The following is a 55,839-nucleotide window of genomic DNA, read 5'->3' on the forward strand; positions in this document are numbered from 1 at the left end:
TCATCCACCAGGAGCTCGCACTCGTTCCCCACCTGTCGATCGCCGAGAACGTCTTCCTCGGCAACGAGCCGTCCCGGCACGGGATCATCGACTGGCACGAGGCGCTGCGCCGCGCTTCCGAACTGCTCAGGCGGGTCGGGCTCGACGAACACCCGGAGACCCGGATCGCCGACATCGGTGTCGGCAAACAGCAGCTCGTGGAGATCGCGAAGGCACTGGCGAAGAACGTCCGCCTGCTGATCCTCGACGAGCCCACCGCGGCGCTCAACGACGAGGACAGCGCGAAGCTGCTGCGGCTGATGCGGGAGCTGAGGAGCCAGGGCATCACGTCGATCATCATCTCGCACAAGCTGAACGAGATCGCCGAGATCGCCGACTCCGTCACCATCCTGCGCGACGGGCGGTCCATCGAGACCCTGGACGTCAAGGACCCGGCCACCACCGAAGAGCGCATCATCCGCGGCATGGTGGGGCGGGACCTCGACAGCCGTTTCCCGGCCCGCACGCCGTACGAGGGCCCGGCCGACGCCGATCCCGTCCTGGAGGTCCGGGACTGGACCGTCCGTCACCCGCTCGACCGCGGCCGCAAGGCCGTCGACGGGGTCTCGCTCCAGGTCCGCCGTGGGGAGATCGTCGGCGTCGCAGGGCTCATGGGGGCCGGCCGGACCGAACTCGCCATGAGTGTCTTCGGCCGTTCGTACGGCCACTACGAGCAGGGCGTCGTGTTCAAGGACGGCCGCGAGGTGCGGACACGTACGGTTCCCGAGGCGGTCGCCCACGGCATCGCGTACGTCACCGAGGACCGCAAGCACTATGGTCTCCACCTCGGTGACTCCGTGAGCCGGAACATCTCGCTCGCGTCCCTCCGCGCCCTCGCCCGCCGGGGCGTCGTCGACGGGCATGAGGAGCGCAAGGTGGCCGAACGGTACCGGCGGACCATGAACATCAAGGCTCCGAACGTCCTCGAGCCGGTCGGCCGCCTTTCCGGCGGCAACCAGCAGAAGGTCGTGCTCAGCAAGTGGATCCTCGCCGGACCGGACGTCCTCATCCTCGACGAGCCCACGCGTGGAGTCGACGTGGGAGCCAAGTTCGAGATCTACACCGTGATCGACCGGCTCGCCGCCGAGGGCAAGGCGATTCTCCTCATCTCCTCCGAGCTGCCCGAACTGCTCGGCATGTGCGACCGCGTCTACACCATGGCCGCGGGACGGCTGACCGGCGAAGTCGCCCGCGAGGACGCCACCCAGGAAGTGCTGATGCGGCACATGACGCAGGACACCCCCGCACCACCGGCGGTCACCGCAGGCGCCGCCTCCAGCGAAGGACATCAGGCATGAGCACCGACGTCAGCACGAAGACGACCACACCGGCGCCCCCGGGCCGCGGGGCCGCGTCCTCCGGGGCATCGCTGGCCCGGGTGCTCCTGGACGGTGTCCGGCGGAACATGCGCCAGTACGGGATGCTCTTCGCCCTCGGCCTGATCGTGCTCCTGTTCCAGATCTGGACGGGCGGCGACCTGCTGCTGCCGCGCAACGTCTCCAACCTGGTGCTGCAGAACAGCTACATCCTCATCCTGGCCATCGGCATGATGATCGTCATCATCTCCGGGCACATCGACCTGTCGGTGGGCTCCCTGATGGCCCTGGTCGGCGGGATCGGGGCGGTGCTCATGGTCGAGCACCATGTGTCCTGGCCCGTCGCGGTCCTCCTCACCCTGCTGCTCGGAGCCGTCGCCGGGGCGCTCCAGGGGTTCTTCATCGCGTACGTCGGCATACCGTCGTTCATCGTGACCCTCGCCGGCATGCTGCTGTTCCGCGGCCTCACGGAGATCTTCCTCAAGGGCCAGACCCTCGGCCCGTTCCCGGACGGACTGCAGAAGATCGCCAACGGCTTCCTGCCGGAGGTGGGGCCGCGGACCAACTACCACAACGTCACCGTACTCCTCGGCCTCGGACTGATCGCCTACGTGGTGTTCCAGGAGGTGCGGGACCGCCGCCGCCAGCGCGAGTTCGCCCTGGAACCGCTCCCCACGGGCCTGTTCGCGCTCAAGGTGACGGCGCTCGTCGCCGCGGTCCTGGTCACCACCCTGCTGCTCGCCAGCTACAAGGGCGCCCCCGTGGTCCTCCTGATCCTGGCCGCGCTGCTGGTCGGCTTCGGTTACGTGATGCGCAACGCGGTGATCGGCCGCCACGTGTACGCGATCGGGGGGAACCTGCCCGCCGCGAAGCTGTCCGGGGTCAAGGACAGGAAGGTGACGTTCGCGGTGTTCCTCAACATGGGAATGCTCGCGGCGCTCGCCGGACTCGTCTTCGCCGCGCGCTTCAACGCGGCCTCGCCGAAGGCGGGTGTGAACTTCGAACTAGAGGCCATCGCCGCGGCGTTCATCGGCGGGGCGTCGATGAGCGGTGGCGTCGGGACCGTGCTGGGAGCGATCATCGGCGGCCTGGTCCTCGGCGTGCTCAACAACGGCATGAACCTGGTCGGGGTGGGCACCGACTGGCAGCAGGTCATCAAGGGTCTCGTGCTGCTCGCGGCGGTCGGCTTCGACGTGTGGAACAAGCGGAGGGCGGGCGCCTGACGCCGCTCCGGACATGGCTGTGCCCGCCGGTTCCTCCGCCGGCGGGCACAGCCATGTCGGCGTGTGCGTACGCGGTCAGGCGCCGGTACGGAACCGCAGGACCGTCCTCGACCGGTACTCCTGGCCGGGTCGCAGCACCGGGGAGGGGTCACCGGGGCGGTTCGGGGAGTCGGGGAAGTGCTGGGTCTCCAGCGCGATGCCGGCGCCCTTCCGGTAGCGCGTACCGCTCTTGCCGAGGACCGTTCCGTCGAACTGCCCCGCGGTGTAGACCTGGAGTCCTGGCTCCGTGGTCAGCACCTCCATGCGGCGGCCCGTGGCCGGCGCATGGAGGACGGCGGCCCGGCGCAGCGGCTCGTCGAGGTGCGGGCGCAGGACGAAGTTGTGGTCGTACCCGCCGCCGACCCCGGGCCGCGCCTGGGCCTCGGCGATCCTGAGCGGCCGGCGGAGGTCGAACGCGGTGCCGGAGACGGGGCGGTGGTCCCCGCGGGGGATGAGGTCCCCGTCGACCGGTGTGTAGTGGGTGGCGTCGACGGTCAGTTCGTGGTCGAGGACGTCGCCGGCGCCCTCGCCTTCAAGGTTGAAGTAGGCGTGGTTGGTCAGGTTGACCGGGGTGGCCGCGTCGGTGACCGCCGCGTAGGAGAAGGAGAGTTCGTCGTCGCGGCTGATGAGACAGCTGACGGTGACGTCCAGGTTTCCCGGAAATCCCTGGTCGCCGTCGGGGCTGCGGAGGTGCAGGAGCACCCCCGTCCACTCGGGGGTGTGCACGCTCTCGGCTTCCCAGAGCCGGGTGTCGAAGCCGTCGGTTCCGCCGTGCAGGCAGTGGCCGTTCTCCTGCGTGGTCAGCTGGTAAGGCGTGCCGTCCAGGGAGAACCGGCCTCGTGCGATGCGGTTGGCGTAGCGGCCGACGGTTGCGCCGAAGTACCGGGCGGCGGTGCCCGTTTGGGCCGGGTCGCGCGGGGCGAGGACGACGTCGGCCGGGGTGCCGTGCCGGTCCGGCACCCACAGCCCGTGGAGGCGGGCGCCGCGGGTGTGTATCTCCGCCGTGAGTCCGTCGGTGAAGCCGAAGGTCCATCGTTGCCCGGACTCCGCGCCGGGGTGGCAGACCGGTGGGCCTCCGGTGGAGGGGGGTCGGGAGGACGGGGTCATGGGAGTTCCTTGTCCGGAGTGCGGCAGGGCCGGGCAAGGGGGCGGAGGGCCCCACTTTCCCGGCCGCGGTCGTGGTCAGTGGCGGTGGTCAGTGGTCAGTGGTCAGTGGTCAGTGGTCTGCTCAGGATCCGGGCCTGCCCGGAAAGGTCTATTCCGCCGGGCGGGACCCGCCGAAGAGGCGTTGGAGAAGGATGAAGACGAACAGCAGACCGCCGATGACGATGCGCGTCCACCACGAGCTGAGCGTGCCCTGGAAGTTGATGACGGTCTGGATCAGGCCGAGGACCATCACGCCCAGCGCGGTTCCCAGGACGAGGCCGGAGCCCCCGGTGAGCAGCGTCCCTCCGATGACGGCGGCCGCGATGGCGTCGAGTTCCATGCCGACGGCGTGCAGGGCGTAGCCGGACAGCATGTAGAAGGTCAGCAGCAGACCGCCGAGGGCGGAGCACAGACCGCTCACCGCGTACACCGCGACCTTGGTGCGCCCCACCGGCAGGCCCATGAGGCGGGCCGAGGACTCGTTGCCGCCCAGGGCGTAGACGGTGCGGCCGAAGCGCGTGTGGTGGAGGACGACGAAGGCGAGCGCCAGCACGGTCAGGGCGATGACGACGGCGGGTGAGACGAACAGGCCTCCGGGCAGGAGCACCCGCGTCTGGGCGATCCGCGTGGTCGTCGGGTCGGTGACGGAGAGGGACTCGGTGCTGATCATGTAGCAGAGGCCGCGGGCGAGGAACATGCCCGCGAGGGTGACGATGAAGGGCTGGATCTCGAAGGCGTGGATCACCCAGCCCATCAGGGCGCCCCCTGCGGCCCCCACCAGCAGCACCAGCGGCACCGCCAGGGCGAGCGGCAGGCCGTTCCGTTCGACGAGCCAGGCCGTCAGCATGGTCGACAGGGCCACCATGGAGCCGACGGACAGGTCGATTCCGCCGGTGAGGATCACGAACGTCATGCCGATCGCCACGACGAGCAGGAAGCCGTTGTCGATCAGGACGTTGAGCAGGACCTGCGCGGAGAAGAAGCCTTCGTAGCGGAGGGAGCCGATCGAGAACATCGCGATCAGCAGAACGGCCGTCACCATGAGCGGCAGGCGGGTGGCATGGCGTGCCGGGAGCCGGTGGAGCGGCTTGGTGAGGGAGCTGAAAGTGGTGCTCACGGGTGGACCTCCTGCCGGCGGGCTGCCCCGTCGCCGGCCGCGGGGGCCGGGTCCGGGGCGGCCGGTCCGTGACGGCGTGGGAGTCGCGCGCGGAACGCGGGCGACTGGACGAGACACACGACGATGACGACCAGGGCCTTGAAGACGAGGGTGGTCTCCGGCGGGACGCCGAGGGTGTAGATCGTGGTCGAGAGGGTCTGGATGACCAGTGCGCCGAGGACCGTTCCACCGAGGGAGAAGCGGCCGCCCGTGAGGGCGGTGCCGCCGATGACCACGGCGAGGATCGCGTCGAGCTCGATCCACAGGCCCGCGTTGTTGCCGTCGGCGCTGGACACGTTGGAGCTGATCATCAGGCCGGCCACCGCGGCGCACACGGCGCTGACGACGTAGACCATGACCAGGAGTCCGGTCGCCCTGATGCCGACGAGCCGGCTCGCGACCGGGTTGCCGCCCACCGATTCGATGAGCATGCCGAGCGCGGTCCGCCGGGTGACGAGGGAGGTGACGGCGACGAGGGCCGTCGCGAGCAGGACGGCGAAGGGGAGGGTGAGCCAGTAGCCGCCGCCGATCATCTTGTAGGCGTCGCTGGACACGCTGATGATCTGGCCGTCGGTGATCAGCTGGGCCACGCCCCGCCCCGCGACCATGAGGACCAGCGTGGCGACGATGGGCTGGACGCCCAGCCGGGCGACGAGGAAGCCGTTCAGCAGTCCGATCGCGGCGGCCACGCCGGCCGCGAGCGCGATCGCCGACAGGACGGTGGGCAGACTTCCGGGGTCCTTCGCGGTGGCGATGTGCTCGCACGCGAGGGCGCCGGCGATCGCGACCGTCGAGCCGACCGAGAGGTCGATGCCGCGGGTGGCGATGACCAGGGTCATGCCGAGCGACACCAGGATCAGGGGGGCGCCGAACTGGAGGATGTCGATCAGGCTGCCGTACAGGTGTCCGTTCTGGACGCGGACTGCGAAGAAGTCGTGGGTGAGCGCGACGTTCCCCAGCAACAGGGCGGCCAGGACGGCGGCGGGCCAGAACAGGCGCTGCTCGGTGAGCCGCCGGGCGCCGGGTGCCCGGGCCGGACGCGCCCCGGCGCCGGTGTCGTCAGGTGGTGTCATGAGGTGGCTCCGGTGGCGATGGCGCCCAGGATCCGGTCGGGCGTCAGGGTCGTGTCGTTGGGGAGGGTGGCGACGAGCCGGTGGTCGCGCAGTACGCCGACCCGGTGGCTCAGCCGCAGCACTTCCTCGAGTTCGGCGGAGACGTAGAGGACGGCGGTGCCCTCCGCGGCCAGGCGGGTGACCAGTTTCTGGATCTCCGTCTTGGCGCCGATGTCGATGCCCCGGGTGGGTTCGTCCAGGATCAGCAGCTCGGGGTCGGTGAGCAGCCATCGGGCGAGCAGGACCTTCTGCTGGTTGCCCCCGCTGAGGTTGCGGACCTGGGCCTCGGGGTCGGCCGGGCGGATGTCGAGGGCCTCGGTCCACCGGGCGGCGATCTCGTCCTGCCGGGTGCGGGAGAGGGGTTTGGTCCAGCCGCGTGCGGCTTGGAGGGCGAGCACGATGTTCTCGCGGACCGTGAGTTCGCCGATCAGACCCTCCGCCTTGCGGTTCTCCGAGCAGAAGGCGATCTTGTGGGCGATCGCGGCGCGCGGCGAGCGCAGGACGGCGCGTTCGCCGTCGATCCAGAGCTCGCCGCCGTCGGCGTGGTCGGCGCCGAAGAGCAGCCGGGCCGCCTCGGTGCGTCCGGATCCGAGGAGGCCGGCCAGACCGATGACCTCGCCGCGGTGGATGTCCAGGTCGTACGGCTGGATGGAACCGGCCCGGGTGAGTCCGCGGGCGCTCAGGAACGGGGCGTCCACGGAGTCGGGGGCGGCGACGGTGCCGGTGTGGGACGTCTCGGCCAGTTCGTCCAGGGTGCGCAGTTCGCTGCCGACCATGCGGTGTACGAGGGTGACGGGTGTCAGCTCGTCGATCCGGTACTCGCCTTCGAGGCGGCCGTTGCGCAGGACGGTCACCCGGTCGCACAGGTCGAAGACCTGGTCGAGGAAGTGGGTGACGAAGAGGATCGCGACGCCCCGGTCACGGAGCCGGCGCACCAGGGTGAACAGTTGGGCGACTTCGTCCCGGTCGAGGCTGGAGGTGGGCTCGTCGAGGACGAGCACCTTCGCCTGGATGTCCACGGCGCGTACGATCGCGACGAGTTGCTGGACGGCGAGGGAGTGCGCGCTCAGCGGCAGGCGGACGTCGAGGTCGAGTTCGAGCTCCGTGATGAGCTGTGCCGCGCGTCGGTGGAGGGCCGACCAGTGGACGAGTCCCAGGCGCCGGGGTTCACGGCCGATGAGGATGTTCTCGGCGACCGAGAGGTTGGGGCACAGGTTCACCTCCTGGTAGACCGTGCTGATTCCGGCGCGCTGTGCCTCCAGTGGTGCGGCGAACCTCTGGGGGCTGCCGTCGACGGACACGGTTCCCGCGTCGGGCGGGTGGACCCCGGTGAGCACCTTGATGAGGGTCGACTTGCCGGCCCCGTTCTCGCCCATCAGCGCATGGACCTCGCCCGGGAAGAGGCGCAGGTCCACGCCGTCGAGGGCGAGGACGCCGGGGAAGGTCCTGCGGATGCCGCGGGCCTCCAGGACCGGCCGGTCGGTGCGGGTGGGTGTGCGGGGGGTGGGTGGGGCTGCCATCCGCCCTCCTCTCCTGAGGGATCGGGGGCGGCACGAGGGCCGCCCCCGGTCTGGTGCGGGCGGAAGGTCAGTACTGGCGGCCGGGCAGGGCGGCGGCGGCCTGGTCCTGGGTGAAGACGCCCTCCTTGACCTCGACCCGCCGCGGGACGGTCTGCCCCGCCGCGACCTTCTTGGCGAGGTCCATGAGCTGGTCGCCGAGGAGCGGGTTGCACTCGACCACCACGTTGATCTTCTTCTCCCGCATGGCGACGAAGGCGTCCTTGATGCCGTCGACGGAGATCACCTTGATGTCGACGCCGGGCTTCTTGCCCGCCTCCTCGATGGCCTGGATGGCGCCCAGGGCCATGTCGTCGTTGTGGGCGTACAGGACGTCGATGTCCTGGTGGGACTTGAGGAAGGCCTGCATGACCTCCTTGCCCTTGGCGCGGGTGAAGTCACCGGTCTGGGAGGCGACGACCTTGAACTTGGGGTCGCCCTTGATGGCGTCGGCGAAGCCCGCCTTGCGGTCGTTGGCGGGTGCGGAGCCGGTGGTGCCCTGGAGTTCGACGAGGTTGACCGGCGCGGAGGTGCCCTCGTACTCCTTGACGAGCCACTTGCCGGCCTCCTGTCCCTCCTTGACGAAGTCGGAGCCGAGGAACGTGCGGTAGAGGGAGGTGTCCTGGGAGTCGACCGCGCGGTCGGTGAGGATCACCGGGATGCCGGCGTTCTTGGCCTCCTTCAGGACGGTGTCCCAGCCGGACTCCACCACCGGCGAGAAGGCGATGACGTCCACCTTCTGCTGGATGAAGGTGCGGATCGCCTTGATCTGGTTCTCCTGCTTCTGCTGCGCGTCGGAGAACTTCAGCGTGACACCGGCCTTCTCGGCCGCCTCGCGGACGGACTTGGTGTTGGCGGTGCGCCAGCCGCTCTCGGCTCCTACCTGGGCGAACCCGAGCACCAGCTTGCCGTCGGAGGAGCCCTTGCCGGCGCCGCCGGTGCCGCCGGTGGCCGCGGGCTCGGTGGTGCATGCGGTCAACACACTGGCGGCCAGGGCGGCGGCGGCGATGACGCGGAGGGCTCTGTGTGCCATGTTCTGGTTCCTCTCGGGACGTGCGTAGTACCAGGCGGAGCCCTGAAGGCGACGGGCCCGTGAAGGCGTGGCTGCGCATGGGTGGTTGAACCGGGCGGGGCAGGGCGAAGCGTCGGCCCCGACGACCGGCACGCTGGCGAATGCGACACATTGTGAGCGCTAACAGAGCTGTAACTCAAGGGCCTGTACGGCCGTTACCCGTTCTTGACGCAGGGGGCGAGCCGGCAGCGGAGGGCGGAAAGGCCCAGGACCCAGGCGGAGCCCGCAGTCACCGAGGACCCCCTTGCCCCCGTGAGCGGGACGGGACGACTACGGCCCCGATCGAGGCGTCCCGCCGCTGCCGCCGCCTCCGATACAGGGACTTGACGGGGAGATTGACCCGAGACTTGTGAGCGTTAACACTCAGCGAAGGCCGCACGACGGGCGAGGGGACGACCCCTACCGCCTGCGGACATCGCTCACCGCGCGCCGCGAGCGGGCGGGGGCGATACCGTCTACGCCCGCTCCGGCGGTGGGGCGGTGCTCTTCCTGACGACGAGGCTGGTCGCGAGCTCCATGCGCGTCACCGACGGCTCACCGACCCGCAGGCGGAGCAGCATCTGCACCGCTTCCTCGCCCATCTCGCGCAGCGGCTGGTGGACCGTGGTGAGCGGCGGGCTCGACCATCGCGCGATCATCACGTCGTCGTACCCGACGACGGACAGGTCCTCGGGCACGCGCAGCCCGCACACCCGGGCCGCCTCCATGACCCCGAGCGCCTGCAGGTCGCTGCCGGCGAAGACGGCCGTGGGCCGGTCGGGCATCCGCAACAGCTCCATGGCCCCCGCGTATCCGCCCTCGACGTGGAAGTCGCCGAACCGGACGAGGGACGCGTCGTGGGCGAGTCCGGCCATGTTGAGGGCGGATCGGTAGCCGTCGAGCCGGGCCAGGGAGCACAGCATGTCCTCGGGGCCGGTGATGATCCCGATGCGGCGGTGCCCGAGGTCGATCAGGTGCCGGGTCGCGGCGACGCCGCCGGACCAGTTCGCCGACCCGACGGACGGCACATCGGGTTCGGGGTCACCCGCCGGGTCGACGATCACGAAGGGGATCGACCGTGCGCCGAGCTGCCGCTTGACGGCGTCGGGGAGGGAGGAGAAGACCAGGACCACGCCGATCGGCCGGCGCTGGAGCACTCCTTCGATCCAGTCCGGGGCCGGGGCGTGGCGGGTTCCGCTCTCGGTCAGGACCACGCTCGCCCGATGGGCCTTGGCGAGGTTCTCCACTCCCCGGATGAGCTCCATCGACCACACGCTGTCGAGCTCGTGGAAGACGAGTTCGATGAGAGGCGCCTCCCGGCCCACCCGGGTGGTCCGCCGGTACGCGTGCGCTTCGAGGAGCCCTTCCACCTTGTCCCGGGTGCCCGGTGCCACGTCCTGTCGGCCGTTGAGAACTTTCGAAACTGTCGAAAGCGATACTCCGGCCTGCTCCGCCACCTCCGCCAGCGTGATCCGCCTGTTCTCCTCGCCCTCTCGCATCCGAGCAGCATAAAGCACCGCTCTCCGTGTCGACGCCGTCACGCTTTGATAACGCACTGCCGGAGGGTTGACCCCGTTCGCCACGCCCACCTAGCGTCCCGCAACGTGAAGTTTCGACGATTGGATCGAAACTCTTTCGAAGGGGTGAGGCGATGAATCGGCACGTACGGCTCCTGAGAACCGCTGTCGTCGGTGGGGTGTCGCTGGCCATGGCCCTGGCCCTGGCGGCCTGCGGCGGCTCGGGGGATTCCGCCGGAGGTGGCTCGGACAAGATCCACATCCTGGTGTACGGCGATGCCGGCAACAAGGTGGAGAAGCAGCTCGTCGACACCTTCAACAAGACCTCGAAGGTCAAGGCGGTCCTCGACACCGTCCCCGGTGCCGACTACCAGTCGAAGCTGCAGACGATCATCAGCGGCAAGCAGGCACCGGACGTGTTCTTCAACTGGGGCGGCGGCAGCATCAAGCCCTACGTCGACGCGGGCCTCCTGATGCCGCTCGACGACTTCATCAGCAAGGACCCGGGCCTGCGGTCCGCGTTCCTGCCGTCGGTCTTCGACACCGCCGTCGTCGACGGCAAGCCCTACGGCATACCCATGCGCGGCACCCAGCCCGTCCTGCTGTTCAGCAACAAGAAGGTCCTGGCGGAGACCGGTGTCGCCGCACCGCGTACCTGGGACGAACTCCTGGCCGCTGTCAAGGCCCTCAAGGCCAAGGGCATCACTCCCATCGCCCTCGGCGGCGGCGACAAGTGGCCCACCCAGATGTGGTTCCAGTACGTCTACGACCGGGTGGCCGGCCCCGACCACTTCAAGAAGGCGGTGAACGGGGACAAGAGCGTCTGGGCGAGCGCCGACAGCAGGAAGGCCCTCGGCATGCTCAAGGAGCTGATCGAGGCCGGCGCCTTCGGGACCAACTACGACTCGGTCAAGTTCACCGACGGCGGCTCCCCCGCCCTACTGGCCACCGGCAAGGCCGCCTTCGAGCTCATGGGCTCCTGGGAGTACTCCACCCTCCAGGACGCCTACCCGGACTTCGTCAGGAAGGATCTCGGCTACGGCGCCTTCCCGACCGTCGAGGGCGGCAAGGGCGACCCGGACGACCTGGCGGGCAACACCAACAACTTCTACTCGGTCCTGAGGAAAACCGAGCACCCCGAGGCCGTGGCCGAGTTCCTGAAGCTCATGTACTCGGACGACTTCGTCAAGAGCCAGCTCGCCATCGGCAACCTGCCCACCACGACCAACACCCCGAAGTTCCTGGACGGTTCCGCGAGCCCCGCCTACTCGACGTACCAGTACGACCTGGTGAAGAAGGCCCCCGCCTTCCAGCTCTCCTGGGACCAGGCCTATCCCCCGGCGGCCACGACCACCATCTACCAGGCTGTCCAGCAGTTCTTCAACGGACAGACGGGTCCTGACGCCTTCATCGCCGCCCTGCAGAGCCTGCCCGCGGCCTGACCTCCGGAACGCCTGACATGACCACTGCCACAGCCCCAGCCGTGGACAGCGCCGAGCAGCCCGGCCGGCGCGCACGGTCCAGCCGCCCCACGACCGGTGCGGGCCGCCCGGGCTTCGCCTGGGCGGCGCCCGCCGCCGTCTTCTTCGGCCTGTTCGCCCTCGTGCCCCTCCTCCTGGTCGTCGTGCTCTCCTTCACCCACTGGAACGGCCTCGGCTCCCCGGAGTTCGCCGGCTTGGACAACTGGAGCCGACTGCTCGACGACCCCGTCATGGTGAAGAGCCTCTGGCTGACCCTCCTCCTCACCGTCCTCGGCGTCGTCGTCCAGACGCCGATCAGCATCCTGCTCGGCGTCTGGGCGGCCGGCCACCAGCGCAACCGGGCGGTCCTCTCCGCCGTCTACTTCGTCCCGCTCCTGCTGTCCATCACCGCCGTCTCGGTCCTGTGGCGCGCCGTGCTCGACCCCAACTTCGGCGTCCCCTCACAAGCCGAGTGGCTCTTCGGCGACGGCAACCTCTTCGGCACGCGGACCGGCGCCATCGGCGTCCTCGTCTTCGTCAGCACCTGGCAGTTCACCCCCCTGCACACCCTGATCTACCAGGGCGCCGCACGGGCCGTCCCCCGCGTCCTCTACCAGGCGGCCCAGATCGACGGAGCCGGAACGGTCCGTCAGTTCTTCCACATCACCCTGCCGCAGCTGCGGAACACCGTCGTGACCTCGATGATCCTGATGGTGGTCGGGGGACTCACGACCTTCGACACCGTGCTGATCCTCACCCAGGGCGGGCCGGGCACCGACACCACGAACAGCGCCTACTACATGTACCAGAAGGCCTTCAAGAGCTTCGACTTCGGAGGGGCCTCCGCCATCGCACTGCTCCTCGTCCTCGTCGCCACCCTCGTCTCCCTGGTCATGGTGCGCCTGACCGGCTACGACAGGATGCGCAGCACCATGGAGGGCGTGTGATGAGGGACCGTCCCAACCTCCTGGCCGGTTTCGGCTCGCTGATCTGGCTGTTCGTGGTCGGCCTGCCGCTGTACGCCATGCTCGTCGCCACCTTCCAGTCCCGGTCGGACTACGCGGCGAACGGCCCGCTCGCCCTCCCCGAGCACTTCACCCTCGACAACTACGCCGACGACCTCAGCGACGGCTTCGCGCAGTACCTCCTCAACACGGTGATCGTCACGGCCTGCGTGGTCGGCATCGTCCTGCTCCTCGTACCGCCCCTGGCGTACGCCATCGTGAGAAGCGACGGCAGGGCCACCGGGCGGGTCTTCCGTCTCTTCCTGCTCGGGCTGGCCATCCCGTCCCAGGCCGTGATCGTCCCGATGTTCTACCTGATCAACGAGGCCGGCCTCTACGACAACCTCCTCGGCGTCATCCTGCCGACCGCCGCCTTCGCCATGCCCGTCTGCGCCCTGATCCTCACCGGCGTCATGCGGGACATCACGCCCGAGCTGTACGAGGCCATGACCGTCGACGGGGCCTCCCCCGGGAGGATCTTCCTCCAGCTGGTGCTGCCCCTGTCGAAGAGCGGTCTGTCCACGATCGTCGTCTTCTCCTCGCTCCAGGCCTGGAACGGCTTCCTGTTCCCGCTCGTGCTCACCCAGTCCTCGGAGAACAAGGTCATCACCATGGGCCTGTACGACTTCCAGACGGAGCACGGCGTCGACATCCCCGGCCTCCTCGCGGCCGTCGTCCTCTCCATGCTCCCCATCCTGCTCGTCTATCTGTTCGCCCGTCGCGCCCTGGTCCAGGGCCTGATGGGAGTCGGAGGAAAGTGACCGACAACGTGGCCACACAGCCCCAAGCCCCGCACCGCGCCTGGCACGACCCCACGCTCGGCGCGGAAGCCCGTGTCGACGCGCTGATCCACGAGATGACCCTGAAGGAGAAGGTCGCCCAGCTCTTCGGCGTGTGGGTCGGGGCCTCCGACGAGGGCGCCGAGGTCGCGCCGCACCAGCACGACATGGAGGAGCCGGCCGACCTCAACGACCTGCTGCCCGACGGTCTCGGCCAGCTCACCCGGCCCTTCGGAACCGTGCCGGTCGACCCCGCGCTCGGCGCCCTCTCCCTGATGCGGACGCAGCAGCGGATCACGGCCGCGAACCGCTTCGGCATCCCCGCCGTCGCCCACGAGGAGTGCCTCGCGGGTTTCGCGGCCTGGGGCGCCACCGCCTATCCCGTCCCCCTCTCGTGGGGCGCCACCTTCGACCCCGCCCTGATCCGGGAGATGGCCGCGGCCATCGGCCGCGACATGCGCGCGGTCGGCGTGCACCAGGGGCTCGCCCCCGTCCTCGACGTGGTCCGCGACGCCCGCTGGGGGCGCGTCGAGGAGACCATCGGCGAGGACCCGTACCTCGTCGGGACGATCGCCACGGCCTACGTGCAGGGCCTGGAGTCCGCCGGCATCGTCGCCACCCTCAAGCACTTCGCCGGGTACGCGGCCTCTCGCGCGGGCCGCAACCTCGCCCCGGTCTCCATGGGTGCCAGGGAGCTGGCCGATGTGATCCTGCCCCCCTTCGAGATGGCCGTCCGGGAGAGCGGCGTCCGGTCGGTGATGCACGCCTACACCGACACCGACGGCATTCCCTCGGCCGCCGACGACCGACTGCTCACCGGACTCCTGCGGGACACCTGGGGCTTCACCGGCACCGTCGTGGCCGACTACTTCGGGATCGCGTTCCTGAAGACCCTGCACGGCGTCGCCGGCACGTTCGGCGAGGCGGCCGGGGCGGCCCTCGCCGCGGGCGTCGACGTGGAACTGCCGACCGTGAAGACCTTCGGCGCCCCGCTCCTGGACGCGGTCCGGCAGGGACACGTGTCCGAGGAACTCGTGGACCGCGCGGTCCGGCGGGTCCTCCTGCAGAAGACCCTGCTCGGGCTGCTCGACCCCGACTGGAGCCCCGTCCCGCCGGCACTGCGCGGTGCCGACACCGCGGCCGCCCCCGACGCCCTCCGGGGCACGGTCGACCTGGACCCGGCTGCCAACCGGGAGCTGGCCCGCCGCGTCGCCGATCAGTCCGTCATCCTGCTCCGCAACGACGGCATCCTGCCGCTCGACCCGCGAGCTCCCCGCCGGATCGCCCTGATCGGACCCAACTCCGAGGTCGCCACGGCCGTCCTCGGCTGCTACTCCTTCCCCGTCCACGTCGGCGGGCAGCACCCGGACACACCCCTCGGCATCGATCTGCCCACCCTGCGCGAGGCCCTCGTGGCCGAGTTCCCCAACGCCGAGGTCCTCGTGGCGCGCGGCACCGGCGTCGACGACGCCGGGACCGACGGCTTCGCCGAGGCCCTCGAACTCGGCGGCCGCGCCGACGTCGTCGTGGCGGCCCTCGGTGACCGCGCGGGGCTCTTCGGACGGGGCACCAGCGGAGAGGGCTGCGACGCCGAGTCCCTGGTCCTCCCCGGAGCGCAGCAGCGGCTCCTCGACGCACTCCTCGACACCGGTACTCCGGTGGTGACGGCCCTGCTGGCGGGCCGGCCCTACGCGCTCGGCCGGGCGGCCGAGGAGTCCGCCGCCGTCCTGCAGTCCTTCTTCCCCGGCGAGGCCGGGACCGCGGCCATCGCCTCCGTCCTCAGCGGACGGACCAACCCGAGCGGCCGGCTCCCCGTCAGCGTGCCCCGTCACCCCGGGGCCCAGCCGTCCACCTACCTGGCGTCCCGCCTGGGCCACACCAGCGAGGTCTCCAGCATCGACCCGACACCCGCGTTCGGCTTCGGACACGGCCTGACCTACACCGTCTTCGCATGGAACGACCTGGTCGTCGAGAGCACCGAGGTCCCCACGGACGGCGAGGTGCGGCTCGCCCTCACCGTGGCGAACACCGGCGACCGCGCCGGCACCGAACTCGTACAGCTGTATCTGCACGACCCGGTGGCCTCCGTGGTCCGGCCCGTGCAGAGACTCGTCGGGTACGCACGGGTCGACCTGGCTCCTGGGGAGAGGAGGCGGATCCGCTCGGTCGTGCCCGCGGACCTCGCGTCGTTCACCGGCAGGAGCGGGAAGCGCGTCGTGGAGCCCGGAGAGCTGGAGCTGAGACTCGGCTCCTCCAGCACGGAACCGCGACTGACCGCCCGGGTGACCCTGACCGGCCCCGTGCGGCAGGTGGACCACCACCGGCGGCTGCACGCCGACTTCGAGATCCTGCCCGGGCCCTGCTCGCGGGGGTGACCGCGGGGAGGTCCCGTCAGGCGCTGGCGCGGGTGACCAGGCGTGTGGGCAGGATCAGTGGGGTGGGGTCCTGCCCGTCGATGAGCGCGACGAGCATGCGCGCCATCTCGCGGCCGAGACCCTCGATGGGCTGGTGCACCGTGGTCAGCGGCGGATCGGCGATCCGGGCCACGGCCAGGTCGTCGAAGCCGATCACGGCGACGTCGTCGGGGACCAGCCGACCGGCCTCGCGCAGCACGCGCAGCGCCCCGGCCCCCATGTTGTCGCTGGCGGCGAACACCCCTTCCAGGCCGGGATGGTGCGCCAGGAGCGCGGCCATGGCGGCGGCTCCGCTGGACTCGGTGAAGTCTCCGGCTTCCGGCGGATACGGATCGAGGCCCGCCGCCAGCATGGCGTCCCGGTAGCCGCGGTACCGGGCCCGCCCGGCCTCGGTGTCCAGCCGCCCGCAGATCGTGGCCACCCGGGTCCGGCCGGCCGAGATCAGGTACTCGGTCGCCGCGCGCGCTCCGCCGGCGTTGTCGACGTCCACGTACCACCGGGGGTCCACACCGACGGGGCGCCCGCCGAACACGACGGGCATCTGCGCCTCCTCGGCCATGTGGGCCAGCGGATCGTCCTCGCGCAGCGCCATCAGCATCACACCGTCGGCGCCGTGGGACCGGAGAAGCCGCTCCACCCGCTTCCGGCCCCGGTCGGAGGCGGCCAGGCACAGCATCAGGTGCAGATCGGCGTCTTCCAGAGCGGCCGAGGCACCCACGATCACCTGCGCGAAGAACGGATCCGCGAAGATCGACGGATCCTCTCCCGAGACGACCAGGGCGGCCGCCCCCGTCTGACGGGTCGCCAGCGCGCGGGCGGTCGGATTCGGCACGTAACCGAGCCGATGGACGGCCCGTTCGACCGCCTCGCGTTTGGCGCGGCTGACGTGCGGGGCGTTGTTGAGCACACGCGAGGCCACCGACCTCGACACGCCGGCCAGCTCGGCCACCTCGTCGAGCGTCGGCTGCCCCCGCGTCACACCTTCCGCCATGGTCTGCCTTCCTGCCGCGGCGTGAACGCGCGGAAAACTGGGAGCGCTTCCAGTTCCAGGACTGTAAACCCTTCCCGCCGCCGCGTGAAGTGCCGGTTAAACGAGGGCACTTGACAGGCCGATGAGCGCGTCACACGATACCGGCCACCACCAGAGGCACGCGGAGAGCGTGCTGGGACCGCTTCCAATGGGAGCGCTTCCACGCTCTCCACAGGCCAGGAAACGAGGTACTGTCATGCGCCGCAGAATCCGCGCCCTCGCAGCAGCCTTCTTCGCGCTGCCGCTGGCGCTCGCCGTCGCGCCGTCCGCACACGCGGCCGACCCGACCACCCTGACCAGTGGGTTCTACGTGGATCCGAACTCCAGCGCGAAACAGTGGGTCGCCGCCCACCCCGGTGACGGCCGGACGCCCGCGATCAACGCGTCCCTCGCCAACACCCCCATGGCCCGCTGGTTCGGCTCCTGGAGCGGCGCCATCGGGACGGCCACGGGCGCGTACGTGGGGGCGGCGGACTCCGGGGACAAGCTGCCCGTCCTCGTCGCGTACAACATCTACAACCGCGACTACTGCGGTGGGCACTCCGCGGGCGGAGCCTCCTCGCCGTCCGCCTACGCGACCTGGGTCGCACAGTTCGCCGGCGGCATCGCCAACCGCCCGGCCGTCGTCGTCCTCGAACCGGACTCCCTCGCGGACTACGGCTGTATGAACCAGACTCAGATCAGCGAGCGCGAGAGCATGATCACCGGTGCGCTCGCCGAGTTCGACCGCCAGGCCCCCAGCACCTGGGTCTATCTCGACGCGGGCAACCCCGGCTGGGTGAGCCCGGCGACCATGGCCCAGCGCCTCCACGGAGCCGGCCTCCGGCAGGCCCACGGCTTCTCGCTCAACATCTCGAACTACTACACCACCGCCCAGAACACCGCCTACGGCAACGCCGTCAACAGTGAACTGGCCGCCCGCTACGGCTACACCAAGCCGTTCGTCGTCGACACCAGCCGCAACGGCAACGGCTCCAACGGCGAGTGGTGCAACGCGGCCGGCCGCCGCATCGGCACCCCCACCCAGCTGGGCGGCGGCGCCGAGATGCTGCTGTGGATCAAGGCCCCGGGCGAGTCCGACGGCAACTGCGGCGTCGGGGCCGGCTCCTCGGCCGGGCAGTTCCTCCCCGAGGCCGCCTACAAGATGATCTACGGCTACTGACCTCGGACTCCTGTGGCCCGATGTCCGCCGCTGAGCTCCGCCCGTCATCCGGCGCCCGCCGACCGCTGACGCTCCCGGCCGGCCCGGCCGGCGCGACCGCGACCCGTCGGGGGCCCGTCGTCTCCGGCGTCAGGTAGTGCGAGGCGGCGGGGGTGGCAGGGTGGGGAGCCCCGGCGGCGGCTCGGGCCAGACGAGCAGCACCGGGCAGGGCGCGTGGTCGACGACGAACCGGGCGGCGGGGCCGAGGCTGTGCGGCCCGAGATGGGTGCGGTCGCCGTCCCGGGCCAGGATCAGCAGGTCGCGGCCCTCGGCCTCGGCGACGACCTCACGCTCGACGCGTCCTGTGCGCTCGGTACGGGTACAGGGGCGTCCCAGGCGGTCGGCGGCGTCCTGGAGCAGCTGCCGCGCGGAGGCGGCGGCGAGGTGTTCCAGGCGCGTGCCCGGGTCCCGCCCCCAGCCCTCGGCGGGGCGGTGCCCCAAGGGGTGACCGCGGCCGAGCAGTCCGGCGAAGGCACCGTGTGCCGCGCCCGGGACGTCGGCGGGGGTGACGTGCAGGAGGGTGATGTCGGCGTCCGCCGGGCTGTGCGTGCGGGCGGCGTCCACACAGGCGCGCCAGGTGCCCTCGACGATCCAGACGACCACGGCCATGGGTTCAGCCTCCTCCGATGACGGTCAGCGAGAGCCAGAGTGCCGGGACGGCGGCGGCCAGGCTCGCGGGTACCGCGTACGCGCCGAGCCGGGTGAACTCCTTGAGCTCCACCTCACCGTCGTGGGCGTGGACGATGCGCCGCCACAGCAGAGTGGCCAGCGAGCCGGCGTACGTGAGGTTGGGGCCGATGTTGACGCCGAGCAGGACGGCGAGAACGGCCCCGGGCCCCGCCGGCGCGGTCAGCGGCAGCAGCACGAGGACCGCGGGCAGGTTGTTGATGACGTTCGCCAGGACGGCGGCCAGTCCGGCGAGGGCGAACAGTGCCGGCAGTCCCGTGCCCTCGGGGATCAGGTGCCTCAACGCGTCGTCGAGACCGTTGTTCACCACCGCCAGGACCACGATCCCGAGGGCCGGCACGAAGGCGAGGAAGGGCACGGAAGCAGCGCGGACCAGCGCCCGGGGAGAGGTGCGGCGCCGGATCAGGGCCCGCACGGCGAGGGCCAGTGCCCCTGCCAGGGCGGCCCACGCCGGGTCGATGCCGATCGCCGAGGTCAGCACGAATCCGGCCAGCGTGCAGCCCACGGTCACCAGGGCGAACAGTGGCAGCCGCGGCGGCTCGGCCTCCGAGGGGGCCTGTGCTCCGGCGTCCAGGTCGGTGGCGAAGAAACGCCGGAAGACCAGGTACTCGACGCCGATCGCCACCGCCCACGGCAGGGCCATCAGCCCGGCGAACCGGGTGAAGCTCAACCCGCTGGCCGTGAACGCCAGCAGGTTGGTGAGGTTGGAGACCGGCAGCAGCAGGGAGGCCGTGTTCGACAGGTGGGTGCAGGCGTACACGTGCGGTTTGGGGCGGGCTCCGATGCGGGCCGCGGTGGCGAACACCACCGGGGTGAGCAGCACGACGGTGGCGTCCAGGCTGAGCACGGCCGTGATCACCGACGCGGTCAGGAACACCTGGGCGAGCAGACGGCGTGGCCGTCCCGCCGCCGTACGCGCCATCCACGCCCCGCACGCCTGGAAGAGCCCCTCGTCGTCGCAGAGCTGAGCCAGCACCAGCACGGCCGCCAGGAAGCCGATCACCGGCCCGAGTCGTTCCGCCTCGGCCAGCGCGTCGTCGACGGAGAGGGCCCCGGTGGCGATCACCAGTGCCGCGGCCGGGACGGCCACGACCGCCTCAGGCCACCCGAAGGGGCGGACGACCGCGCAGGCGAGCACGAGGACGAGCAGGGCCGCGGACAGCGCCTCCGCGAGCTGGGGGTTCAGGATCGGGTCCTTCCGTAGCGGCGGTCGGGCCCCCGCACCATCACGCCGAACGCTACCCCCTGAGACGTCGCGCCCCGTGAATTGACCGTCCCGCCACTTCCGGCCGTTGCTGTCGGGCCCGTTGACGGTGACGGGCGAGCGTCACTACTGTGCGCTCCGAATCTCCGGCTCATCGACCCCTGTTCGGGCTTCCGCCGCTTGGGAGCGCTCCCATACGTCCCCCGACCATCCATCCGTGCCGCCTTCAGTACGTCCGCCGAGGCAGGGGCCCCGGAGCCGGAGGCGACCGCCTCCGGCCGCCTTGGCGGACGGGCCCGCTCACCCCGACCGACTCCACCTGCTGATCCCCCACCACGACACACAGGAGCCGCTCATGCCTCGCACCGCCCCGCCGTTACTCCGGCCCCCACGCCTCTCCGTCGCCCTGCTCGCGGGCACCCTCCTCCTCGGCGGCCTCCTGACCGCTCCGGCCGCAGCGGACGTCCCCGCCGCCGCGGCGGCCACGGCCGTACGCGTCAACCAGGTCGGCTACCTGCCGGACGGCCCCAAGCGCGCCACCGTCGTCACCACGGCGACGCAGTCGCTCACCTGGCGACTGCGCGACGCGTCCGGAACCGTGGTCGCCTCCGGAACGACCGTCCCCCACGGCGCGGACGCCCCCTCCGGGCAGTCGGTCCAGGTGGCCGACTTCTCCTCCTTCCGGAGCACGGGCTCGGGCTACGTCCTGGCGGTCGACGGCAGCGGCAGCGTGCCCTTCGACATCCGCGCGGACCTCTACGACACGCTGCGCTCCGACGCCATGGCGTTCTTCCACCACCAGCGCAGCGGCATCGCCATCGACGCCTCCCTCGTGGGCTCCGCCTACGCCCGCCCGGCCGGGCACCTCGGCGTCGCGCCCAACCAGGGCGACGTCTCCGTCCCCTGCCAGGCCACCGTGTGCGACTACACGCGGGACGTCAGGGGCGGCTGGTACGACGCGGGCGACCACGGCAAGTACGTGGTGAACGGCGGCATCTCGACCTGGCTGCTCGTCAACTTCTTCGAGCGGGCCGAGCGGGCGGGGAAGGAGGCGGCGCTCGGCGACTCGACGCTGCGCGTGCCCGAGCGCGGCAACGGCACGCCGGACGTCCTCGACGAGGCGCGCTGGGAGCTCGACTTCCTGATGCGGATGCAGGTGCCCGAGGGCAGGCCGTACGCGGGCATGGCGTTCCACAAGGTCCATGACGCGGCCTGGACGGGCATGCCGATGCGCCCCGACCAGGACGCCCAGCCCCGCGAGCTGCACCGCCCGTCCACGGCGGCGACGCTCAATCTCGCGGCGGCTGCCGCGCAGTGCGCCCGGGTCTTCCGACCGTACGACCCGGCGTACGCCGACCGCTGTCTGTCCGCCGCCCGCCGGGCCTGGGCGGCGGCGCTGGCCAACCCGGCCCTGTACGCGCCGGCCACGGACAGCACGGGCGGCGGGGCCTACGAGGACGCGCGGGTCACCGACGAGTTCTACTGGGCGGCGGCCGAGCTGTACGCGTCGACCGGTGAGAGCGTCTACCGGGACGCGGTCACCTCCTCGTCCTGGCACACCGCCGCCGATGCCTTCACCCCGTACGGTTTCGGCTGGGCGGACACGGCCGCGCTGGGCAGGCTCACCCTCGCCACGGTGCCCAACGGGCTGCCGACCGCCGACCTGACCCGCGTCCGCGCCTCGGTGAGCTCGGCCGCCGACGTCTACCTGGCCCGGATGGGCGCTCAGGGCTACGCGGTGCCCGTCCCGGCGGACGGGTACTTCTGGGGCTCGAACGGCGAGGTCGCGGGCGACGCGATCGTCATGGCCGTAGCCGGAGAACTGACCGGCGACGGGCGCTATCGCGCCGGAGCCCTGGAGACGATGGACTACCTCCTCGGCCGTAACGCCCTGGGCCGGTCCTACGTATCCGGCTACGGCGAGACGCCCTCGCAGAACCAGCACCACCGCTTCTGGGCACACCAGTTGGACGCCTCGCTGCCCCATCCTCCGGCGGGGTCGCTCGCGGGCGGTCCCAACAGCGGGCTCCAGGACCCGGTGGCACAGGAGAAGCTGACCGGCTGCGCTCCCGCCGCCTGCTACGTCGACGACATCGGCTCGTACTCCACCAACGAGGTGGCGGTGAACTGGAACGCCCCGCTGGCGTGGCTCGCCGCCTACGCCGCCGAGCGGACGTCCACCGGCGAACCGCCCACCGCGGCCTGCGCGGTGACGTACGCGGTGCAGAGCGTCTGGAGCACCGGCTTCACCGCCACCGTCACCGTCCGGAACACGGGCCCGACGGCCGTGGACGGCTGGCAGCTGACCTGGGCCTACCCGGCCGGCCAGCGCGTCACGAGCGCCTGGAACGCGACCGTCACCCAGGACGGCACCACCCTCAGCGCCCGCGACGCCGACTGGAACCGGACGATCGCCCCGGGCGGGACCGCCGCCTTCGGAGTCCAGGGCACCCACACCGGCACCAACCCCTCCCCCACCGCCTTCGCACTCGACGGGAGCCCCTGCGCCTGATCCGCCGCCGGCCAGGCCCGGGCGGACGCAGCCGCCCGGGCCTGGCCGCGGCCGCGTACTCCCCCACCGCTTCCGCGCACCTTCCAGGAGACCCCCATGCGCAGACTTCTCGCCTGTCTGACAGCGACGGCGGCCGCTCTGGCCGGACTCACCGCGACGGCGCCCCCGGCGACCGCGACGACGGCCGCCGACTCGGGCGCCTTCAGCGTGCTCACGTACAACGTGGCCGGCCTGCCCGAGAGCCTCTCCAGCGCCCCGACGCCACGCGAACCCGCCACCACGGAGATCGGCAGGCGGATCGCGCCGTACGACGTCGTCCACGCCCAGGAGGACTTCAACTACCACGCCCGCCTGTACGCCGCCGACACCGCCCACCCCCACCGCACCCCCACCAGCGGCGGGGCGGGTATCGGCAGCGGGCTCAACACCCTGTCGAAGTCCCCTGACGACAGGGACGACTTCGAGCGGGTGCGCTGGAACTCCTGCCAGTACGACTCCGGCGACTGCCTGACCCCCAAGGGCTTCACCTTCGCCCGGCAGCGCCTCGCCGAAGGCGTGTACGTCGACTTCTACAACCTGCACACCAACGCCGGTACGAACGCGGGAGACCTGAAGTCCCGCGCCGACAACCTGAACCAGCTCACCGCCTTCATCACGACCCACTCGGCCGGCAACGCGGTCGTCGTCATGGGCGACACCAACACCCGCTACACCCGCGCCGGCGACACCATCGCCGAGTTCGCCGCCGCCAACGCGCTCACCGACGCCTGGGTCGAGCTGATCCGCGCCGGCACCCCGCCCGCCAAGGGCAGCGACGCCCTCGTGTGCGATCAGTCCCAGCCGACCGTGCCACCCACCTGCGAGGTCGTGGACAAGGTCCTGTACCGCGGCAGCCGGCTCGTCTCCCTGAAGGCCACCTCCTACGCCAACGAGCACGCCGCGTTCCTCACCACCGACGGACGCATGCTCTCCGACCACGACCCGATTGCGGTGAACCTCTCCTGGTCGCGCAACCCGGCCTTCCGGCTGAGCGACCAGTTCGGCGGACCGCACGGCGATCCCTTCAACGACCTCGACAGCGTCCCCACCGGCGCCCGTGCCACCACCCTCACCGTGAGCGCCGGCTCCCGGATCGACCGGCTGGCCCTCACCCTGGGCAACGGCACGACGCTCGCCCACGGCGGAACCGGAGGCACCACGGCCTCCCTCACACTCGGCAGCGAGGAGTACGTCACCACCGCGTACCTGTGCCGGGCCCAGAAGGACGGCCGCACCCGGATCTTCCACGCCAGGTTCACCACCAGCCTCGGCCGCACCCTCGCCGGCGGGACACCGACCTCCGACTGCGTCACCGACACCGCCCCTCCCGGCTGGCAGATCAGCGGCTTCCACGGCCGCTCGGGCGACGAGATCGACAAGATCGGCTTCATCCACACCCAGCGCTGACGGAGTCACGACCACAGCCAGGGGCGGAGCGTCCCCACCCCCCCCCTCGGCCCGACGGAGAAGCCACAGGTCAGCGCACCCGACCCCGCGCCTTCAGCTGCGTCGCCGGGACCTCCGGCGCGTCCAGCCGATCGCCGTCGTACCCCTTCACCTCACCGAAGCGGTCGCCCGTCATCCACTGGTCGCGCGCCACGCGGATCTCCTCGTCCGTACGCCCCACGAAGTTCCACCACATCACGATCTCCTCCTCGAAGGGCTCGCCGCCCAGGAGCATGAGGCCCGCGTCGGAGTCGGCGCGCAGGGGGAGTTCGCTGCGGCCGCAGCCGAGGTAGAGCATGGAGCCGGGGAGGACGGGGACGCCGTCGACGTGGGCCTCGCCGGACATGGCGAGGACCGCGTACTCGAAGTCCGGCTCCAGGGGGAGGCGGACCTCGGCGCCGGCGGTGAGGGTCAGGTCGGCGCCGGTGATCGGGGTGTACGTCGTGCCCGGGGAGACCGCGCCGGCGAGTTCGCCGAGGATCACGGTGGCGGTGAGGCCGGGGGCCGTGACGTGCGGGAGTTCGGCGTGGTGCTGGAAGTGGGGTTCGACGTGCCGGTGGGCGTCGGGGAGGGCGACCCAGAGCTGTGCGCCGTGCAGGTAGCGGGCGTGGTCGCGGGGGCTCTCCTCGGAGTGGGAGATCGCCCGGCCGGAGGTCATCAGGCCCAGTTCGCGCGGCCCGATGGCCTGCAGGCTGCCGGTGGAGTCGCGGTGCAGGACCTCGCCCTGGTGGAGCCAGCTGACGGTCTGCAGCCCCATGTGCGGGTGGGGCGGGACCTGCATGCCGGGTTCGTCGGCGATGTCGTCGGGGCCGTAGTGGTCGACGAAGGCCCAGGCGCCGACCATGCGGCGGCCGAGGTTGGGGAGCAGGCGGCGCACCTCGGTCGATTCGCCGAGCTGGACGTGGCGGGGGCTGAGGAGTTCCCGTACCGGCTCGGCGACGACGAATCCGCGTCCGCCGCAGACCTGGAGGGCGGCCTGGCGATCAAGATTGCTCATGGCGTTCAACCTATTCCTGTCGGGGGGCCACAGGTCCCCGGTACGGCGTGGACCCGCGCCGCAATATTGGTGGAATGTTCAAACACATGGCGGTGTTACAGGGGGCACAAGGAGGTCCACCCCAGGATTTCCACCCCCAGGAGAGAGAGCCGGAGCAGTGAGCGAGGAGACGTACTACGAGTTCGGGACCGCGGGCGAGCAGTGGGACCGCGCACAGCTCTTCTTCGAGGCGAAGGAGTACCTGACGGCCGTACGCATCCTGCGCGGTCTGGTCGCCGAGCACCCGGACCAGACGGCCCAGCGACTGCTGCTCGCCCGTGCGTACTACCACTCCGCCCAGCTCTCCCGTGCCGAGGAGGAGCTCCGCACCGTCCTGGAGCGCGACCCGGTGGAGCACTATGCCCGGCTGATGCTCGGCCGCACGCTGGAGCGGCAGGGCAGGGCGGCGGAGGCCGCGCCGCATCTGCGGATGGCCGCGGCGATGGCGGGTGAGCTGCCGGAGTGACCGGCCGCGCCCCCGTCGCGCTCACCACCACGACGAGGCGACACGTCTGGTACCCGTGCGGGGTATCCGGCGCCTGGTTCGGTATCGTCGGGGCAGGAGGTCGACGACGTGCACGTGGGACGGGCGGGACGCAGCGCCACACGAGCGGGAGGTGCCATGGCGCACCTGCTGCTCGTCGTCGTGCTGGCGCTCGGCGTCTTCGTGATGCACTCGGTCGGGCACCCGGAGGGTTCCTCGGGGACTTCCTCAGGGGGTTTCTCAGGGGGCGACGGGATGGCCGCGACGGCAGTCGGGGCCGTCCAGCACGTCGCCGCCCCGGCGCGGCCGGCGCAGCACCACGAGTCCGGCTCCCGGGGGATGTCGGCGGACGCGACCCCGTACGAGAAGACGTACGGCTCCACGTACGACTCCACCCATGGCTCCACTCACGGCTCCACTCACGGTTCCGGCATGGGGATGGACATGACCACGCTCTGCGTGGCCATCCTCGGCGTCTGGCTGCTCGCCGCCCTCCTCAGGGCCGCCCTCGGCCGCCGCGCGGACGGGATCGCCCCGCTCCTGGCGCGGCTGCTGCCCTTCCTCGGCCCGAACGCCCCGCCGCGCCCACCCGACCTCGCCCAGCTGTCGATCCTGCGGATCTAGGCCGTTTCGCCACCGCGGGCGCCTCGCGCTGCCCGCAGACGTGATCGGCCCACCCACGAACGAACGACAGCACACACGAGGTGTGACACACATGCGTGCCTTCACCACCCGCAAGACCCGTACCCGTACGACCCGCAAGCTCGCGATGACCGGCGCCGTCGCGGCGGCCGGGCTGCTGCTCGCCGCCTGCTCGGGCTCCGACTCCGGCGACTCCATGGGCGGCATGGACCACGGCGGGAAGACCTCCGCCTCCGCGTCGGCGTCCGCGTCGGCCGGGGCCTTCAACGACGCGGACGTGATGTTCGCGCAGATGATGATCCCGCACCACGAGCAGGCCCTGAAGATGGCCGAGCTGGCCGACGGGCGCGCCGAGGACGCCGAGATCAAGAAGCTGGTCGGCGAGATCGAGAAGGCCCAGGACCCGGAGATCCAGAAGATGAAGGGCTGGCTCAAGACCTGGGGCAAGCCCGAGAGCATGGGCGGCGGCGGACACGGCATGGCCGGGATGATGTCCGACGCGGACATGACCGCCCTCGCCGCCACGAAGGGCAAGGCCTTCGACCGCAAGTTCGCCGAGCTGATGATCGCCCACCATGAAGGCGCGGTGGAGATGGCGAAGACCGAGCAGAAGAACGGCAGTGACGCGGCGGCCAAGAAGGTGGCCGACGACGTGGTCCGGACTCAGGCGGCCGAGATCGCCCAGCTGAAGAAGATCCTCGAACGGCTCTGACGGTCGGCTCTGACGGTCGGCTCTGACGGTCGGCTCTGACGGTCGGCTCTGACGGTCGGCTCTGACGGTCGGCTCTGACGGGTTGGATCCAGGATCCAAAATGCAGGATCCAAAATCCTGGATCCAGGATCCAACCCGCCCCCTTGCCCTTCCCCAGGCGGCCCCGCACCCCCGCGCGGGGCCGCCCCCTCCCCCGTACCCCTGGGACCACAGACACATGAAGAAGCACCGCGCCGCCCTCGCCGCCGCACTCACCACGGCCCTCGCCCTCGCCCTGACCGCCTGCGGCTCCGACGACGCGCCCGGCTCGAAGGCGGGCTCCGACGCCACCACCGCGCTCAGCCACATCCACGGTGTCGGCAGCGCCGCCGGGAAGCTGTACGTCGCCACCCACGAGGGCGTCTACACGCCCGGCGCCGACGGGCGGCCCGCCCTCGTCGGTGACCGGAAGGACGATTTCATGGGGTTCACGGTGACCCCGAAGGGCGACTTCCTCGCCAGCGGCCACCCGGCCCCCGGCACGGGCGGCCCGTCCAACCTCGGTCTGATCTCCTCCGCCGACAAGGGCACCTCCTGGACCACCAGGTCGCTCGCCGGGGAGGTCGACTTCCACTCCCTCGACATCTCCGCCGACGCGACCGTGTACGGCTACGACAGCACCAACGGGCGGCTGCGGGTCAGCCGCGACGGGGTCGCCTGGGAGGACCGTGCCGAGCTGGGACTCCTGGACATCGCCGTCGCTCCCGGCGCCCCCGGCACCGTGCTCGCCACCACCGAGCAGGGCGTGGTCCGCAGCACCGACGACGGGCGCACCTTCGGCCGGCCGCTCTCCGGGCGGCTCGTCGCGTACGTGTCGTGGGGCGCCCCGGACGCCCTGTTCGGCGTCGCCCCCGACGGGGTGCTGCTGCGCAGCGCGGACGCGGGCGGCACCTGGAGCCGGGTGTCGACCGTGCCGGGCGGCGCGCCGCAGGCGCTGACCGCCGTGGACGCGCGCCGGCTCCTCGCGGCCACCCAGGACGGGGTGTACGAGTCGGTGGACGGCGGGAAGTCGTTCACCCGCCGGATGGCGGTGACGTCGGGCGGCGACGGCCACTGAGGACCGCCGCCGGTGCGGGGATCGACCGCGCGTTCCCCGGTCAGTAGCCGATCCGCACGCCGGTGACGGCGTGCCGGTCGGTGCGGCCGCCGGTGGTGCCGCTGAAGCCGACGAGGACGTTCTTCGGGAGCGTCACGGCCACGTCGATGACCCGGGTGCCGTCGATGCTCACCTGGAGGCGGCCGGTGGAGGTGACGACGGCGTCGACGGTGTGGCTGCCGGTGCGCAGGTCGGGGACGTTCGTCGCGGTGGCCGCGTAGGTGAGGGTGGTGCCGCTGCCTCCGGTGGCGACCGCGACGAAGTTCGCCGAGGGGTCGTTGGCGCCGTTGTCGAAGGTGTCGAGGGTGACGGCGACGCCCGGCAGTCCGGCGAAGCCGAGGCTGCCGCCGCTGTTGGCGGCCAGCGCCTTGGGGGTGGCGCGGCTCGCGTCGAGCAGCAGCAGGGCGAGTCCGTCGGCGCCGGTGCCGCCGCCGACGGTGGCGGTGAACCGGGCCTTCAGCTGGGCCGAGGGCACGGCGGTGGCCTGGATCGCGGAGCCGCGCTGGTAGGTCTGGACGGGGGTGAGTTCGAGGGTGGTGCCGGAGAGCTTGGCGCTGCCGTTGTACGTCCAGCCGTTGGGGCCCGGCGGCGGCACCGCGTACGCCGTGGCGGTGATCGTGGCCTTGCGGACGGCGTGGATGTCGGTCCTGCCGCCGGTGGATCCGGTGAAGGCGAGGAGGGCGGTGGGCGGCAGTGAGGCCACGCTGGTGCTGAGCCGCTGGGTGCCGTCGACGGAGACGGTGAGGGTGCGCCCGGTGACCGCGATGTTCACGGTGTGGCCGCCGGAGCGCAGGTTGGGCACGCTCGTCGTGGTCGAGGCGTAGGTGAGGGCGTCGCCGCTGCCCGAGGTGGCGATGCCGACGAAGTTGGCCGAGGGGTCGTTCGTCCCGTTGTCGTACGTGTCGAAGGTGACGGCCGTGCCCGGCAGGCCGGAGTAGCCGAGTCCGCCGCCTCCGGCGCCGAGGGCGCCCGGGGTGGTCCTGGCGGGGTCGAGGAGGGCGAAGGAGAGTCCGTCGGCGCCGTCGCCGCCGCCGATGACGGTGGTGAAGGTGGCCTTGAGGCCGTCGGTGAGCACGGGCACGGGCCAGACGGCGGTGCCGCGCTGTCCGGGGGTGGCCTGGGTGAGCTGGAGGTCGCCGCCGGAGATCAGGGCGTTGCCGTTGAGTGTCCAGCCGCCGGCGTTGGGGCCGGGGACGGTGACGCCGCTGCCGGCGGCTCCGGTGCCGGTGAGGTTCTCGTTCAGCGCGCCGTGTCCGTCGTCGGAGGTGAGCGCGTAGACGGCCTGGACGGTGCCGAGGGAGGTCGGCGAGAAGGTGACGGCCTGGTGGACGACGTCCTCGGGGCCGAGGACCTGGCCCTCGCTGAGGGGGTTGGTGACGTGGAAGGGGGCGGCGGGCGGCTTGGCCTTGGTGATGGTGAGCGGGATGTTGCCGGTGTTGCTGATGTCGAACGTCTTGGTGACGGACTGACCGACCTTCACCGTGCCGAAGTCGGTCGAGGTGGGGGTGACGGTCAGGCGGGCCTCGCCGGTGACGGCGCTGCCCGTCAGGTCCACGGTCGCGGTGCCGTTCTGGCCGGTCACGGAGAGGGTGCCGGTGTCGGTGCCGTTGGTGGTGGGGGCGTACGAGACCTGGACGGAGACGGACTGCTGGGGCTGGACGACGGTGCCGGCGGCCGGCAGGCCGGTGGTGCTGAAGGGGGCGCCCGGCGAGGCGGTCGCGGAGACCGTCTCGGGCTGGGTGCCGGTGTTGGTGAAGGTGACGCCGAGGGATTTCTCGGTGGTGGTGGCCACGGTGCCGAAGTCGAGGGTCGTCGGCGCGGCGGCGAGGCCGGGCCGGGTGCCGTATCCGGTGAGCCCGAGGGCGCTGTCGCCGAGGTCGGTGGCGAAGGTGAGGACCGAGCTGTCCGGTCCCGGCGCGGTCGGTGCGAAGGACACCGGTACGGAGTAGGTGTCGCCGTTGTGGAGGGTGCGGGGCAGGCCGGTGGGGCTCGCGGTGAAGGCTCCCCCGGCCGGGGTGGTGACGGCGCTGACGGTCACGTCGCGGGTGGCGGTGACCGTCGCGGTCGCGCCGCCGGTGGAGCCGACGGCGACCTGGCCGAAGTCGACGGGGGCGGCGGTGAGGGCGGTGTTGGCGGGGCGCCCGAACGCGAGGACGTGCCCGTCGCGGGTGCCGACGTAGATCCGGCCGCCGTCGGTGGCGGGCACGGTGAACTTGGCGGCGGTGCCGATCGGCGCGGACCAGCGCAGCTTCAGCGTGCCGTTCACGGGGACGGCGTCGTACGCGCGGAGCCGGCCGTTGGCGCCGTTGGTGCCGTCCGCGTGTACGGCCCAGACGAGCGCGGAGCCGGGGTTGGTGCCGGTGGAGGTGATCACGGGCGAGCCGGAGGTGTAGCCGAAGGTCTCCGTGCTGCTCCCGGTGTTGGTGAGCGCGGGTTCGCCGGCGCCGGTGAGGCCGTACGCGAAGGCGCGCAGCGGGCCGCGCGAGCCGATCGTGTAGACGTAGCCGCCCTGCCCCCCGTACACCCCGGGGTGCCCCCAGACACCCTCGTACGGTCCGAAGGTGCCGAGGACCTTGTCGGTGCCGCCGGGGCCCTGGGAGCGCCCGCCGAGGTCGTCGCGGTCAAGGAGGAAGAGCCGGCCGTCCTTGCCGATCTGCGCGAGCAGCCTGGGGTGGCCGCTCGTGCCGAAGGGGGTGCCGGGGAGGGCGACGGGGCCGCCGGAGCCCAGGTCGGTGTCGTTGAGGTCGAGCTGGTTGGCGTTGGACGGGCTGAAGAAGTCCTGCGCGGACAGGGTGCCGTCGCTGTTGACGCCGAGCCGGACGACGGATTCCGACAGCTGCCCGGGGGGCATGCTGCCGGGGCCGGGGGCGGGGGTGACGCCGTTGCCGGTGGTGAGGATGATCCGGCCGGGCCCGTCGGAGACGAGTCCGCCGCCGCTCATCCAGATGCCGGCCATGCCGTTGGCGGAGGAGTCCTCGCTGGCCCACAGGGTCGTCTTGCGGGTCGAGGTGTCGACGCCGAGGACGTAGCCGACGTAGGGGCCGTGGTCGCAGTGCGAGGCGAAGGCCGCGTAGACGGAGCCGCCCATGAGGAGCAGCCCGGGGCGCTGTGCGGCGGTGTACGGGTTGAACGCGCGCCCCGGGTCGTTGGTCGGCGCGCCGGCGACCTTGACGGGCCAGCCGCTGCGCTCGGCGCCGGTGGCGGGGTCGACGGCGTGCACGTACCAGTTGGGGTGCTGGTCGTCGGCCCCGTCGTTCACCTTGGAGGTGAGGTAGAGGGCGTTGCTCGCCGGGTCGTACACGGGGGTCGAGGTGACGCCGATGTTCGGCACCAGGTCGCCGCAGCTGATGGCGGAGGCGGGCCAGGCGGCGCCCAGGCCGCGGGTCCACCGGACGGCTCCGGAGGCGGCGTCGAGGCCGTAGACCTTGTTGTTCTCGGTGGCGACGACGAGGGTGCCGCCGACGACGAGGGGCTGGGCGTAGACCTGGCCGTCGACGGCGGTCGAGAACTGCTGGCCGAAGTCGGAGCTGGACACCTGCTCGGGGGCGAGGCCGGGCTCGTCCTGGTCCCAGCCGGTGCGGAAGTCGTCGTGCGACACGGTGGTCTGGTCGGCGGCGGCGGCGCGCCCGGCGGGGACCGGCGCGGGCGGTGCGCTGTCCGCGCGGGCCGCGCCGGGCCCCGACCACCCTCCCGCGCCCAGGATCAGACACATCGTCAGCATCCTGGCGAGCACCCTGCGTCTGCCGGTCATCGCGTCCACCTTCACATGCGGGCAGCGGCGGCGGAGCGGGTGTGCGTGCCCCGCCGTGGCCATGGTGAAGCCATGGTGGGGTGAGCCTGCCGCAGGTGGACCGCGCGACGTAAGGGAGTCTGCTCACTTCACCTGGTCGGGTGGTCCGGCCGCGTCCTGGTGGCGGTCCGGACGACCGGGGCGAGGGGGTACGAGAGATGACGGAGAGTCAGCCAGGGTGGATGGCTGAGCTGGTCAGGCGGATGCCTCCAGGGCGGCGCGCCAGACCGGGCTGTCGACGTAGTGGTTGTCGTACTGCTCGGCCGAGTCGGCGATCTCCTGGAAGTCGGCCTCGCCGCGCATGACCCGGCCGAGGAGGCGCAGGTAGTCGAAGCGGCCCATGCCCGGGGTGAAGACGAACAGGACGTCCGCCTCGCAGCCCGGCGCGGCGGCGAAGGCGTGCGGGGTGTGCGGCGGCACGGCGAGGAAGTCGCCGGCGCCCAGGACGGTGATCTCGTCGTCGACCAGGACCCGGAGGGAGCCGCTGATGACGAAGAACAGCTCGGTGGCCTTGGTGTGGAAGTGCGCGGGCGCGCCCACGGCCCCCTTGGCGAAGGTGGAGCGGTAGCTGGTGAAGCCGTCGGCCGTCTGGTGCGAGTCGGCGAGCAGCGTCATGACGCTGCTCGGGTCGGCGCAGGTCTCGGCCTCGGCGTGTCGGGTCAGTACGGGCGGGAAGGGAGCGACGGCGGCGGACTCGGAGGGCATCTTTTCAGTCATGTCGACAACATTACGATCTTGAAATCCGAGCACACCATTCCGTTTCGCACACGCTTCCACGTCGCGCCGCCCCGGCCGTGAATCCCAGGAAAGAAAATCCGGCGGCGATGTCGAGATCGCGCGTCCGGCTCCGTCCCAGGGGTGGACGCGGCCACTATGGGTCGCAGGAGACCGAGGAGAGACATCATGGCCAAGTACCTGCTGCTGAAGCACTACCGAGGCGCCCCGGCTGCGGTCAACGACGTGCCGATGGCCCGATGGACCCCGGAGGAGATCACGGCCCACGTGCGGTACATGAACGACTTCGCGGCGCGGCTGGAGAAGACGGGCGAGTTCGTCGACGGCCAGGCGCTCGCCCCCGAGGGAGCCTGGGTCCGCTACGACGGCGAGGGGCGCCCGCCGGTCACCGACGGCCCGTTCGCGGAGACGAAGGACCTCATCGCCGGCTGGATGATCATCGACGTGGCCGACTACGACCGTGCCGTCGAACTGGCCGGGGAGCTGTCCGCCGCCCCCGGGGCGGGCGGCGAGCCGATCCACGAGTGGCTGGAGGTGCGTCCGTTCCTGACCGCCCCTCCCACCATCACGGAGTGACCTCCCCCATGGACGAGGTCCTGCTCAGGAGCCTCACCCCGAGCGTGATCGGTGTCCTCGTCCGCCGCGGAGCCGACTTCGCGGCGGCCGAGGACGCCGTACAGGAGGCCCTGGTCGAAGCGCTCCGGACCGGGTCGGCGGCCGGCCGGCCACGGGACCCGAAGGGCTGGCTGGTCACCGTGGCCTGGCGCAAGTTCCTCGACGCGACCCGCGCCGACGCCGCCCGGCGCCGGCGCGAGGACCGGGCCGCCGAGGAACCGGCGCCGGGTCCGGCGCCCGCGGTGGACGACACGCTGCGGCTCTACTTCCTGTGCGCCCACCCGTCGTTGACCCCGGCGTCGGCGGTCGCGCTGACGCTGCGCGCCGTCGGCGGGCTCACGACCCGCCAGATCGCCGCGGCCTATCTGGTGCCGGAGGCGACGATGGCACAGCGCATCAGCCGGGCCAAGCGCACCGTCTCCGGCGTGCGCCTCGACCGGCCGGGTGATGTCGCCACCGTGCTGCGCGTCCTCTACCTGGTCTTCAACGAGGGCTACTCCGGGGACGTCGACCTCGCCGCCGAGGCCATCCGGCTCACCCGGCAGCTCGCCGCCCGCATCGACCATCCGGAGGTGGCCGGGCTGCTCGCCCTCATGCTGCTGCACCACGCCCGGCGGGCCGCCCGGACGACGCCCGACGGGCGTCTGGTGCCGCTCGCCGAGCAGGACCGCGGCCGGTGGGACACCGCGCTGATCGCCGAGGGCGTCGGCATCCTTCAGGCGGCCCTCGCCCGCGACCGGCTGGGCGAGTTCCAGGCGCAGGCCGCCGTCGCGGCGCTCCATGCGGACGCGCCCACCGCCGGGGAGACCGACTGGGTGCAGATCGTCGAGTGGTACGACGAGCTGGCCCGGCTCACCGACAGCCCGGTCGTCCGGCTGAACCGCGCGGTCGCCGTGGGCGAGGCCGACGGCCCGCGCGCCGGGCTCGCGGCCCTCGCGGAACTGGACGCCTCGCTCCCCCGCCACTCGGCGGTGGCGGCGTACCTCCACGAGCGCGACGGCGACCTCCCGACGGCGGCGCGCCTGTACGAGGAGGCGGCCCACCGGGCCACCGACCTCGCCGAACGCGAGCACCTGACCCGGCAGGCGGCCCGGCTCAACACCCTTCTCCGGCGCTCCCGTTAGCCGAGGGTGTGCACGATCTCCCCGCCCACGACGACCGTCTCCGCGACCGTGCCGGGGATGGCGTCGGGGTCGACGCGGAGGATGTCCCGGGACAGGACGACGAAGTCGGCCAGCTTGCCGACGGTCAGCGAACCACGTTCGTGCTCCAGGAAGTTGGCGCGCGCCGAGCCCATCGTGTAGCCCTCGACGGCGGTGGCGACGTCGATCGTCTCGCCGGCGGTCCAGGCCGCGCCGCCGCCGGGCGGGCGGCGGGTGACGGCGGCATGGATGCCGATCATGGGGTCCATCTCGGCGACGTTCCAGTCGCTGGACAGGGCGAGCAGCGCGCCCGCGCGGTGCAGGCTGCGCAGCGGCCAGGCCTTGTGCCAGCGCTCGGGGCCGATGTTCTCGGCCCAGTCCTGGCCGGGGCCCGCGATGTCGGGGGCGGCGTGCCGGGGCTGCATGCAGGCGGTGACGCCGAGGGCGGCGAAGCGCGGGGTGTCGGCGGGGTCGAGGCATTCGACGTGCACGATCTGGTGGCGGGCGTCACGGGGCCCGTTGACGGCCCGGGCCCGCTCGACGGCGTCGAGGACGGTGCGGATGCCCCGGTCGCCGGTGGCGTGCACGAAGCACTGGAAGCCGCGCGCGTCGAGGCGGGTGAGCAGCTCGGCGAACTCCTCGGGCGGGTAGAAGGTGTCGCCCCGGTGGTGTCCGCAGCCGGCGTACGGTTCGAGGAGGGCGGCGGTACGGGGCTCGACGACGTCGTCGATGTACAGCTTCAGCGGGCCGACGCGCAACCGGTCGTCGGCGAACTCCTCGGCCGCCGCCGCGAACGCGTCGAGGTCCGCCTCGGTGGTGCCGCGCGGGTGGAAGAGCGCGGCGACGATCCGGGAACGCAGCCGGCCCTCGGCGCGGGCGCGCTGGAAGAGGGCGAGGTCGTCGAGGGAGTTCTGCGGTTCGACGACGGTGGTGATGCCGTAACGGGCGGCGTCGTCCAGGCTCTTGGCGAGGCGCCCGTACTGCCGGTCCGGCGAGGCCCACGGGACGCCGAGTTCGCGCAGGGCACGGTGTCCGTCGCGGGAGAGTCCCTTGACGGCGAAGTCCTTGACGAATCCGGTGGGTTCGCCGGTGGCCGGGTCGGTCACGGCGGTGCCGAACGGCAGCTCGGTGTGGCCCGCGTGGACGCCGAGGCGGCGCAGGGCGGCGGTGTTGAGCCAGGCCGTGTGGACGTCGTAGCTGAGGACGAGCGCGGGGGTGTCGCCGGTCGCGGGGTCCAGGTCGGCGGCGGTGGGCATCCGTCCGCCGGGGATCACGGAGTAGTCGAAGGCCTCGGCCTCGATCCAGGCCGCGTCGGGGTGGGCCGCGTGCCAGGCGCGGATGCGGGTGTGCACGGCGTCGAGGTCGCGGGCGCCGGCCAGTTGGACGCAGGCGTCGTCGGAGCCGAGGCGTACGTGGTTGTGGGCGTCGACGAAGCCGGGCAGGACGAGCCGGCCGCCCGCGTCGAGGACGCGGGTGTGCGGTCCGGCCCAGGCCTCGGCCTCGGCGTCGGTGCCGACCCACACGATCCGGCCGTCCCGGACGGCGAGGGCCTGGGCCTCGGGCAGCGCGGGGTCGACGGTGTGGACGCGGGCCCGGGTGAGGAGGAGGTCGGCGGGGGTGGGGCGGTTCATTCGGGTCTTCTTCTCTTGAGGGGGGCGGTTCGAGCCTTGGGGGAGGGCGGTTCGAGTCTTGAGCTTCGAGTCGTGAGGTTCGAGTCGTGAGGGATGGATCGTCCGAGCGGGGGCTGGGGCGGGGCGGCCGGTCAGGCCGCGACGGGCCGCACGGTGCGGCGGGCCAGGAGGACGTAGACGAGGGCCGAGACGACGGAGCCGAGCAGGGTGAGGTCGGCGCCGCCCAGCGGGGCGACGAGGGGGCCGGTCCACAGCTCGGAGTCGCAGGTGAGGGCGGCGAACAGCATTCCGGCGAGGAGCGCGACCAGGCCGGCCGGGTGCCAGCCGGCCCGGTACCGGTAGGGGCCGTCCCCCGCGCGGTGCAGGGCCTCGGCGTCGTACGTGCAGCGGCGCAGCACCATGTCGGCGAGGAAGACGCCGCCCCAGGGGGCGAACACGATGATCAGGAGGGAGAGGAAGGAGAGCAGCGAGGTGGTGAAGTCGACGAGGAACAGCGCGCCGAGCGAGCCCGCGGCGGTGACGCCCGCGCTGACGAGGATCGCGCGGGCGCGGCTCCAGGGGATGCCGAGGACCTGGAGGTTCAGGCTGGACGAGTAGAGCGTGATGATCGAGTTGGTGACGGAGCCGCCGAGGACCAGCGCGAGGAAGACCGGCTGGAACCACCCGGGCAGCAGCCCCTCCGTGCCGGCGACCGCGTCGGTCATGTCCGCCTGGGTCGCGGCGGCGACGCCCGCGACGCCGAGCGCCACGGACGAGATCAGGCCGCCGAGACCGCCGCTCCAGGTGAGTGCCTTGAGGGAGGTGGTGCGCGGCAGGTAGCGGGTGTAGTCGGCGGGCATCGGGACGTACGAGAAGGGGCCCGCGAACATGACGACGAGGGCGAGGCTCCAGCCGGAGGCGCCGGGACCGGCGGCGGGGGCGGCGGTGTCGGTGCCGGGCAGGACGAGGGCGATGAGGACGGCGAAGCCGACGGCGAGGACGTAGGCCATCCAGCGTTCGGCCCACTGGACGGTGGCGTGGCCCCACAGGGCGACGGCGAAGGTCAGGGCGAGGGTGACGGCGAGCGCGAGGGCGCGCGGGAACGGGCCGCCGCTCCAGCCGAGGTCGGCGAGGAAGGCTTCGAGGGCGAGGGTGCCGACGACGGTGTTGACGATCGTGTAGCCGATGCTGACGACCCAGTTGAGCAGTCCCGCGGGCCAGTTGCCTCGGACGCCGAACGCGGCGCGGGAGATGACGAGGGTGGCGGTGCCGGTGCGCACCCCGCTGAGGCCGGCGGCGCTGATGACGAAGAAGGAGAGTCCGCCGAGCACGACGACGACGGTGGCCTGCCAGAAGGAGAGGCCGAAGGCTACGGCCAGGGCGCCGTTGATGACGTAGGTGAAGGTGAGGTTCGAGCCGAACCAGAGCCAGAAGAGGTCCCTGGCCCCGCCGTGGCGTTCGGTGTCGGGGATGGGGTCGATGCCATGCCCTTCGACCTGGAACACCTCGTCCCGGCCCGCTGTCACGGGCGGCTTCTCCTGTCCGGGCACAGCGCGCTCCTGTCGTCCTGCCGCGTCCGGTCACGGACACCGCTTCTTGAATGGCGTTCTAACTCTTTGAACGGCATTCAAGATGTGCGATGAGTTCCGGCCACGTCAAGACCTCGGCGGAAAGCGGTTAGGGTCGATCTCGCAGGGACGTGCCCCAGGGCACGAGGACGAACGAGCGGGAACGGGGCCGGGAGCGGTGGCAGGCGCAGCGCGGGCGGGACGGCGGCGGGACGGCGGCATCACGCGGGAGCGGATGCTGGAGGAGGCCACGACCGCCATCGCCGAGGACGGTCTTGCCGCGCTCACCATGTCCGCGCTGGCCGAACGCCTCGGCACCAGCGGCGGCCACATCCTGTACTACTTCGGCAGCAAGGACCTGCTCCTGCTCGCCGCCCTGCGCTGGAGCGAGGCCGCCCTGGCCGAGGAGCGGCGGGCCCTGCTCGCCCGCCGGATCACGGCGCCGCGCCGGCTCGACCTCTTCCTGCGGCTCTACCTGCCGCGCGGACCGCGCGACCCGCGCTGGACGCTGTGGATCGAACTGTGGGCCCGCACCCCGGCCAACGCCGAACTGGGCGAGGCCCAGCGCGAACTGGACCGGGGCTGGCAGGAGGACCTGGAGGCGCTGCTCGTCAAGGGCGTCGAGCGGTCCCAGTTCGCCCCGCTGGACGCGCCCGCTCGCGCCTCCGAACTCCTCGCTCTCCTCGACGGGTTGAGCACCCGCGTGGTCCTCGGCCAGGAGTCGGTACGGGACTCCCGGCCCGCCCTGGACGCCGCCCGCGCGGCGGCCGCGCTGTTGGTCCCGCCCGCCTGAGCTCAGCCCTCCGGAAGCGGCTCCCAGGGCAGCGGCTCGACCGGGGTGAACGGCCAGTCGAGCGCGTCGGGATGACGGCTCGTCTGCTCCGCGTACCAGATGATCTGCTCCGTGTGCAGGGCCGGCCGGGAGAGCCGGGCCAGCGGCGGATGGCAGGCCGCGACGGCCTGGGCCACGAGCAGGCTCGCCCCGGCGTCCGATGCCGGGTCGCCCGGAGCGGCGTGCGGGACGCCGTACCACTCGGTGACCGCCCGCAGCGAGCGGCTACCGGGACGGTAGCGGTCGGCGTGCCGGTCGAGGACCAGCGGGTCGCACACGGGCGCCACCCCGGCGGGCAGCCGCTCGGCGAGCGGGGGCAGGCCGTGGCGGAGCAGCTCGGCGTGCAGGGTGCTCAGGACGTGCGGGGCGAACCAGACGACCAGCAGTTCCCCGGTGGCGAGGTGGGCGGCGAGGAGGGTGGCGAGCTCTTCCAGGGCGAGGGGTGGGGGGAGGGGTGAGGGGAGGGGGTCGGGACGCGGGGCGGGAGGGGTGTCGGGAAGGCCGTCGGAATGGCCGTCGGGAAGGCCGTCGGGAAGGCCGTCGGGAGCGACGTCGGCCGGAGGTTGGATATCGGATCCAATATCCAGGATCCAGTCGTGCGCCGTCCCGTCGCTGCCCCGCAGAGCCGCCGATCGGATCCGGTCGACCCCCGGCCGATGGCCGGTGGATCCAATATCCAATGCCAACAGCCGTCGCCGGTGCCACCCCGGATGAGTGCCGCGCGGCGGCGGGCCCGGCTTCGGGGCGTGTGCGGGGTGGAAGACCTCCCAGCCCTTGGCCCCGTGCCGCAGCAGCCCGGCGCCCGCGGGGACCGGCAGGCCGCAGTCGGCGCAGGAGGCGTCGTAGTCGTTGACGCGCTCCCCGCCGCTCACGGCGTGTCCGCCCCGTCCCGGTACGCCTCCAGGAGCCTCAGCCAGATCTCGCTGAGGGTCGGGTAGGCGGGTACGGCGTGCCAGAGGCGCCCGATCGGCACTTCGCCGGTGACGGCGACGGTGGCCGAGTGGAGGAGTTCGCCGATGCCCTGGCCGACGAAGCTGGCGCCGAGGACGGTCTCGCGGTCCAGGTCGACGACCAGGCGCGCGCGCCCCCGGTAGCCCGGGGCGTACAGACCGGCCCCGGCGACCGACGCCATGTCGACGTCGACGGCGCGCGCCCGGTGCCCGGCCGCCTCGGCCGCGGCGAGGCTGAGACCGACGGAGGCCGCCTCGGGGTCGGTGAACACCACCTGGGGGACGGCCGTGTGATCGGCGGTCGCGGCGTGCGGGCCCCAGGCGGCGGTGTCCAGGACGTCGCCCCCGGCCGCCCGCGCCGCGATGGCCGCGCCCGCGATCCGCGCCTGGTACTTCCCCTGGTGGGTGAGCAGCGCCCGGTGGTTGACGTCCCCCACGGCGTACAGCCAGTCGTGGCCCGGCACGCGCAGGCTGTCGTCCACCGGGAGCCAGGCCCCCGGCTCCAGGCCGACCGTCTCCAGGCCGATGTCCTCGGTCCGCGGCCGGCGGCCGGTCGCGAACAGCACCTCGTCGCCCTCGACCCGGTCGCCGCCCTCCAGGACGACGCTGACCGGGCCGGTGCGCCCGTCCCGTACGACGGCGGCGACGGTGACGCCCGTACGGACGTCGGCGCCGCGTTCGGCGAGGGCGGTGACGACGTGCTCGCCGACGAACGGCTCCATCCTCGGCAGCACTCCCCCGCCCCGTACGAGCAGCGTCACGTGTGAGCCGAGGGCCTGCCAGGCCGTCGCCATCTCCACGCCGACCACACCCCCGCCGACGACCACGAGCCGCCCGGGAACCTGCGACGAGCTGGTCGCCTCGCGGCTCGTCCAGGGCCCGGCCCCGTGGAGTCCGGGCAGGTCGGGCAGGACGGCACGGCTGCCGGTGCAGACCGCGACGGCGTGCCGCGCGGCGAGCACATGGCGGTCGCCCTCGAGACCCTCCACCAGGACCCGGCGGGGCCCGAGGAACCGGCCGTGGCCCCGGAAGAGGCGGGCGCCGGTGGACTCCACCCACGCCACCTGGCCGTCGTCCTTCCAGTCCCCCACGACGGAGTCCCGGTGGGCGAGGACGTCGCGGGCGTCGAGGGGGCCGTAGGCGTGGCCGCGCAGTCCGGGCACCTTGCGGGCCTCGGAGCGGGCGATGGCGGGCCTGAGCAGCGCCTTGCTGGGCATGCAGGCCCAGTACGAGCACTCGCCGCCGACCAGTTCGCCCTCCACGACCGCGACGCCGAGCCCGGCGGCACGCACCCGGTCCACCACGTTCTCGCCGACCGGCCCCGCTCCCAGGACCACCACGTCGTACTCGTACTCGTGCTCGTTCCGCGCCGTTCGTGTCATGGCACACAGTCTGCCGGGCAGGGGCCTGGAATAGCGCGGCTCGATACGCCGTTGTGCCGGGCGGGTCCCCAGAGGACCGTGAGGAAGGCGCGCCAAGGACGCCGGCCCCGGAGAGGTAGGAAGCATGAGCACTGTCGAGCTCACCAAGGACAACTTCGACGAGATCGTGAGCGAGAACGAGTTCGTTCTCATCGACTTCTGGGCTTCGTGGTGCGGCCCCTGCCGTCAGTTCGGGCCGGTCTACGAGGCGGCCTCCGAGCGCCACGGGGACCTCGTGTTCGCGAAGGTGGACACCGAGGCGCAGCAGGAGCTCGCGGCGGCGTTCGAGATCCGTTCGATCCCGACGCTGATGATCGTCCGCGACAAGGTCGCGGTGTTCGCGCAGCCCGGCGCGCTGCCGGAGGCAGCCCTGGAGGACGTCATCGGCCAGGCGCGCGGTCTGGACATGGACGAGGTGCGGAAGTCCATCGCGGAGGCGCAGGCGCCGCAGGGGTAGGGAACGCGTGCGGTGAGGGGTGGTCCGGAGTCTCCGGGCCACCCCTTTCGCGTGCCGTGGTGCGGGGGGTCAGCGCTCCAGGACGAGCGCGAGGCCCTGGCCGACGCCGATGCACAGCGCGGCCAGGCCGGTGCCGGAGCCGGCCGCGGCGAGCTGGTGGGCGACGGCGCCGGCGAGGCGCGCGCCGGAGGCGCCCAGCGGGTGGCCGATGGCGATGGCGCCGCCCCGGGGGTTGACCACGGCAGGGTCGAGTTCCGGCCATTCGGCGAGGCAGCCGAGGGACTGGGCGGCGAAGGCCTCGTTCAGCTCGAACGTGGTGAGGTCGCCGAAGCCGCGGCCCGCCTTGTCGAGCGCCTTGCGCACGGCCTCCACGGGGCCGAGTCCGAAGAGCTGCGGCTCGATGCCGGTGACGGCGGAGGCGCGGATCCGGGCGAGCGGTTCGCGGCCGGTCGCCCGCAGGCCCTCCTCGTCGACGATGAGCAGGGCGGCGGCGCCGTCGTTGAGCGGGGAGGCGTTGCCCGCGGTGACGGTGCCTCCGTCGGGGCGGAACGAGGGCTTGAGCCGGGCCAGGGCCTCCAGCGACGTGTTGTCGCGGATGCACTCGTCCCGTACGAGCTCGGAGCCGGGGTACGGGACGACCTCGCCGTCGTACAGACCCTTCGCCCAGGCCTCGGCCGCCTTCTGGTGGCTGGCGAGCGCGAAGGCGTCCTGGGCCTCGCGGGTGAGGGCGTGCTTGTCGGCGACGAGTTCGGCGCCCTCGCCCAGGGCGACGGTCCACTCGGCGGGCATCCTCGGGTTGGTCATGCGCCAGCCGAGGGTCGTGGAGTGCAGTTGCTGGTGCCCGGCCGGGAAGGCGCGCTCGGGCTTCTGCAGCACCCAGGGGGCCCGCGACATGGACTCGACGCCGCCCGCGACGGCGACGGAGGCGTCGCCGAGGGCGACGGCGCGGGCGGCCTGGATGACGGCTTCCAGGCCGGAGCCGCAGAGCCGGTTGACGGTCACGCCGGGCACCGAGGTGGGCAGCCCGGCGAGCAGGACGGCCATTCGGGCCACGTCGCGGTTGTCCTCGCCCGCGCCGTTGGCGTCGCCGAAGTACACGTCGTCGATGCGGGCCGGGTCCAGGTCCGGGGTGCGTTCCACGAGCGCCCTGACGACGTGGGCGGCGAGGTCGTCCGGGCGGACGGAGGAGAGGGAACCGCCGAACTTGCCGATCGGGGTGCGGACGGCGTCGACGATGTAGACGTCGCGGATGCTCATCGGTTTCTCTCCCACGTGACCTTCGCGTACGGGCAACGGTGCGGGGACCCTACGTTCGCCTGGTGAAGTTTTCTTCGTCCCCGCGGGCCCGAGTCTGTGCCCGTCCACGGCTCCTGTCAACGCCTCCTCAGGCCGTTCCCGGCCCCCTGATCAGCGCCGTCAGGCCGTAATCGAGCTCCCTGCCGTCGACGAGCAGCGCCTCCACCGTGCGCGTCTCGGGATCGATGTCCGCGACCAGGCCATGGCCCTCGTAGATCGGGTAGCCCGTCTCCCCGGTACGCCCGGTCGCCTCGACGACCGCCGAGCGGACGGCGCTGTTCTCCACGGAGGAGTCGCCGCGGTCCTCCACGTGCGCGGACACCAGCAGGATCTCGAAACGCCTCGGGTGAGTGCTCATGGACCGACGCTAAGCCGCCGGGCCTCCCGGCGCCGCCGGGAGCGACCCCCGCGCCGCCGGGAGCGACCCCCGCCCCTCAGCTCGACTCCCGCCGCACCACCCGGGCGGCCAGCGTGTCCCGCTGTTCCGGAGCCGACTCCGGGTCGCGGACCACCCGGTCGACGAGTTCGGCGAGCTCGCGGCCCAGGACCATGTCGATGTGGACGGTGCTGAGGCGCGGCCGCAGCAGCCGGCCGAGGACCAGGTCGTCCGAGCCGACCACGGCGGTCTCCTCGGGGATCGCGATCCCGGCGTCCTGGAGCGCGCGCATGAGCAGCATCGCGTACTCGTCGTTGTAGGCGAACACGCCGTCGAGACGCAGCTCGCGCCAGCGGGCGGCGAGGGCGCGGGCCGGCTCCTCCTCGTAGTGCAGCGGCAGGGGTACGACCTCGGCGCCGGCCGCCTCCGCGGCGCTCCGTACGCCCTCGAAGCGCGGGACGGAGAACATCTCCAGGCCGGGCTCCTCGGGCATCACGACGCCGATGGCGCGGCAGCCGCGTTCGACGAGGTGGGTGCCGGCCGCGCGGCCGACCTGGGTCTGGTCCATGACGAGCGCGTGGGCGCCCTCGACGCGCTGCGGGCCGACGGTGATCACGGCCTTGGCGCCGGAGCGCTTGAGCAGGTCGACGCCCTGCGGGGTGAGTTCCACCTCGCCGAGCGAGACGACGGCGACCGGGCGCAGTTCGGCCCAGGCGCGGGCGGCCTCGTCCGGTCCGAGGCCCACGCTGCCGTACTGCACCACGGTGTAGTCGAGGCCGCGCAGGGCCCACTGGAGCTCGTTGAAGAAGCGGCTGTACAGCGGGCCGATCGGCACGTGGGCGGTGGGCAGCAGGACCATCCGGCTGTGCCCGGCCCGCAGGCTGCGGGCGGCGGCGTGCGGGACGTAGCCGAGTTCCTCGGCCGCCTCGTGGACCCGGCGGCGGGTGGGCTCGCTGATCCGTACGGCCGCGGTGTTGTTCAGGACGTAGCTGACGGTGGCCCGGGAGACGCCCGCCAGCCGCGCGACATCGGCGCTGGTGGGGACGGTGCGTCCGGCGGACTGCTTGGGTGACTGGCTCATCGCTTCGGCATCTTTCCAGAACGATCCGGACTCAGGTCTGGCGGATGGCCGGATTCGAGTGCTACACAGGGGTTACACGCGCCACTGACACGTGTAACCACCAGCGCGTCACCACCCTCTCCCCCTTCCGCTCCCGCCCCCGCACGGGCGTCTTCACCTCAGGAGGGCATCGTGGCCCTTTCCTCCCCCGGAACCTCTCCGGACACCGGCACCGCAGGCGCCGCCTCCCCCGGCCCCGCCCGGCCCACACGCGGGCTGCTCCCCCTTCTGCTGGCCGGCAACACCGCGATGTACGCGCTCTACATCGGCGTCCCCGGCATGCTCCTCGCGCTCCAGATCGAGGACATCGACCCGGCCTCCAAGGTGGCCAACTTCGGGCTGGTCTCGGGCGTCTCCGCGATCTTCGCGACGATCTTCAACCCGGTGGCGGGCGCGCTCTCCGACCGTTCGGGGCGCCGCAACCCGTGGATCCTCGCGGGCGGCCTGCTCGCCGTGCCCGTGATGCTGCTGCTGGGCAGCGTCCACACGATCCTGCTGGTGATGATCGCCTGGTGTCTCGGCCAGGCCGTGATGAACATCTACCAGGCCGCCCTCACCTCGGTGGTGCCCGACCGCGTGCCGGTCGCCTCGCGCGGCAAGGCCTCGGCCGCCGTCGGTCTCGGTCTGCCGATCGGATCCACCATCGGCGCGCTGGTCGGCGCCGCCTTCTCGGAGAACTACCGCACCGGCTACCTCGTGTTCGGCGTGATCGTCGCCGCGACCGCCGTCCTGTTCAGCACCTGCGCGCGCGAGGAGCGCATGCCGGCCAAGGCGCCGCTGCCGGTCAAGCAGCAGTTGGCGGCGTTCGGCAGCGCGCTGAAGGACCACGACTTCCGCTGGGCGTTCATCGGACGGGCGCTGCTCATACTCGGCTACTTCGCCGTCGCCGGCTTCCAGCTCTACATCCTCAAGGACCACACCGACCTGCCGGCCGGACTCAGCGCCGAGGAGGCCGTGGCCGTCCTGATGCCGCTCAACGCGGTCGCCATGGTGGTCTCCACGGTGCTCGGCGGCTGGCTCTCCGACCGCTACGACCGGCGCAAGCTGTTCGTCGGCGCCTCCGCGGCCCTCGCCGCCGTCGCCCTGGTGATCCCGGCCGTCTCGGCGAGCTGGACCGCGATGCTCGCCTTCTCCGTCGTCAACGGCCTGGGCTTCGGCTGCTACATGGCCGTGGACACCGCCCTGGTGACGATGGTGCTGCCGAAGGCCGAGGACGCCGCGCGCGACATGGGCGTGCTGAACGTCGCCAACGCCGGTCCGCAGATCGTGGCGCCGTTCGTCGCCTCGCTGATCGTCTCGCTCAGTGGCGGATACACCGCGCTCTTCCTGGTGGCCGCCGTACTGTCGGTGCTCGGCGCACTCGCCGTGCGCCCGATCCGTACCGTGCGCTAGACACCGCCCGCGCACCGCACAGAGAGGCACCGCCGTGCAGTTGCACACCACCACGTGGGGAACCGGCGAGCGCGTCGCGCTCCTGGTCCACGGGATCATGGCCGACCACCGCACCTGGCGGCGGGTCGGACCCGCGCTCGCCGAGCGCGGCTACCGGGTGGTGGCCGTCGACCTGCGCGGCCACGGTGCCAGCGGACGGGCCGCCGGGCCCTCGGGGTACGGCCCGCAGGACTACGCCGACGACCTCGTCGAAACCCTGCCCGCCGGTGCCGAGTTGGCGATCGGTCACTCGCTCGGCGGTCTCACCCTGGCGACCGCCGTGGAGCGGCTCACCCCGCGCCGGGCCGTGTACGTGGACCCGGCCTGGTACCTCCCGTCGGGCCGGAACGGCTTCCGGGCCGAGCTGTTCACCCAGGCCAAGTCGCTGACCCGGGAGCACGTGAAGGAGTTCAACCCGCGCTGGGCCGACGAGGACCTGGACATCGAGCTCGATTCGGTACGTGTCTGGGACGAGCGCTCGGCGCACGGCCTGAGCCCGTTCGCCGGCAAGGACCTGGCGCCGGGGCACCCGGTGGTGCCCTCGCTGCTCATGCTGGCCGACCCGAGCATGCTGATCTCGCCGGAGCGGGCGCAGGTGCTGAAGGAGCGCGGTTTCCACGTCCGTACGGTGGCCGGCGCGGGGCACACGATCCAGCGGGACGACTTCGACGGGTTCATGACGGCCCTGGACGGCTGGATCTGACGTACCGTCTCTGCATGGACGACGCTTCGATGATGGGACTGCTCGGCCGGGTGACCGGCACTGTCGGACCCGGCCTCGTCGGTGAGGTGATCGTCCGGATCCGGGGCGGCGCCGAGCATTTCCTCGCCTATCCGGCCTCCCCCCAGGAGCGGATCGAGACCGGCACCGTCGTGATGGTCATGGAACATCTACCGCCGCGCACCGTCTATGTCACAGCCGCGTACGACAGTTGACCGATCCATTGATCGACCGTTGCGCCAGGCGCACACTCCCTTCACCGGAACCGCACGGCTCCGGTGAAGGGGGACCTGCCCATGAGCCTCGGGATCGTGGCGGGCGCCGTCGTCGGCGCGCTGGCCGTTCTGATCGCTCTGTTCAAAATGATGTGGCGCGTCGCTGAGCCCAACGAGGCGTTGATCATCTCCGGTTCCAACCACAAGATGGAGGGGCTCGGCGAGGGCATGGGGTTCCGGATCGTCACCGGACGCGGCACGCTCGTGCTGCCGGGCGTCCAGGCGGTGCGGAAGCTCTCGCTCGACCTCAACGAGACGCAGCTCTCGGTGGAGTGCGTCACGCACCAGGGCATCCCGCTGAAGGTGCGGGGTGTGGTGATCTTCAAGGTGGGCGACGACTTCGTGTCGATCGCCAACGCCGCCCGGCGCTTCCTCGACCAGCAGAAGCTGATGTCGGAGCGGGTGCACATCGTCTTCGCCGGTCATCTCCGTGCCATCGTCGGCGGGTTGACGGTGGAGGACATGATCCGTGACCGGGAGAAGCTGACCGGGCAGGCGCGTTCGGCCTGTGGCACGGAGATGGAGAAGCTGGGTCTGATCGTGGACTCGCTGCAGATCCACGAGATCGAGGACCCGACCGGGTACATCAAGAACCTGGCGGCGCCGCACGCGGCGGCGGTCCAGCGGGACGCGCGCATCGCGCAGGCGGAGGCCAACCGGCGGGCGACCGAGGCGGAGCAGCAGGCCGCGGCGCGCATGTCGGAGGCGACCAGGGACAGCGAGATCCTTCAGGCGGGCTACCAGGCCGAGCGGGACCAGGCGTCCGCGAAGGCCCGGCAGGCCGGTCCGCTGGCCGACGCGGCGTCGCGCCAGGAGGTGGTGGTCCAGGAGACCCGGGTCGCCGAACTGGAGGCGCACCGTACGGAGCAGCGGCTGCAGACGGAGGTGCGCAAGCCGGCGGACGCCCAGGCGTACCAGAAGCGGACGCTGGCCGCGGCCGAGCGTGACGCGCGGATCTCGGCGGCCGAGGCCGACGCGAAGGAGACCGAGCTGGCGAGCGCGGCGACGGCGACGGCCACCCGGGTGACGGGTGAGGCGGAGGCCGCGGCGGCGCACGCGAAGGGTCTGGCGGTGGCCGAGGCGACGCGGGCGAAGGGTCTCGCGGAGGCCGAGGGGATCAAGGCGCGGGCGGCGGCGCTCGCCGAGAACCAGGAGGCGGTGGTCGCGCAGCAACTGGCCGAGCGGTGGCCGGAGATCGTGGAGGCGGGCGCCGCGGCGTTCGGCAACGTGGATCAGATGGTGCTGCTGAACGGTGCGGACGGCATGGCGGACGTGTTCGCCAAGGCCCTGACCATGGGCGGGACGGGCCTGGGGCTCGCCCGCCGGCTGCTCGCCACCATGGGCCCGGACGCGGCCGACGGGGGCAGCGGCGGGGCGGCGGGGCCGGTGGCCTCGGTGCCGGCGCCGCGTTCGCAGGAGATCGCGGTCGGCGACGGGGAGTAGCGGCGCCCGACGGCGACGGGGCCCGGCACCTGTGCGGTGCCGGGCCCCGTGCGCGGGCGGTGCGTCGGCGGCGTCAGCAGTTCTCGTCCTTCTTGACGGCGCCGAGGTGGATCCGTGTCCCGTCGAGCGCGGCGCCGGGTCCGGGCTCCTGGGTGCAGATCTTCCAGCCCTCGGCGTCCATGGGCACGGTCCGTCCCTTGCCGGAGACGTCCTCGACGAGCATCGACCCCGACAGCTGGGCCATCGCTCCGGCGACGCTGCCGCCGATGAGGTCGGGCATGAAGCCCTTGGCCGCCTGCGGGGGTTCGGTGATTCCCGGGGTGGGTGTCTCGGGGCCGGCGTCCGGCGCGGGGGACGCGGTGCAGGCGGTGAGTCCTGCGGTGAGCAGGCCGGCGGCGAGCGCCGCGACGAGACGGGTGGTGCGCATGTTCCCCCCTGGGACGAGCGTGAACGGGGGACCATCATCCACGCTCCGCCCCTGACGCGTACACGCACGTCTCAGTTGTGCCCGAACTTGCGTTCCTTGCGGTGGGAAGGGGTGTCGAGGATCGGGCGTGGCGCCTCGGACGCCGCCGAACGCGGGCTCTCCTTCTCCGCGGCCGCCGTGCGATGCTCGTGGCCGCCCGTACGGGCGCCCTTGTTGACCCGGGTCTGTTTCTTGCCCACGATCGTGCCTCCCGTCGTGAATCTTCCTCCCAGACTCGCATGGGGGAACAGAAGCCGCATGTCAGGCGGCCGGGGTGGCCGGGGCCCCCTGGGCGAGGACGGGCCAGAGGGCGGGGTCCTCGAATCCGAGGGCCCACAGGGCGGTGTGGGCGACGCCGTAGCGGCGCAGGACGGGCAGGTGACCGGAGACGCCGCGGGCGTCCTGGTACCAGACGTGACGGGTGTGCCCGCCGTCTTCGTAGGTGAAGTACGGAGTGCTGGATGCGGGATCCAGTCGGTACGGGGCGTGCCGGGCGCGCCGCAGGGTCTCGGCCTCCTTCCAGGTGACGTGGGCGGTCTTCCCCGCGCGGGTGCCGTCGGCGCGGGTGGACCAGTCCCAGCCGTAGGCGGGCAGGGCGAGTTCGACGCGCTCGGCGGGGACGAGGGCGGTGGCGGTGCGCAGCACCTCGTCGTACCAGGCGGTGCTCGCGAGGGGGCCGGGTGTGCCGCCCGCCCAGTGCAGGTTGTATCCCATGATCCGGATCCGGTCGGCCGCCTTGCCGAGGGCGGCGTAGTCCCAGACGCGGCCGGTGCCGGCGGTCTTCGGCATGACCGTGACGACACAGCTCCTGGCGCGGGCGCGCAGCCGGGCGCAGACGTCGGTGACGAGGGCCGCGTACCCTTCGCGTACGGCCGCGTACGTGGCGTCGCCGGTGGTGGCGAGGGTCTCGTAGTCGAGGTCGAGCCCGTCGTAGTCGCCCTTGGCGGCGGTGGCGAGGAGGGCCTCCGCGTGGGCGGCGCGCCGGGCGGGGTCGGTGACGAGGCGGGCGAGGGCGCCCTCGGGCATCGACTCCATGACGGTGGGCACGACCTTGATCCCGGCCCGGTGCAGCCCGTCGACGATCAGCCGCTCCCCCGCCCCGGGGTGGTCCGCGACGGTGCCGTCGGCCTTGGCCTCGTACCAGAAGGGGCTCACGGTGTGGAGCTGGTCGGCGTGGCGCAGGGCCTGGAGGTAGGCGGCTTCCTGGTCCCAGTACGGGAGCCAGCCGGAGACGGTGCGGCGGGCCGGCGGGGTGTCGGCGTCGGCGGCCCCGTCCGCGGCGGCGGTGGCCGGGGCGAGGGGCAGCAGCAGGACGGCGGCGGCGAGGAGGACGAGGCGCATGGCCACGAGCCTGCGGATCTTCCGCGCGACACGCCCGGCATGCTGGGCCGTTCAGGCGCTAGCGTGCCGGGATGACGACTCCCTTGTACTCCACCACCGAGGCCGACCCGTACTCCATCGGGGCGGTGCGCACCTCCTACGCGCCCGACCACGACGGCGCCCCCGACCCTGGGGAGATCGTGTGGACCTGGGTGCCGTACGAGGAGAACGACGGGCGCGGCAAGGACCGTCCGGTGCTGGTCGTGGCCCGGGAGGAGGCGGGGACGCTGCTGGCCGTGCAGCTGTCGAGCAAGCGGCACGACCACGACCGCGAGTGGGTGCCGATCGGTTCCGGGTCGTGGGACGCGGCGCGGCGCGAGTCCTGGGTGGATCTGGACCGGGTGCTGCGGGTGCACGACTCGGGGATGCGGCGTGAGGCGTGCGCGTTGGACCGGCCGCGCTTCGACCGTGTGGTGGAGCGGCTGATCGAGCGTTACGGCTGGTCCTGACCGAAGGTGCGGCGGAACGCGTCCAGGGTGGCGCGGTCCCTGCTCCGGTCGAGGACGCCGAAGACGATCTCGTCGAAGTGGCCGGCGAACCGCCCGTCGCGGGTGATCAACTCCTTGAAGGCACCGGCGACGTCGGCGGGCTCGTTCTGGAAGACGCCGCAGCCCCAGGCGCCCAGCACCAGCCTGCGGTAGCCGTGGGCGGCGGCGGTCTCCAGGACCCGTTCGGCGCGGGCGGCGAGCACTTCGGGGAGGCGGCCGGCCAGCTCGGGGCTGCGGCGGCGGACCACTCCGGCGTTCGGCGCGGGCGAGGTGAGGAAGCCGACGGTGAAGGGTTCGGTGAGCAGGACGCCGCGGTCGGTGCGGAAGACGGGCACGCCGGGTGAGTGGATGACCCGATCGGTGTAGAAGGGGTCACGCTCCGCGCGGTGGTGCTCGTAGTAGGCGGGGGCGCGCAGCAGGGTGGCGTACAGGGCGGAGGAGCGGCACAGGGCCTCTTCCTGGGCCTGGGCGCCGTTGAGGTAGCCGCCGCCGGGGTTGCGGGCGGAGGCGAAGTTGAGGACCGCGACGGGGGCGGTGGCGTCGGCGCGGATCAGCCGGCGGGCGGCGACGAGGCTGCTCTCGCCGGTGACCTCGATCAGGGTCGTACGGCCGGTTTCCGGGGTGACGGGGACGGGTTCGGGGCCGTGGAGGCGGGTTCCCGCCAGGGCCGCCGCCAGCTCCTCGGCGAGGAAGACGGTCCGGCCGTCCGGTGCCGTGTAGCGGCCCGCCGCCACGATCTCCTCGGTCTCGTGGGCGAGGGCCCGAAGTCGTGCGCTCATGGCCCGAAAGCATGATCGACCCGCGTTCCGGGCGGCAACGGGTTTTACCGGCCACGCCACCAGAGGCGCTCTTGCACACCCGCCCGGGGTGGCTTTAGGTGGAATCAGCGCTTTCCCAGGAGGTGCAGACGATGCCCACGTCGCCGACGAGCGGCATACCCCAGGGCGGTGCCTCGATCAGCGAGGCGGAAGCCGAGGCCCTGCTGCGATGTATCTGCTTCAAGACCGGACCGCCCCGCACGGTCGGGGCCGAGCTGGAGTGGCTCGTCCACGATCTGCGTGACCCCCGCCTTCCCGTCCCGCCGTCCCGGCTGGCGGCGGCCATCGACACCGTACGGGCCCTGCCGCTGGTCTCGGCCCTCACCTTCGAACCCGGCGGGCAGCTGGAGCTCAGCTCGCCGCCCGCCGCCTCCCTCATGGAGTGCCTGGACTCGCTCGCCGCCGACCTGAAGGCGGTGCGCGGGGCGCTCGCCCCGCTCGGGCTCGGGCTCAACGGCTACGGCGTCGACCCGTGGCACGCGCCCCGCGCGCGGGTGCTGCACGAGCCGCGGTACGACGCGATGGAGATCGCCCTCGGCAGGACCGGGCCTTCGGGGCGGGCCATGATGTGCGAGTCCGCCTCGGTGCAGGTCTGCCTGGACGCCGGGGTGGAGGGCCCGGGGCCGCTCGGCTACCGGCGGCGCTGGGAACTCGCCCATCTGCTGGGCCCGGTGCTGGTGGCGGCCTTCGCCAACTCCCCCGTGCACGGCGGCCGCAGGACGGGCTGGCGCTCCACCCGGCAGCTCCTGTGGGCCGATCTCGACCCGGCGCGGGCCCTCGCCCCGAAGGCGGACGGCGATCCGCGGGCCGAGTGGGCGGCGCACGTCCTGGACACCCCGGTGCTGTGCGTGCGGACGCCGGAAGGACCGTGGGCGGTGCCGGAGGGGCTGACGTTCCGGGAGTGGCTGCGCACGGGCGAGCCGCGCCCGCCCGTGGTGGACGATCTGAGCTACCACGTCACCACCCTCTTCCCGCCGGTGCGGCCGCGCGGGCATCTGGAGCTGCGGATGATCGACGCGCAGCCCGGGCCCGACGGGTGGATGGTGCCGATCGCCGTGACCACCGCCCTGTTCGAGGACCCGAAGGCGGCCGAGGCGGCCTACCGGGCGACGCTGCCGCTGGCGGCGCGCGCGGCGAGCGGTCCCGCGCCGCGCAATCCGCTCTGGCTCTCGGCGGCCCGCAACGGCCTCACGGACCCGGCGCTGCACGCCGCCGCGCTGGCCGCGTTCGACGCGGCCGTGGAGGCGCTGCCGCGGATCGGGGCGTCCGCCGAAGTGGTGGGCGCGGTCGGCTCGTTCCGCGAAAGGTACGTGGTGCCGGGCGGCTGCCCGGCCGACGGACTTCAGGAGGTGGTGTCATGACCGGGCAGGGCACGGAGGCGCTGCGGCTGCGGGCCGTGACGGCTCTGACCGCGGCGCGGGAGCGGACCGCGCTGCTCACCTCCTGCGTCGAGGACTCCGAACTCACCGCCCAGCACTCGCCGTTGATGTCACCGCTGGTGTGGGACCTGGCACACATCGGCAACCAGGAGGAGCAGTGGCTGTGGCGGGCCGTCGCGGGCCGGGAGGCGCTGCGGCCCGAGATCGACCCGCTGTACGACGCCTTCCAGCATCCGCGCGCCGCCCGGCCCTCGCTGCCGCTGCTGGCCCCGGCGGAGGCCCGGGCGTACGCGGCGGACGTCCGGGGCCGGGTCCTGGACGTCCTGGGCGCCACCCCCCTGGAGGGCCGGCCGCTGGTCGACGCGGGCTTCGCCTTCGGGATGATCGCCCAGCACGAACAGCAGCACGACGAGACGATGCTGATCACCCATCAGCTGCGGAAGGGTCCGGCCGCGCTCACCGCCCCCGCGCCGCCGCGGACGCACTCCTCGGGGCCGGTGACGCACGAAGTGCTGGTGCCGGGCGGGCCGTTCACGATGGGCACCTCCGACGAGCCGTGGGCCCTCGACAACGAGCGGCCCGCGCACACCAGGATCGTCCCCGCCTTCTTCATCGACACCGTCCCCGTGACCAACGGCGCCTACCAGGCGTTCATGGCCGACGGCGGCTACCGCGACGAGCGCTGGTGGCGGCCCGAGGGCTGGGCGCAGATCCGCGAACACGCCATCGAGGCCCCGCTGTTCTGGCACCAGGACGGCGGGCGGTGGCTGCGCCGCAGGTTCGGCGTGACCGAACCGGTGCCCGAGGAGGAGCCGGTGCTGCACGTCAGCTGGTACGAGGCGGACGCCTACGCCCGCTGGGCGGGCCGCAGACTGCCCACCGAGGCCGAGTGGGAGAAGGCCGCCCGCCACGATCCGGCGGCCGGCCGCTCGCGCCGCTACCCGTGGGGGGACGCCGACCCCGAGCCCGTACACGCCAATCTGGGGCAGCGGCACCTGGGACCCGCGCCGGCCGGGAGCTATCCCGAGGGCGCGTCGCCGCTCGGGGTGCGCCAGCTGATCGGCGACGTGTGGGAGTGGACGGCGAGCGACTTCCTGCCGTACCCGGGCTTCCGGGCCTTCCCGTACAAGGAGTACTCGGAGGTGTTCTTCGGGCCCGCGCACAAGGTGCTGCGGGGCGGGTCCTTCGCCGTCGACCCGGTGGCCTGCCGGGGCACCTTCCGCAACTGGGACCTGCCGGTGCGGCGGCAGATCTTCTCCGGCTTCCGCACCGCGCGCGACGCGGAGCCCGTCTGATGTGCCGGCACCTCGCCTTCCTCGGCGAACCGGTGACGCTCGGCGAGCTGCTGCTGCGGCCGCCGCACTCCCTGGAGCGCCAGTCCTGGGAGCCGCGGTCGCAGACCAGCGGGGTGGTGAACGCCGACGGCTTCGGGGTCGGCTGGTGGGCCGGGGACGACCCGGTGCCCGCCCGCTACCGGCGGGCGGTGCCGATCTGGGGCGACCCCTCGTTCGCGGACCTGGCCCGCGTGGTCCGTACGGGGGCGCTGCTCGCCGCCGTACGGGGCGCGACCCTGCCGGGGGCGGACGGCGAGGCCGCGGCGGCGCCGTTCGCCGCGGACCGGTGGCTGTTCAGCCTGAACGGGGCCGTCCCGGGCTGGCCGGGGTCCCTGGACTCCCTGGCGGCGACCCTGCCGGCCGCGGAACTGCTCGCCCTGGAGGCGCGGACCGACGCGGCCCTCGTGTGGGCGCTCGTGCTGCACCGGCTGCGGGCGGGGGACGCGCCCGACCGGGCAGTCGCCGACACCGTGCGGGAGGTGGCGGAGGCCGCCCCGGGGGCCCGGCTCAACCTGCTGCTCACCGACGGATCGACGATCACGGCCACGGCCTGGGGGAACTCGCTCAGCTGTCTCACCGGGCCCGACCGCGTGGTCGTGGCCTCCGAACCGTACGACGACGACCCGCGCTGGAGCGCGGTGCCGGACCGCACGGTCCTCACCGCGACCCGCTCCGGCGTCGCCCTCATCCCGCTCAAGGAGCCCTCCCCGTGAGCCCGTTCCAGCTGACCCGCACCCTCGCCGAGGACGCCACGGGCGCCGCGCTGCGCGCCGACGTCCTGCACGGCCTCACCCGCACCCCCAAGGAACTGCCGCCGAAGTGGTTCTACGACGCCCGCGGCAGCGAGCTGTTCGAGGAGATCACCCGGCTCCCCGAGTACTACCCGACCCGCGCCGAACGGGAGATCCTCGTCGCCCGCTCCGGGGAGATCGCGGCGGCGACCGGGGCGCGGACGCTGGTGGAGCTCGGTTCCGGCTCCTCCGACAAGACCCGCCATCTCATCGACGCGCTGCTGCCCGCCCTGGACGCCTATGTACCGGTGGACGTGAGCGAGTCGGCGCTGAAGGGGGCGGGCGAGGCGCTGCTCGCCGAGCGGCCGGGGCTGCGCGTGCACGCCCTGGTGGCCGACTTCACCCACGGGCTCGACCTGCCGGACACGCCGGGGCCGCGCCTGGTGGCGTTCCTCGGCGGCACGATCGGCAATCTCCTGCCCGAGGAGCGGCGGGAGTTCCTGCGCGCGGTACGGGCGATGCTGACGCCCGGGGACGCGCTGCTCCTCGGCACCGACCTGGTGAAGGACGAGGCGACCCTGGTCGCCGCCTATGACGACGCGGCCGGGGTGACGGCCGCGTTCAACAAGAACGTGCTCACGGTCATCGGCCGGGAACTGGGGGCCGACGCCCACCCGGAGGACTTCGAGCACGTGGCGCTGTGGGACCGCGAGCACGAGTGGATCGAGATGCGGCTGCGGGCGCGCCACGCGCTCACGGTGAAGATCCCCGAGCTGGATCTGGTGGTGCCGTTCGAGGCGGGTGAGGAGCTGCGGACGGAGGTGTCGGCGAAGTTCCGTCAGGAGGGGGTACGCAAGGAGCTGGCCGAGGCGGGGCTGACGCTGGCGCGCTGGTGGACGGACGAGGAGGGGCGGTTCGCGCTGTCGCTGGCCACGGTGGGCTGAGGGGGGACGGCCGGCAGGAGCCGGTACGGGTGCGGGTCCGGGTGCGCCCGGCCGCGGGGGTGGACGGCGGCTTCGGCGGCGCGGGCGAGGGCCCGGCGGTCTGGATATCGGGTACTGGATATCGGATCCAATATCCATAGGTCGGCGACCAGCCGCCGCGCCCTCGCGATCCGCCACAGCGACGCCCCCAGGGGGTCGTCCCCGACGAACGCCGCCGGGCCGACGGGCCGGTAGTCGATCCGTACGGGCTGGACATCGGATCCGGTATCCAGCGCGGACTGGAACGCCGCCGGACGGAAGGCGCCCCCGCCCCGCCCGCACCACGTCGACCCCTCCGGGAACACGACGACCCGGCCGCCTCCCGCCAGGACGCAGCTCATGGCACCCACGGTGCCGGGCAGGCTCCTGAGCCGGTCGCGGTCGATGAAGAGGGTGCCGCCGAGCGCCGCGAGCCGGCCCAGCAGGGGCCAGCCGCGCACCTCGCGCTTGGCGACCATCCGGCCGGGCAGGACGGCGGCGAGCAGCGGGACGTCCAGCCAGGAGACGTGGTTGGCCACCACCAGGAGCGGCCCGCCCG

50 protein-coding genes (2 of these 50 running past the window's edge) are annotated in these 55,839 nt (G+C 72.5%); 26 read left to right on the forward strand and 24 right to left on the reverse strand.

Features of this window, described 5'->3' with window-relative positions; translation table 11 throughout:
* Window positions 1-1,337 carry the 3' portion of a multiple monosaccharide ABC transporter ATP-binding protein gene (gene mmsA / locus ACZ3ZE_RS08190; RefSeq protein WP_363292070.1) on the forward strand. It extends 235 nt beyond the left edge of the window, so the window shows 1,337 of its 1,572 coding nt (coding positions 236-1,572); the start codon falls outside the window, past its left edge; it ends in the stop codon at window positions 1,335-1,337.
* Entirely contained in the window at window positions 1,334-2,578 is a 1,245-nt protein-coding gene (mmsB, locus tag ACZ3ZE_RS08195; RefSeq protein WP_361173341.1) for a multiple monosaccharide ABC transporter permease, read from the forward strand. The genes mmsA and mmsB overlap by 4 nt, the downstream gene beginning before the upstream one ends.
* 75 nt (window positions 2,579-2,653) lie before the next feature.
* Here the strand turns inward: mmsB and ACZ3ZE_RS08200 are convergent, their stop codons facing one another.
* From ACZ3ZE_RS08200 to ACZ3ZE_RS08225, 6 genes are all read right to left on the reverse strand, one after another.
* Complete coding sequence (locus ACZ3ZE_RS08200; RefSeq protein ID WP_467257991.1) at window positions 2,654-3,724, reverse strand: aldose epimerase family protein; 1,071 nt, start codon at window positions 3,722-3,724, stop codon at window positions 2,654-2,656.
* Window positions 3,725-3,872: 148 nt separating this feature from the next.
* Window positions 3,873-4,880, reverse strand: coding sequence for a galactofuranose ABC transporter, permease protein YjfF (yjfF, locus tag ACZ3ZE_RS08205; RefSeq protein WP_361173335.1), 1,008 nt, complete (start codon window positions 4,878-4,880; stop codon window positions 3,873-3,875).
* Entirely contained in the window at window positions 4,877-5,992 is a 1,116-nt protein-coding gene (locus ACZ3ZE_RS08210) for an ABC transporter permease (RefSeq protein WP_467257994.1), read from the reverse strand. Before ACZ3ZE_RS08210 ends, yjfF begins: the two co-directional genes overlap by 4 nt.
* Window positions 5,989-7,551, reverse strand: a complete 1,563-nt coding sequence (locus tag ACZ3ZE_RS08215; RefSeq protein WP_442304797.1) for a sugar ABC transporter ATP-binding protein — start codon at window positions 7,549-7,551, stop codon at window positions 5,989-5,991. The genes ACZ3ZE_RS08210 and ACZ3ZE_RS08215 overlap by 4 nt, the downstream gene beginning before the upstream one ends.
* Before the next feature lie 67 nt (window positions 7,552-7,618).
* Entirely contained in the window at window positions 7,619-8,620 is a 1,002-nt protein-coding gene (locus ACZ3ZE_RS08220) for an ABC transporter substrate-binding protein (protein WP_467257997.1), read from the reverse strand.
* Window positions 8,621-9,114: 494 nt separating this feature from the next.
* Window positions 9,115-10,137, reverse strand: coding sequence for a LacI family DNA-binding transcriptional regulator (locus ACZ3ZE_RS08225; protein ID WP_361173323.1), 1,023 nt, complete (start codon window positions 10,135-10,137; stop codon window positions 9,115-9,117).
* A gap of 152 nt (window positions 10,138-10,289) precedes the next feature.
* Here ACZ3ZE_RS08225 and ACZ3ZE_RS08230 point away from each other — a divergent pair, with 152 nt between their 5' ends.
* The 4 genes from ACZ3ZE_RS08230 to ACZ3ZE_RS08245 are packed head-to-tail and all read left to right on the forward strand — an operon-like array spanning window position 10,290 to window position 15,773.
* Complete coding sequence (locus tag ACZ3ZE_RS08230) at window positions 10,290-11,597, forward strand: extracellular solute-binding protein (RefSeq protein ID WP_467257999.1); 1,308 nt, start codon at window positions 10,290-10,292, stop codon at window positions 11,595-11,597.
* A 17-nt stretch (window positions 11,598-11,614) separates the two neighbouring features.
* Window positions 11,615-12,562, forward strand: a complete 948-nt coding sequence (locus ACZ3ZE_RS08235) for a carbohydrate ABC transporter permease (protein ID WP_363292063.1) — start codon at window positions 11,615-11,617, stop codon at window positions 12,560-12,562.
* A complete protein-coding gene (locus tag ACZ3ZE_RS08240; RefSeq protein ID WP_361173314.1) occupies window positions 12,562-13,380 on the forward strand; it encodes a carbohydrate ABC transporter permease in 819 nt (272 codons plus the stop codon). The genes ACZ3ZE_RS08235 and ACZ3ZE_RS08240 overlap by 1 nt, the downstream gene beginning before the upstream one ends.
* Window positions 13,377-15,773 carry a beta-xylosidase/alpha-l-arabinosidase gene (locus ACZ3ZE_RS08245; RefSeq protein WP_467258002.1) on the forward strand — a complete coding sequence of 799 codons (2,397 nt, stop codon included), beginning with the start codon at window positions 13,377-13,379 and terminating at the stop codon, window positions 15,771-15,773. The genes ACZ3ZE_RS08240 and ACZ3ZE_RS08245 overlap by 4 nt, the downstream gene beginning before the upstream one ends.
* 16 nt (window positions 15,774-15,789) lie before the next feature.
* Here ACZ3ZE_RS08245 and ACZ3ZE_RS08250 read toward each other — a convergent pair whose 3' ends face one another.
* Window positions 15,790-16,803 carry a LacI family DNA-binding transcriptional regulator gene (locus ACZ3ZE_RS08250; RefSeq protein ID WP_363292062.1) on the reverse strand — a complete coding sequence of 338 codons (1,014 nt, stop codon included), beginning with the start codon at window positions 16,801-16,803 and terminating at the stop codon, window positions 15,790-15,792.
* Window positions 16,804-17,038: 235 nt separating this feature from the next.
* Between ACZ3ZE_RS08250 and ACZ3ZE_RS08255 the strand changes: the two genes are divergently transcribed.
* Window positions 17,039-18,004: a glycoside hydrolase family 6 protein gene (locus ACZ3ZE_RS08255; RefSeq protein WP_442304799.1), complete on the forward strand. Its 966-nt coding sequence runs from the start codon at window positions 17,039-17,041 to the stop codon at window positions 18,002-18,004.
* Window positions 18,005-18,133: 129 nt separating this feature from the next.
* Here ACZ3ZE_RS08255 and ACZ3ZE_RS08260 read toward each other — a convergent pair whose 3' ends face one another.
* Window positions 18,134-18,652 carry a universal stress protein gene (locus ACZ3ZE_RS08260; RefSeq protein WP_363292061.1) on the reverse strand — a complete coding sequence of 173 codons (519 nt, stop codon included), beginning with the start codon at window positions 18,650-18,652 and terminating at the stop codon, window positions 18,134-18,136.
* Window positions 18,653-18,656: 4 nt separating this feature from the next.
* On the reverse strand, window positions 18,657-19,916 hold the full coding sequence (locus ACZ3ZE_RS08265) for an SLC13 family permease (protein WP_467258549.1): 1,260 nt from the start codon (window positions 19,914-19,916) through the stop codon (window positions 18,657-18,659).
* 373 nt (window positions 19,917-20,289) lie between these two features.
* Here ACZ3ZE_RS08265 and ACZ3ZE_RS08270 point away from each other — a divergent pair, with 373 nt between their 5' ends.
* Both ACZ3ZE_RS08270 and ACZ3ZE_RS08275 read left to right on the forward strand, forming a co-directional pair.
* Complete coding sequence (locus ACZ3ZE_RS08270; RefSeq protein WP_467258005.1) at window positions 20,290-22,446, forward strand: glycoside hydrolase family 9 protein; 2,157 nt, start codon at window positions 20,290-20,292, stop codon at window positions 22,444-22,446.
* A gap of 96 nt (window positions 22,447-22,542) precedes the next feature.
* On the forward strand, window positions 22,543-23,892 hold the full coding sequence (locus ACZ3ZE_RS08275; protein ID WP_363292059.1) for a jacalin-like lectin: 1,350 nt from the start codon (window positions 22,543-22,545) through the stop codon (window positions 23,890-23,892).
* A gap of 70 nt (window positions 23,893-23,962) precedes the next feature.
* On the opposite strand, the gene ACZ3ZE_RS08280 is transcribed toward ACZ3ZE_RS08275, so the two are convergent.
* The gene (locus ACZ3ZE_RS08280; protein WP_361173293.1) at window positions 23,963-24,928 is read right to left on the reverse strand and encodes a pirin family protein; all 966 of its coding nucleotides are present in this window, start codon (window positions 24,926-24,928) and stop codon (window positions 23,963-23,965) included.
* 157 nt (window positions 24,929-25,085) lie between these two features.
* Here ACZ3ZE_RS08280 and ACZ3ZE_RS08285 point away from each other — a divergent pair, with 157 nt between their 5' ends.
* The 4 genes from ACZ3ZE_RS08285 (at window position 25,086) to ACZ3ZE_RS08300 (ending at window position 27,901) form a co-directional block, all read left to right on the forward strand.
* Window positions 25,086-25,433 carry a tetratricopeptide repeat protein gene (locus ACZ3ZE_RS08285; RefSeq protein WP_361173290.1) on the forward strand — a complete coding sequence of 116 codons (348 nt, stop codon included), beginning with the start codon at window positions 25,086-25,088 and terminating at the stop codon, window positions 25,431-25,433.
* 156 nt (window positions 25,434-25,589) lie between these two features.
* A complete protein-coding gene (locus ACZ3ZE_RS08290) occupies window positions 25,590-26,075 on the forward strand; it encodes a hypothetical protein (RefSeq protein ID WP_467258007.1) in 486 nt (161 codons plus the stop codon).
* 91 nt (window positions 26,076-26,166) lie between these two features.
* Window positions 26,167-26,805, forward strand: a complete 639-nt coding sequence (locus ACZ3ZE_RS08295) for a DUF305 domain-containing protein (protein ID WP_363292051.1) — start codon at window positions 26,167-26,169, stop codon at window positions 26,803-26,805.
* A gap of 217 nt (window positions 26,806-27,022) precedes the next feature.
* Complete coding sequence (locus ACZ3ZE_RS08300; RefSeq protein WP_467258009.1) at window positions 27,023-27,901, forward strand: F510_1955 family glycosylhydrolase; 879 nt, start codon at window positions 27,023-27,025, stop codon at window positions 27,899-27,901.
* 40 nt (window positions 27,902-27,941) lie between these two features.
* Here ACZ3ZE_RS08300 and ACZ3ZE_RS08305 read toward each other — a convergent pair whose 3' ends face one another.
* Both ACZ3ZE_RS08305 and ACZ3ZE_RS08310 read right to left on the reverse strand, forming a co-directional pair.
* A complete protein-coding gene (locus tag ACZ3ZE_RS08305) occupies window positions 27,942-31,691 on the reverse strand; it encodes a choice-of-anchor D domain-containing protein (RefSeq protein WP_467258011.1) in 3,750 nt (1,249 codons plus the stop codon).
* 234 nt (window positions 31,692-31,925) lie between these two features.
* The gene (locus tag ACZ3ZE_RS08310) at window positions 31,926-32,447 is read right to left on the reverse strand and encodes a cupin domain-containing protein (protein WP_467258014.1); all 522 of its coding nucleotides are present in this window, start codon (window positions 32,445-32,447) and stop codon (window positions 31,926-31,928) included.
* 186 nt (window positions 32,448-32,633) lie between these two features.
* Between ACZ3ZE_RS08310 and ACZ3ZE_RS08315 the strand changes: the two genes are divergently transcribed.
* The gene (locus tag ACZ3ZE_RS08315; RefSeq protein WP_361173271.1) at window positions 32,634-33,041 is read left to right on the forward strand and encodes a YciI family protein; all 408 of its coding nucleotides are present in this window, start codon (window positions 32,634-32,636) and stop codon (window positions 33,039-33,041) included.
* A gap of 8 nt (window positions 33,042-33,049) precedes the next feature.
* Window positions 33,050-34,204 carry an RNA polymerase sigma factor gene (locus tag ACZ3ZE_RS08320; RefSeq protein WP_467258551.1) on the forward strand — a complete coding sequence of 385 codons (1,155 nt, stop codon included), beginning with the start codon at window positions 33,050-33,052 and terminating at the stop codon, window positions 34,202-34,204.
* Here ACZ3ZE_RS08320 and ACZ3ZE_RS08325 read toward each other — a convergent pair.
* Window positions 34,201-35,853, reverse strand: a complete 1,653-nt coding sequence (locus ACZ3ZE_RS08325; protein WP_467258016.1) for an amidohydrolase — start codon at window positions 35,851-35,853, stop codon at window positions 34,201-34,203. The two genes, ACZ3ZE_RS08320 and ACZ3ZE_RS08325, sit on opposite strands and share 4 nt — an antisense overlap.
* A 131-nt stretch (window positions 35,854-35,984) precedes the next feature.
* Complete coding sequence (locus tag ACZ3ZE_RS08330; protein WP_467258018.1) at window positions 35,985-37,382, reverse strand: purine-cytosine permease family protein; 1,398 nt, start codon at window positions 37,380-37,382, stop codon at window positions 35,985-35,987.
* Between the two features lie 253 nt (window positions 37,383-37,635).
* On the opposite strand from ACZ3ZE_RS08330, the gene ACZ3ZE_RS08335 reads away from it, so the two are divergent.
* Window positions 37,636-38,193 (forward strand): TetR/AcrR family transcriptional regulator, encoded by a 558-nt coding sequence (locus ACZ3ZE_RS08335; protein WP_442304819.1) that lies wholly within the window; start codon window positions 37,636-37,638, stop codon window positions 38,191-38,193.
* A gap of 2 nt (window positions 38,194-38,195) precedes the next feature.
* Here ACZ3ZE_RS08335 and ACZ3ZE_RS08340 read toward each other — a convergent pair whose 3' ends face one another.
* Together ACZ3ZE_RS08340 and ACZ3ZE_RS08345 are read right to left on the reverse strand one after the other, a co-directional pair.
* Complete coding sequence (locus tag ACZ3ZE_RS08340) at window positions 38,196-39,104, reverse strand: 3'-5' exonuclease family protein (protein ID WP_467258021.1); 909 nt, start codon at window positions 39,102-39,104, stop codon at window positions 38,196-38,198.
* The gene (locus ACZ3ZE_RS08345) at window positions 39,101-40,564 is read right to left on the reverse strand and encodes a dihydrolipoyl dehydrogenase family protein (protein WP_467258023.1); all 1,464 of its coding nucleotides are present in this window, start codon (window positions 40,562-40,564) and stop codon (window positions 39,101-39,103) included. Before ACZ3ZE_RS08345 ends, ACZ3ZE_RS08340 begins: the two co-directional genes overlap by 4 nt.
* Window positions 40,565-40,688: 124 nt before the next feature.
* On the opposite strand from ACZ3ZE_RS08345, the gene trxA reads away from it, so the two are divergent.
* A complete protein-coding gene (gene trxA / locus ACZ3ZE_RS08350; protein WP_361173253.1) occupies window positions 40,689-41,060 on the forward strand; it encodes a thioredoxin in 372 nt (123 codons plus the stop codon).
* A gap of 69 nt (window positions 41,061-41,129) precedes the next feature.
* Here trxA and ACZ3ZE_RS08355 read toward each other — a convergent pair whose 3' ends face one another.
* The 3 genes from ACZ3ZE_RS08355 to ACZ3ZE_RS08365 all read right to left on the reverse strand — a co-directional run bounded on the left by ACZ3ZE_RS08355 (window position 41,130) and on the right by ACZ3ZE_RS08365 (window position 43,813).
* The gene (locus ACZ3ZE_RS08355; protein WP_361173250.1) at window positions 41,130-42,317 is read right to left on the reverse strand and encodes a thiolase family protein; all 1,188 of its coding nucleotides are present in this window, start codon (window positions 42,315-42,317) and stop codon (window positions 41,130-41,132) included.
* A 127-nt stretch (window positions 42,318-42,444) separates the two neighbouring features.
* A complete protein-coding gene (locus tag ACZ3ZE_RS08360) occupies window positions 42,445-42,714 on the reverse strand; it encodes a hypothetical protein (protein ID WP_361173247.1) in 270 nt (89 codons plus the stop codon).
* A 76-nt stretch (window positions 42,715-42,790) separates the two neighbouring features.
* A complete protein-coding gene (locus tag ACZ3ZE_RS08365; protein ID WP_467258026.1) occupies window positions 42,791-43,813 on the reverse strand; it encodes a LacI family DNA-binding transcriptional regulator in 1,023 nt (340 codons plus the stop codon).
* Window positions 43,814-43,984: 171 nt separating this feature from the next.
* Between ACZ3ZE_RS08365 and ACZ3ZE_RS08370 the strand changes: the two genes are divergently transcribed.
* From ACZ3ZE_RS08370 to ACZ3ZE_RS08385, 4 genes are all read left to right on the forward strand, one after another.
* Window positions 43,985-45,244 carry an MFS transporter gene (locus ACZ3ZE_RS08370; RefSeq protein WP_361621737.1) on the forward strand — a complete coding sequence of 420 codons (1,260 nt, stop codon included), beginning with the start codon at window positions 43,985-43,987 and terminating at the stop codon, window positions 45,242-45,244.
* A 34-nt stretch (window positions 45,245-45,278) separates the two neighbouring features.
* A complete protein-coding gene (locus ACZ3ZE_RS08375; protein WP_467258028.1) occupies window positions 45,279-45,986 on the forward strand; it encodes an alpha/beta fold hydrolase in 708 nt (235 codons plus the stop codon).
* A 14-nt stretch (window positions 45,987-46,000) separates the two neighbouring features.
* Window positions 46,001-46,219 (forward strand): hypothetical protein, encoded by a 219-nt coding sequence (locus ACZ3ZE_RS08380; RefSeq protein ID WP_361173235.1) that lies wholly within the window; start codon window positions 46,001-46,003, stop codon window positions 46,217-46,219.
* An 81-nt stretch (window positions 46,220-46,300) separates the two neighbouring features.
* On the forward strand, window positions 46,301-47,722 hold the full coding sequence (locus ACZ3ZE_RS08385) for a flotillin family protein (protein ID WP_361621734.1): 1,422 nt from the start codon (window positions 46,301-46,303) through the stop codon (window positions 47,720-47,722).
* A gap of 73 nt (window positions 47,723-47,795) precedes the next feature.
* On the opposite strand, the gene ACZ3ZE_RS08390 is transcribed toward ACZ3ZE_RS08385, so the two are convergent.
* The 3 genes from ACZ3ZE_RS08390 to ACZ3ZE_RS08400 form a co-directional block, all read right to left on the reverse strand.
* Window positions 47,796-48,149: a hypothetical protein gene (locus tag ACZ3ZE_RS08390; RefSeq protein ID WP_361173229.1), complete on the reverse strand. Its 354-nt coding sequence runs from the start codon at window positions 48,147-48,149 to the stop codon at window positions 47,796-47,798.
* Between the two features lie 71 nt (window positions 48,150-48,220).
* Window positions 48,221-48,388, reverse strand: coding sequence for a hypothetical protein (locus tag ACZ3ZE_RS08395; RefSeq protein WP_361173226.1), 168 nt, complete (start codon window positions 48,386-48,388; stop codon window positions 48,221-48,223).
* 61 nt (window positions 48,389-48,449) lie between these two features.
* On the reverse strand, window positions 48,450-49,529 hold the full coding sequence (locus tag ACZ3ZE_RS08400) for a glycosyl hydrolase family 18 protein (protein WP_467258031.1): 1,080 nt from the start codon (window positions 49,527-49,529) through the stop codon (window positions 48,450-48,452).
* A 71-nt stretch (window positions 49,530-49,600) separates the two neighbouring features.
* On the opposite strand from ACZ3ZE_RS08400, the gene ACZ3ZE_RS08405 reads away from it, so the two are divergent.
* On the forward strand, window positions 49,601-50,017 hold the full coding sequence (locus ACZ3ZE_RS08405; RefSeq protein ID WP_361173220.1) for a type II toxin-antitoxin system PemK/MazF family toxin: 417 nt from the start codon (window positions 49,601-49,603) through the stop codon (window positions 50,015-50,017).
* Here ACZ3ZE_RS08405 and ACZ3ZE_RS08410 read toward each other — a convergent pair.
* A complete protein-coding gene (locus ACZ3ZE_RS08410; protein WP_467258034.1) occupies window positions 50,002-50,835 on the reverse strand; it encodes a TIGR02452 family protein in 834 nt (277 codons plus the stop codon). The two genes, ACZ3ZE_RS08405 and ACZ3ZE_RS08410, sit on opposite strands and share 16 nt — an antisense overlap.
* 131 nt (window positions 50,836-50,966) lie before the next feature.
* Here ACZ3ZE_RS08410 and egtA point away from each other — a divergent pair, with 131 nt between their 5' ends.
* Genes egtA through egtD form a run of 4 tightly spaced genes read left to right on the forward strand, consistent with a single transcriptional unit; the run spans window position 50,967 to window position 55,262 of the window.
* On the forward strand, window positions 50,967-52,235 hold the full coding sequence (gene egtA / locus ACZ3ZE_RS08415; RefSeq protein WP_361173214.1) for an ergothioneine biosynthesis glutamate--cysteine ligase EgtA: 1,269 nt from the start codon (window positions 50,967-50,969) through the stop codon (window positions 52,233-52,235).
* Window positions 52,232-53,548, forward strand: coding sequence for an ergothioneine biosynthesis protein EgtB (gene egtB, locus ACZ3ZE_RS08420; protein ID WP_363292037.1), 1,317 nt, complete (start codon window positions 52,232-52,234; stop codon window positions 53,546-53,548). The genes egtA and egtB overlap by 4 nt, the downstream gene beginning before the upstream one ends.
* Window positions 53,548-54,300 (forward strand): ergothioneine biosynthesis protein EgtC, encoded by a 753-nt coding sequence (gene egtC, locus ACZ3ZE_RS08425; RefSeq protein WP_467258035.1) that lies wholly within the window; start codon window positions 53,548-53,550, stop codon window positions 54,298-54,300. The genes egtB and egtC overlap by 1 nt, the downstream gene beginning before the upstream one ends.
* Complete coding sequence (egtD, locus tag ACZ3ZE_RS08430; RefSeq protein ID WP_361173205.1) at window positions 54,297-55,262, forward strand: L-histidine N(alpha)-methyltransferase; 966 nt, start codon at window positions 54,297-54,299, stop codon at window positions 55,260-55,262. Before egtC ends, egtD begins: the two co-directional genes overlap by 4 nt.
* Here the strand turns inward: egtD and ACZ3ZE_RS08435 are convergent.
* On the reverse strand, window positions 55,157-55,839 hold the 3' portion of the coding sequence (locus ACZ3ZE_RS08435) for a lysophospholipid acyltransferase family protein (RefSeq protein WP_467258038.1). 280 nt of this gene lie beyond the right edge of the window; 683 of the gene's 963 nt are visible here — the last part of the coding sequence; its start codon lies beyond the right edge, outside the window; it ends in the stop codon at window positions 55,157-55,159. The genes egtD and ACZ3ZE_RS08435 overlap by 106 nt on opposite strands.

Source organism: Streptomyces sp. NPDC023157 (assembly GCF_055560575.1).

Coding starts and splice junctions, on each gene's coding strand:
- mmsB (WP_361173341.1), top strand. CDS start 1,334: ATGAGCACCGACGTCAGCACGAAGACGACCACACCGGCGCCCCCGGGC.
- ACZ3ZE_RS08200 (WP_467257991.1), bottom strand. CDS start 3,724: ATGACCCCGTCCTCCCGACCCCCCTCCACCGGAGGCCCACCGGTCTGC.
- ACZ3ZE_RS08210 (WP_467257994.1), bottom strand. CDS start 5,992: ATGACACCACCTGACGACACCGGCGCCGGGGCGCGTCCGGCCCGGGCA.
- ACZ3ZE_RS08215 (WP_442304797.1), bottom strand. CDS start 7,551: ATGGCAGCCCCACCCACCCCCCGCACACCCACCCGCACCGACCGGCCG.
- ACZ3ZE_RS08220 (WP_467257997.1), bottom strand. CDS start 8,620: ATGGCACACAGAGCCCTCCGCGTCATCGCCGCCGCCGCCCTGGCCGCC.
- ACZ3ZE_RS08225 (WP_361173323.1), bottom strand. CDS start 10,137: ATGCGAGAGGGCGAGGAGAACAGGCGGATCACGCTGGCGGAGGTGGCG.
- ACZ3ZE_RS08230 (WP_467257999.1), top strand. CDS start 10,290: ATGAATCGGCACGTACGGCTCCTGAGAACCGCTGTCGTCGGTGGGGTG.
- ACZ3ZE_RS08235 (WP_363292063.1), top strand. CDS start 11,615: ATGACCACTGCCACAGCCCCAGCCGTGGACAGCGCCGAGCAGCCCGGC.
- ACZ3ZE_RS08240 (WP_361173314.1), top strand. CDS start 12,562: ATGAGGGACCGTCCCAACCTCCTGGCCGGTTTCGGCTCGCTGATCTGG.
- ACZ3ZE_RS08250 (WP_363292062.1), bottom strand. CDS start 16,803: ATGGCGGAAGGTGTGACGCGGGGGCAGCCGACGCTCGACGAGGTGGCC.
- ACZ3ZE_RS08255 (WP_442304799.1), top strand. CDS start 17,039: ATGCGCCGCAGAATCCGCGCCCTCGCAGCAGCCTTCTTCGCGCTGCCG.
- ACZ3ZE_RS08260 (WP_363292061.1), bottom strand. CDS start 18,652: ATGGCCGTGGTCGTCTGGATCGTCGAGGGCACCTGGCGCGCCTGTGTG.
- ACZ3ZE_RS08270 (WP_467258005.1), top strand. CDS start 20,290: ATGCCTCGCACCGCCCCGCCGTTACTCCGGCCCCCACGCCTCTCCGTC.
- ACZ3ZE_RS08275 (WP_363292059.1), top strand. CDS start 22,543: ATGCGCAGACTTCTCGCCTGTCTGACAGCGACGGCGGCCGCTCTGGCC.
- ACZ3ZE_RS08280 (WP_361173293.1), bottom strand. CDS start 24,928: ATGAGCAATCTTGATCGCCAGGCCGCCCTCCAGGTCTGCGGCGGACGC.
- ACZ3ZE_RS08290 (WP_467258007.1), top strand. CDS start 25,590: ATGGCGCACCTGCTGCTCGTCGTCGTGCTGGCGCTCGGCGTCTTCGTG.
- ACZ3ZE_RS08295 (WP_363292051.1), top strand. CDS start 26,167: ATGCGTGCCTTCACCACCCGCAAGACCCGTACCCGTACGACCCGCAAG.
- ACZ3ZE_RS08300 (WP_467258009.1), top strand. CDS start 27,023: ATGAAGAAGCACCGCGCCGCCCTCGCCGCCGCACTCACCACGGCCCTC.
- ACZ3ZE_RS08305 (WP_467258011.1), bottom strand. CDS start 31,691: ATGACCGGCAGACGCAGGGTGCTCGCCAGGATGCTGACGATGTGTCTG.
- ACZ3ZE_RS08310 (WP_467258014.1), bottom strand. CDS start 32,447: ATGACTGAAAAGATGCCCTCCGAGTCCGCCGCCGTCGCTCCCTTCCCG.
- ACZ3ZE_RS08315 (WP_361173271.1), top strand. CDS start 32,634: ATGGCCAAGTACCTGCTGCTGAAGCACTACCGAGGCGCCCCGGCTGCG.
- ACZ3ZE_RS08320 (WP_467258551.1), top strand. CDS start 33,050: ATGGACGAGGTCCTGCTCAGGAGCCTCACCCCGAGCGTGATCGGTGTC.
- ACZ3ZE_RS08325 (WP_467258016.1), bottom strand. CDS start 35,853: ATGAACCGCCCCACCCCCGCCGACCTCCTCCTCACCCGGGCCCGCGTC.
- ACZ3ZE_RS08335 (WP_442304819.1), top strand. CDS start 37,636: ATGCTGGAGGAGGCCACGACCGCCATCGCCGAGGACGGTCTTGCCGCG.
- ACZ3ZE_RS08345 (WP_467258023.1), bottom strand. CDS start 40,564: ATGACACGAACGGCGCGGAACGAGCACGAGTACGAGTACGACGTGGTG.
- trxA (WP_361173253.1), top strand. CDS start 40,689: ATGAGCACTGTCGAGCTCACCAAGGACAACTTCGACGAGATCGTGAGC.
- ACZ3ZE_RS08355 (WP_361173250.1), bottom strand. CDS start 42,317: ATGAGCATCCGCGACGTCTACATCGTCGACGCCGTCCGCACCCCGATC.
- ACZ3ZE_RS08360 (WP_361173247.1), bottom strand. CDS start 42,714: ATGAGCACTCACCCGAGGCGTTTCGAGATCCTGCTGGTGTCCGCGCAC.
- ACZ3ZE_RS08365 (WP_467258026.1), bottom strand. CDS start 43,813: ATGAGCCAGTCACCCAAGCAGTCCGCCGGACGCACCGTCCCCACCAGC.
- ACZ3ZE_RS08380 (WP_361173235.1), top strand. CDS start 46,001: ATGGACGACGCTTCGATGATGGGACTGCTCGGCCGGGTGACCGGCACT.
- ACZ3ZE_RS08385 (WP_361621734.1), top strand. CDS start 46,301: ATGAGCCTCGGGATCGTGGCGGGCGCCGTCGTCGGCGCGCTGGCCGTT.
- ACZ3ZE_RS08390 (WP_361173229.1), bottom strand. CDS start 48,149: ATGCGCACCACCCGTCTCGTCGCGGCGCTCGCCGCCGGCCTGCTCACC.
- ACZ3ZE_RS08400 (WP_467258031.1), bottom strand. CDS start 49,529: ATGCGCCTCGTCCTCCTCGCCGCCGCCGTCCTGCTGCTGCCCCTCGCC.
- ACZ3ZE_RS08405 (WP_361173220.1), top strand. CDS start 49,601: ATGACGACTCCCTTGTACTCCACCACCGAGGCCGACCCGTACTCCATC.
- ACZ3ZE_RS08410 (WP_467258034.1), bottom strand. CDS start 50,835: ATGAGCGCACGACTTCGGGCCCTCGCCCACGAGACCGAGGAGATCGTG.
- egtA (WP_361173214.1), top strand. CDS start 50,967: ATGCCCACGTCGCCGACGAGCGGCATACCCCAGGGCGGTGCCTCGATC.
- egtB (WP_363292037.1), top strand. CDS start 52,232: ATGACCGGGCAGGGCACGGAGGCGCTGCGGCTGCGGGCCGTGACGGCT.
- egtC (WP_467258035.1), top strand. CDS start 53,548: ATGTGCCGGCACCTCGCCTTCCTCGGCGAACCGGTGACGCTCGGCGAG.